This window comes from Stenotrophomonas sp. RIT-551 (assembly GCF_026241915.1).
In the GTDB taxonomy this organism is placed as follows: domain Bacteria; phylum Pseudomonadota; class Gammaproteobacteria; order Xanthomonadales; family Xanthomonadaceae; genus Stenotrophomonas; species Stenotrophomonas bentonitica_A.
The window spans coordinates 1-55,287 of sequence record NZ_JAPJIU010000012.1 but is presented as its reverse complement, the minus strand read 5'-3'; the positions used below and the strand labels follow the sequence as shown (position 1 = coordinate 55,287).

At 67.7% G+C, this 55,287-nt stretch carries 54 protein-coding genes and 2 tRNA genes; 28 read left to right on the top strand and 28 right to left on the bottom strand.

Features of this window, described 5'->3' with window-relative positions; genetic code table 11:
• Window positions 1-13: 13 nt before the first annotated feature.
• From ORK51_RS14105 to ORK51_RS14095, 3 genes are read right to left on the bottom strand one after another with little or no spacing between them, the layout of a single operon-like run.
• The gene (locus ORK51_RS14105; protein WP_266085282.1) at window positions 14-430 is read right to left on the bottom strand and encodes a hypothetical protein; all 417 of its coding nucleotides are present in this window, start codon (window positions 428-430) and stop codon (window positions 14-16) included.
• A 38-nt stretch (window positions 431-468) separates the two neighbouring features.
• A complete protein-coding gene (locus ORK51_RS14100; protein WP_046273230.1) occupies window positions 469-681 on the bottom strand; it encodes a hypothetical protein in 213 nt (70 codons plus the stop codon).
• A gap of 2 nt (window positions 682-683) precedes the next feature.
• Entirely contained in the window at window positions 684-1,472 is a 789-nt protein-coding gene (locus ORK51_RS14095; protein ID WP_070470889.1) for a MipA/OmpV family protein, read from the bottom strand.
• 115 nt (window positions 1,473-1,587) lie between these two features.
• Between ORK51_RS14095 and ORK51_RS14090 the strand changes: the two genes are divergently transcribed.
• The 3 genes from ORK51_RS14090 (at window position 1,588) to ORK51_RS14080 (ending at window position 3,941) form a co-directional block, all read left to right on the top strand.
• On the top strand, window positions 1,588-2,262 hold the full coding sequence (locus tag ORK51_RS14090) for a response regulator transcription factor (RefSeq protein ID WP_019182779.1): 675 nt from the start codon (window positions 1,588-1,590) through the stop codon (window positions 2,260-2,262).
• Window positions 2,259-3,623 (top strand): sensor histidine kinase, encoded by a 1,365-nt coding sequence (locus ORK51_RS14085; RefSeq protein WP_052727520.1) that lies wholly within the window; start codon window positions 2,259-2,261, stop codon window positions 3,621-3,623. The genes ORK51_RS14090 and ORK51_RS14085 overlap by 4 nt, the downstream gene beginning before the upstream one ends.
• Window positions 3,624-3,692: 69 nt before the next feature.
• Complete coding sequence (locus tag ORK51_RS14080) at window positions 3,693-3,941, top strand: hypothetical protein (protein ID WP_070425569.1); 249 nt, start codon at window positions 3,693-3,695, stop codon at window positions 3,939-3,941.
• Window positions 3,942-3,953: 12 nt separating this feature from the next.
• On the opposite strand, the gene ORK51_RS14075 is transcribed toward ORK51_RS14080, so the two are convergent.
• Entirely contained in the window at window positions 3,954-4,220 is a 267-nt protein-coding gene (locus ORK51_RS14075) for a peptidase (protein ID WP_174704337.1), read from the bottom strand.
• Between the two features lie 282 nt (window positions 4,221-4,502).
• Between ORK51_RS14075 and ORK51_RS14070 the strand changes: the two genes are divergently transcribed.
• The 3 genes from ORK51_RS14070 (at window position 4,503) to ORK51_RS14060 (ending at window position 6,590) form a co-directional block, all read left to right on the top strand.
• Window positions 4,503-5,543, top strand: a complete 1,041-nt coding sequence (locus tag ORK51_RS14070) for a linear amide C-N hydrolase (protein ID WP_323054097.1) — start codon at window positions 4,503-4,505, stop codon at window positions 5,541-5,543.
• Window positions 5,544-5,661: 118 nt separating this feature from the next.
• A complete protein-coding gene (locus tag ORK51_RS14065; protein WP_019182784.1) occupies window positions 5,662-5,865 on the top strand; it encodes a hypothetical protein in 204 nt (67 codons plus the stop codon).
• A gap of 167 nt (window positions 5,866-6,032) precedes the next feature.
• Window positions 6,033-6,590, top strand: a complete 558-nt coding sequence (locus ORK51_RS14060; RefSeq protein WP_046273229.1) for a DUF3011 domain-containing protein — start codon at window positions 6,033-6,035, stop codon at window positions 6,588-6,590.
• A gap of 116 nt (window positions 6,591-6,706) precedes the next feature.
• Here ORK51_RS14060 and dxs read toward each other — a convergent pair whose 3' ends face one another.
• From dxs to ORK51_RS14020, 8 genes are all read right to left on the bottom strand, one after another.
• Window positions 6,707-8,617 carry a 1-deoxy-D-xylulose-5-phosphate synthase gene (gene dxs, locus ORK51_RS14055; protein WP_070470885.1) on the bottom strand — a complete coding sequence of 637 codons (1,911 nt, stop codon included), beginning with the start codon at window positions 8,615-8,617 and terminating at the stop codon, window positions 6,707-6,709.
• A 116-nt stretch (window positions 8,618-8,733) separates the two neighbouring features.
• Complete coding sequence (locus ORK51_RS14050) at window positions 8,734-9,393, bottom strand: HNH endonuclease (protein ID WP_019182787.1); 660 nt, start codon at window positions 9,391-9,393, stop codon at window positions 8,734-8,736.
• 260 nt (window positions 9,394-9,653) lie between these two features.
• On the bottom strand, window positions 9,654-11,447 hold the full coding sequence (locus ORK51_RS14045; RefSeq protein ID WP_266085271.1) for an acyl-CoA dehydrogenase C-terminal domain-containing protein: 1,794 nt from the start codon (window positions 11,445-11,447) through the stop codon (window positions 9,654-9,656).
• A 47-nt stretch (window positions 11,448-11,494) separates the two neighbouring features.
• Window positions 11,495-11,980: an LEA/WHy family protein gene (locus tag ORK51_RS14040; RefSeq protein WP_266085269.1), complete on the bottom strand. Its 486-nt coding sequence runs from the start codon at window positions 11,978-11,980 to the stop codon at window positions 11,495-11,497.
• A 174-nt stretch (window positions 11,981-12,154) separates the two neighbouring features.
• The gene (locus tag ORK51_RS14035; RefSeq protein WP_266085267.1) at window positions 12,155-12,694 is read right to left on the bottom strand and encodes a lipocalin family protein; all 540 of its coding nucleotides are present in this window, start codon (window positions 12,692-12,694) and stop codon (window positions 12,155-12,157) included.
• A 123-nt stretch (window positions 12,695-12,817) separates the two neighbouring features.
• A complete protein-coding gene (locus tag ORK51_RS14030; RefSeq protein WP_266085265.1) occupies window positions 12,818-13,534 on the bottom strand; it encodes a hypothetical protein in 717 nt (238 codons plus the stop codon).
• 265 nt (window positions 13,535-13,799) lie between these two features.
• A tRNA-Phe gene (locus ORK51_RS14025) sits at window positions 13,800-13,875 on the bottom strand.
• Window positions 13,876-14,078: 203 nt separating this feature from the next.
• Complete coding sequence (locus tag ORK51_RS14020) at window positions 14,079-15,260, bottom strand: YbfB/YjiJ family MFS transporter (RefSeq protein ID WP_266085263.1); 1,182 nt, start codon at window positions 15,258-15,260, stop codon at window positions 14,079-14,081.
• A gap of 92 nt (window positions 15,261-15,352) precedes the next feature.
• Between ORK51_RS14020 and ORK51_RS14015 the strand changes: the two genes are divergently transcribed.
• Window positions 15,353-16,159: an AraC family transcriptional regulator gene (locus ORK51_RS14015; RefSeq protein WP_261997084.1), complete on the top strand. Its 807-nt coding sequence runs from the start codon at window positions 15,353-15,355 to the stop codon at window positions 16,157-16,159.
• Here the strand turns inward: ORK51_RS14015 and ORK51_RS14010 are convergent.
• The gene (locus ORK51_RS14010) at window positions 16,149-16,538 is read right to left on the bottom strand and encodes a hypothetical protein (RefSeq protein WP_266085261.1); all 390 of its coding nucleotides are present in this window, start codon (window positions 16,536-16,538) and stop codon (window positions 16,149-16,151) included. The two genes, ORK51_RS14015 and ORK51_RS14010, sit on opposite strands and share 11 nt — an antisense overlap.
• A 223-nt stretch (window positions 16,539-16,761) precedes the next feature.
• Between ORK51_RS14010 and ORK51_RS14005 the strand changes: the two genes are divergently transcribed.
• Window positions 16,762-17,784 (top strand): NADPH-dependent curcumin/dihydrocurcumin reductase, encoded by a 1,023-nt coding sequence (locus tag ORK51_RS14005; RefSeq protein WP_261997082.1) that lies wholly within the window; start codon window positions 16,762-16,764, stop codon window positions 17,782-17,784.
• Between the two features lie 124 nt (window positions 17,785-17,908).
• Window positions 17,909-18,079 (top strand): hypothetical protein, encoded by a 171-nt coding sequence (locus ORK51_RS14000; protein WP_266085258.1) that lies wholly within the window; start codon window positions 17,909-17,911, stop codon window positions 18,077-18,079.
• Window positions 18,080-18,148: 69 nt separating this feature from the next.
• Here ORK51_RS14000 and ORK51_RS13995 read toward each other — a convergent pair.
• Window positions 18,149-18,224: transfer RNA gene (locus ORK51_RS13995), tRNA-Ala, on the bottom strand.
• Window positions 18,225-18,327: 103 nt separating this feature from the next.
• Window positions 18,328-18,516 (bottom strand): hypothetical protein, encoded by a 189-nt coding sequence (locus tag ORK51_RS13990; RefSeq protein WP_070425562.1) that lies wholly within the window; start codon window positions 18,514-18,516, stop codon window positions 18,328-18,330.
• A gap of 479 nt (window positions 18,517-18,995) precedes the next feature.
• On the opposite strand from ORK51_RS13990, the gene ORK51_RS13985 reads away from it, so the two are divergent.
• Entirely contained in the window at window positions 18,996-21,227 is a 2,232-nt protein-coding gene (locus tag ORK51_RS13985) for a TonB-dependent receptor (protein WP_429000681.1), read from the top strand.
• A gap of 87 nt (window positions 21,228-21,314) precedes the next feature.
• Here the strand turns inward: ORK51_RS13985 and rnd are convergent, their stop codons facing one another.
• On the bottom strand, window positions 21,315-22,394 hold the full coding sequence (gene rnd, locus ORK51_RS13980; protein WP_070471061.1) for a ribonuclease D: 1,080 nt from the start codon (window positions 22,392-22,394) through the stop codon (window positions 21,315-21,317).
• A gap of 228 nt (window positions 22,395-22,622) precedes the next feature.
• Between rnd and ORK51_RS13975 the strand changes: the two genes are divergently transcribed.
• Together ORK51_RS13975 and ORK51_RS13970 are read left to right on the top strand one after the other, a co-directional pair.
• The gene (locus ORK51_RS13975) at window positions 22,623-24,518 is read left to right on the top strand and encodes a formylglycine-generating enzyme family protein (RefSeq protein ID WP_429000680.1); all 1,896 of its coding nucleotides are present in this window, start codon (window positions 22,623-22,625) and stop codon (window positions 24,516-24,518) included.
• A 103-nt stretch (window positions 24,519-24,621) separates the two neighbouring features.
• Window positions 24,622-25,524, top strand: coding sequence for a M48 family metallopeptidase (locus ORK51_RS13970; protein ID WP_019182802.1), 903 nt, complete (start codon window positions 24,622-24,624; stop codon window positions 25,522-25,524).
• Between the two features lie 30 nt (window positions 25,525-25,554).
• Here ORK51_RS13970 and xseA read toward each other — a convergent pair whose 3' ends face one another.
• Both xseA and queG read right to left on the bottom strand, forming a co-directional pair.
• Window positions 25,555-26,895 (bottom strand): exodeoxyribonuclease VII large subunit, encoded by a 1,341-nt coding sequence (gene xseA, locus ORK51_RS13965; protein ID WP_156785684.1) that lies wholly within the window; start codon window positions 26,893-26,895, stop codon window positions 25,555-25,557.
• Window positions 26,896-26,956: 61 nt separating this feature from the next.
• Window positions 26,957-28,045 (bottom strand): tRNA epoxyqueuosine(34) reductase QueG, encoded by a 1,089-nt coding sequence (gene queG / locus ORK51_RS13960; RefSeq protein ID WP_046273216.1) that lies wholly within the window; start codon window positions 28,043-28,045, stop codon window positions 26,957-26,959.
• 72 nt (window positions 28,046-28,117) lie between these two features.
• Here queG and ORK51_RS13955 point away from each other — a divergent pair, with 72 nt between their 5' ends.
• The 6 genes from ORK51_RS13955 to ORK51_RS13930 all read left to right on the top strand — a co-directional run bounded on the left by ORK51_RS13955 (window position 28,118) and on the right by ORK51_RS13930 (window position 35,685).
• Entirely contained in the window at window positions 28,118-29,596 is a 1,479-nt protein-coding gene (locus ORK51_RS13955; protein WP_266085250.1) for an NAD(P)H-hydrate dehydratase, read from the top strand.
• A 2-nt stretch (window positions 29,597-29,598) separates the two neighbouring features.
• The gene (gene tsaE, locus ORK51_RS13950; protein WP_019182806.1) at window positions 29,599-30,081 is read left to right on the top strand and encodes a tRNA (adenosine(37)-N6)-threonylcarbamoyltransferase complex ATPase subunit type 1 TsaE; all 483 of its coding nucleotides are present in this window, start codon (window positions 29,599-29,601) and stop codon (window positions 30,079-30,081) included.
• Window positions 30,082-30,169: 88 nt separating this feature from the next.
• On the top strand, window positions 30,170-31,780 hold the full coding sequence (locus ORK51_RS13945; RefSeq protein WP_266085328.1) for an N-acetylmuramoyl-L-alanine amidase: 1,611 nt from the start codon (window positions 30,170-30,172) through the stop codon (window positions 31,778-31,780).
• Window positions 31,781-31,884: 104 nt separating this feature from the next.
• Window positions 31,885-33,768, top strand: coding sequence for a DNA mismatch repair endonuclease MutL (gene mutL, locus ORK51_RS13940; protein ID WP_266085248.1), 1,884 nt, complete (start codon window positions 31,885-31,887; stop codon window positions 33,766-33,768).
• Between the two features lie 10 nt (window positions 33,769-33,778).
• A complete protein-coding gene (locus ORK51_RS13935) occupies window positions 33,779-34,720 on the top strand; it encodes a DUF1684 domain-containing protein (RefSeq protein ID WP_266085246.1) in 942 nt (313 codons plus the stop codon).
• A 2-nt stretch (window positions 34,721-34,722) separates the two neighbouring features.
• Window positions 34,723-35,685: a TraB/GumN family protein gene (locus ORK51_RS13930; protein ID WP_070425555.1), complete on the top strand. Its 963-nt coding sequence runs from the start codon at window positions 34,723-34,725 to the stop codon at window positions 35,683-35,685.
• 102 nt (window positions 35,686-35,787) lie between these two features.
• Here ORK51_RS13930 and phaR read toward each other — a convergent pair whose 3' ends face one another.
• From phaR to gluQRS, 3 genes are all read right to left on the bottom strand, one after another.
• On the bottom strand, window positions 35,788-36,327 hold the full coding sequence (phaR, locus tag ORK51_RS13925; RefSeq protein ID WP_019182811.1) for a polyhydroxyalkanoate synthesis repressor PhaR: 540 nt from the start codon (window positions 36,325-36,327) through the stop codon (window positions 35,788-35,790).
• 181 nt (window positions 36,328-36,508) lie between these two features.
• Window positions 36,509-37,249: an acetoacetyl-CoA reductase gene (gene phbB, locus ORK51_RS13920; RefSeq protein WP_019182812.1), complete on the bottom strand. Its 741-nt coding sequence runs from the start codon at window positions 37,247-37,249 to the stop codon at window positions 36,509-36,511.
• A gap of 53 nt (window positions 37,250-37,302) precedes the next feature.
• Window positions 37,303-38,208: a tRNA glutamyl-Q(34) synthetase GluQRS gene (gluQRS, locus tag ORK51_RS13915; RefSeq protein WP_070425554.1), complete on the bottom strand. Its 906-nt coding sequence runs from the start codon at window positions 38,206-38,208 to the stop codon at window positions 37,303-37,305.
• 93 nt (window positions 38,209-38,301) lie between these two features.
• Between gluQRS and htpX the strand changes: the two genes are divergently transcribed.
• Window positions 38,302-39,174 carry a protease HtpX gene (htpX, locus tag ORK51_RS13910; protein ID WP_019182814.1) on the top strand — a complete coding sequence of 291 codons (873 nt, stop codon included), beginning with the start codon at window positions 38,302-38,304 and terminating at the stop codon, window positions 39,172-39,174.
• A 113-nt stretch (window positions 39,175-39,287) separates the two neighbouring features.
• Here the strand turns inward: htpX and ORK51_RS13905 are convergent, their stop codons facing one another.
• Entirely contained in the window at window positions 39,288-40,115 is an 828-nt protein-coding gene (locus ORK51_RS13905; RefSeq protein WP_019182815.1) for an inositol monophosphatase family protein, read from the bottom strand.
• 119 nt (window positions 40,116-40,234) lie between these two features.
• Here ORK51_RS13905 and ORK51_RS13900 point away from each other — a divergent pair, with 119 nt between their 5' ends.
• From ORK51_RS13900 to ORK51_RS13890, 3 genes are all read left to right on the top strand, one after another.
• Window positions 40,235-41,008, top strand: a complete 774-nt coding sequence (locus ORK51_RS13900; RefSeq protein ID WP_266085240.1) for an RNA methyltransferase — start codon at window positions 40,235-40,237, stop codon at window positions 41,006-41,008.
• Between the two features lie 61 nt (window positions 41,009-41,069).
• Window positions 41,070-41,993, top strand: coding sequence for a phosphate/phosphite/phosphonate ABC transporter substrate-binding protein (locus ORK51_RS13895; protein ID WP_429000679.1), 924 nt, complete (start codon window positions 41,070-41,072; stop codon window positions 41,991-41,993).
• Window positions 41,990-44,116, top strand: a complete 2,127-nt coding sequence (locus tag ORK51_RS13890; RefSeq protein ID WP_070425552.1) for a putative bifunctional diguanylate cyclase/phosphodiesterase — start codon at window positions 41,990-41,992, stop codon at window positions 44,114-44,116. Before ORK51_RS13895 ends, ORK51_RS13890 begins: the two co-directional genes overlap by 4 nt.
• Here ORK51_RS13890 and epmB read toward each other — a convergent pair whose 3' ends face one another.
• Window positions 44,117-45,121 carry an EF-P beta-lysylation protein EpmB gene (epmB, locus tag ORK51_RS13885; RefSeq protein WP_019182819.1) on the bottom strand — a complete coding sequence of 335 codons (1,005 nt, stop codon included), beginning with the start codon at window positions 45,119-45,121 and terminating at the stop codon, window positions 44,117-44,119. It abuts the gene before it with no gap.
• A 126-nt stretch (window positions 45,122-45,247) separates the two neighbouring features.
• On the opposite strand from epmB, the gene efp reads away from it, so the two are divergent.
• From efp to ORK51_RS13860, 5 genes are all read left to right on the top strand, one after another.
• On the top strand, window positions 45,248-45,817 hold the full coding sequence (gene efp, locus ORK51_RS13880; RefSeq protein ID WP_019182820.1) for an elongation factor P: 570 nt from the start codon (window positions 45,248-45,250) through the stop codon (window positions 45,815-45,817).
• Window positions 45,818-46,043: 226 nt separating this feature from the next.
• On the top strand, window positions 46,044-47,387 hold the full coding sequence (locus tag ORK51_RS13875) for a TRZ/ATZ family hydrolase (protein WP_070425551.1): 1,344 nt from the start codon (window positions 46,044-46,046) through the stop codon (window positions 47,385-47,387).
• A gap of 16 nt (window positions 47,388-47,403) precedes the next feature.
• Window positions 47,404-48,135: a bifunctional 2-polyprenyl-6-hydroxyphenol methylase/3-demethylubiquinol 3-O-methyltransferase UbiG gene (gene ubiG, locus ORK51_RS13870; RefSeq protein WP_266085235.1), complete on the top strand. Its 732-nt coding sequence runs from the start codon at window positions 47,404-47,406 to the stop codon at window positions 48,133-48,135.
• The gene (locus tag ORK51_RS13865) at window positions 48,128-48,811 is read left to right on the top strand and encodes a phosphoglycolate phosphatase (protein WP_070425549.1); all 684 of its coding nucleotides are present in this window, start codon (window positions 48,128-48,130) and stop codon (window positions 48,809-48,811) included. The genes ubiG and ORK51_RS13865 overlap by 8 nt, the downstream gene beginning before the upstream one ends.
• Before the next feature lie 18 nt (window positions 48,812-48,829).
• Window positions 48,830-49,537 carry a squalene/phytoene synthase family protein gene (locus tag ORK51_RS13860; protein WP_070425548.1) on the top strand — a complete coding sequence of 236 codons (708 nt, stop codon included), beginning with the start codon at window positions 48,830-48,832 and terminating at the stop codon, window positions 49,535-49,537.
• 77 nt (window positions 49,538-49,614) lie between these two features.
• On the opposite strand, the gene ORK51_RS13855 is transcribed toward ORK51_RS13860, so the two are convergent.
• The 3 genes from ORK51_RS13855 to yidD are packed head-to-tail and all read right to left on the bottom strand — an operon-like array spanning window position 49,615 to window position 52,061.
• Window positions 49,615-50,457, bottom strand: coding sequence for a M23 family metallopeptidase (locus tag ORK51_RS13855; protein WP_266085231.1), 843 nt, complete (start codon window positions 50,455-50,457; stop codon window positions 49,615-49,617).
• Window positions 50,457-51,803 (bottom strand): dihydroorotase, encoded by a 1,347-nt coding sequence (locus ORK51_RS13850; protein WP_266085229.1) that lies wholly within the window; start codon window positions 51,801-51,803, stop codon window positions 50,457-50,459. The genes ORK51_RS13855 and ORK51_RS13850 overlap by 1 nt, the downstream gene beginning before the upstream one ends.
• Window positions 51,804-52,061 (bottom strand): membrane protein insertion efficiency factor YidD, encoded by a 258-nt coding sequence (yidD, locus tag ORK51_RS13845; RefSeq protein ID WP_019182827.1) that lies wholly within the window; start codon window positions 52,059-52,061, stop codon window positions 51,804-51,806.
• A 272-nt stretch (window positions 52,062-52,333) separates the two neighbouring features.
• On the opposite strand from yidD, the gene dksA reads away from it, so the two are divergent.
• The gene (gene dksA / locus ORK51_RS13840; RefSeq protein WP_261997016.1) at window positions 52,334-53,605 is read left to right on the top strand and encodes an RNA polymerase-binding protein DksA; all 1,272 of its coding nucleotides are present in this window, start codon (window positions 52,334-52,336) and stop codon (window positions 53,603-53,605) included.
• Window positions 53,606-53,671: 66 nt separating this feature from the next.
• Here dksA and ORK51_RS13835 read toward each other — a convergent pair whose 3' ends face one another.
• Both ORK51_RS13835 and ORK51_RS13830 read right to left on the bottom strand, forming a co-directional pair.
• The gene (locus ORK51_RS13835) at window positions 53,672-54,925 is read right to left on the bottom strand and encodes an MFS transporter (protein WP_046273203.1); all 1,254 of its coding nucleotides are present in this window, start codon (window positions 54,923-54,925) and stop codon (window positions 53,672-53,674) included.
• Window positions 54,922-55,287, bottom strand: a 366-nt coding sequence (locus ORK51_RS13830) for a SufE family protein (protein WP_266085226.1), incomplete at its 5' end; no start/stop codon positions are given. The genes ORK51_RS13835 and ORK51_RS13830, both read right to left, overlap by 4 nt.

Below are 55,287 nucleotides of genomic sequence, written 5' to 3'. Positions count from 1 at the left end.
TGTGCGATGTCGCTCAGCGCGCCGGCCGGGTCATGGCGATGAGGGCATCACGCACGCGCTCGGTCGCCGCGTCCGGCGTGGCGTCACAGCCGAGCACGCAGGCGCGGAGCAGGAAGCCATCGGCGGCATGCCGCGCGGCGGTCAGCTGCGCATCACCACGGTCCAGCGGATGTTCGCGCAGGACCGCATCGAGCCACGCACGCCGTGCGGTGATCCAGTCGCTGTCGACGTGGTGCGGCCGGCACTGCGCACTGATGGTGCGCCCGATATCGAACAGCTCGGCGATGTAGGCACGCGAGAACCGGCCATGGCCCTGGCTGTCACGGTCCATGCGCTGCTGGATCGCGCGGTGGAGATTGGCCACGATCGCATGCGCGGCCAGGTCGTCATTGGCTGCTCGCAGCAGCAGGGTATCGGTTGCGTTGTGCATTCGCGCCTCCAGGACACCGGTGGGGGAAAAACGTGGGTTCAGCCGCGTGGCAGCGCCGGACCGCCCTGCCGCAGCAGGGTGTCCAGCAGCGCGACGACGCGTTCGCCCTGGCCTTGGCAGGCCAGTTCGAACGTGGTCTGCCCGTCGAGCGCGGGCAGGGGGGAATGCAGAATCCATTCAAGAACGGCGGCGCGGTCCGGTTCGATCTGCAAGGCCAGATCCGCGACACGACGTACGATTCCCTGACGCATGATCAGAATCCGTAACTGAGGGAGAGGGCGGCGGTGTCCATGTGATCGCCACGGGTCATCGGGCTGTCGCGCACGGCATCGGCCAGCGACGTGCGACGGATCGATGCGGTCGCGGTCCAGCGCGGTCCCAGCGGCATCACCGCGGCGATGTCCATGTACGGCGACACGCCGCTGCCGGCCGAGTAATGCGCCAGGCCACTGCGGGCCGCTTCGCGTTGGCTCACGCCGAAGTAGTAGTCGTTGAGATCGGCGCTGGTGTAGGTCACCCCCACCGCAGGCATGAAGGTCACGCGGCCGGCGGGAACCGGGTAGGCGTATCGGGCATCGGCCGAGAAGCCGCCCCCGTGCCCGGTCACTTCGGCCTGCGCGTTGGCCTGCAGCACGCCCCAGTCGGCCTGGTGGCGCCAGGACACGCCCAGCATCCCGGACAGGCTGCGGTTGTCCAGCTGGCGCAGTTGCGGGTCATGACTGTCGCGGCGTTTGAATCGCATCACGTACGGCGAGGCGGTGAGTGCCAGTTCGGACTGCGCGGTCTGGTGGAGGCGATAGCCCACGCTGCCACCGCGGAAGAAGAACGAACGGCCTTCCCAGCTGATGATCGGGGCGGCCAGACGGTCGGTGTCATAGCCGGCGTACGGGGCCTTGAGGGCGACAACGGCGATGCCGACGCTTCCTTTCCTGCCCGCTTCGGGGGCATCGGCGGCCTGGGCGCCGGTGGCGGTCAACGCAGTGCCCAGGGCCAGGCCAAGCAGAGCGGAAGAAGGACGCGAAAAGCGGAAACGGACGTGCATGGACCTGCCGAAGGGGAACAACCGGAGCCTCATGGTGGGCGCCCTACATTGTCGGAACGTTACGTCGGCGTGCGCGGTACCATCGCCTCCTTCGTACCCCGCAGGCACCGCTCCCATGCGCCTTCTTCTCCTGGAAGATGATCCGGAAATGGCCAGCGCGATCCAGGTCAGCCTGGCGCGCCATGGCATGGTGGTCGACGTGGTCGGCTCGATGGCCCAGGCCGATGAAGCGCTCAAGGCCGGCGTACACCAGATCCTCCTGCTGGACCGCCAGCTCCCCGATGGCGATGGCGCCAGTTTCGTCCAGGTCGCCCGTGAGCGGGTGCCGAACCTGCCGGTGATCATGCTGACCGCTCGCGCTTCCGTGGCCGACCGGGTCACCGGGCTGGATGTCGGCGCCGATGATTACCTGACCAAGCCCTTCGCCGTGGAAGAACTGCTCGCACGGATCCGCGCGATCTCCCGGCGCCCCTCGCAGATCACCCTGCCGGTGTTGTCACTGGGCCGGCTGCAGTTCGATTTCGTGGCGCGCGAGGCACGCGTTTGCGATGTGCTGCTGGCATTGCCGCGGCGGCAGCTGCTGGTGCTCGAAGCGCTGGCGCTGCGCCAGGGGCGCACGGTGGGCCGCGCTTCGTTGCTGGAGGCCGTGTACGGTTTTGACGATGCCATCCAGTCCAATGCGCTGGATGCGCATGTCTCCAAGCTGCGCAAGGCGCTGCTGGAAGCCGATGCCGGCGTGGAGATCCATGTCATGCGCGGCATCGGATACCTGCTCAAGGACACGCCGTGAGACTGCTCAAACCCGATTCCCTGGCCTTCAACCTGGTCTGGAAGGTGTGCCTGATCCAGGCGGCGACCATCGCGCTGGCGTTGAGTGCGATGGTGCTGACCTACGGTGACCGTCGCTCGGCCTACATCGACTGGAAGACCAGTGACCAGATCGCATCGGCGATCTCCGTTGGCGCCCAGGGGCTGGAGGCGGATCCACCCAAGGTCGCCCTGGCCGTGCCGCGCCCGCCGGCCACGTTCTGGTTCGCCGCCGCCGACGAACGCGGCCGGCGGCTGGTGCATGGCGAGGTGCCCGTGCAGTACCGTCCGTTGGTCGCGCGGCTGGATCACATCGAGCAGACCGATATCCGCACCCGCATCAATGCCGATGCGCTTGCCGTGCGCGTGGTCGTCGTGGATCGGCCCGAAGGGCGATTGCACGTGGCGGTGGGCGGCATTCCCGAACGCAGCATCGTGCGGCAGCTGCTGTTGATCTTCCGCTATCTGGGGGGCTGGATCGCATTGCCGGTGCTGGTGATCACGCTGGTGGTGGCGCCGTGGGTGATCCACCGCGCGCTGCGCGGGGTCAACCGCGTGGCAGCGCAGGCGGCCGCGATCCAGGTCAACGAGCGTGGCAGCGGCCTGGATACGCGTGCGGTACCGCTGGAGATCTACCCGCTGGTGGATGCGTTCAACGCGGCGGTGCGCCGCATCGGTGAAAGCTACGACGCCCAGGACCGCTTCCTCGCCGGCGCTGCGCATGAGCTGCGCATGCCGATCGCGATCCTGGCCACGCGGCTGGCCGATCTGCCGCCCGGCGAGGCACGCTCGCGCCTGCAGCTGGACCTGAGCCGCCTGAGCAACATCGCCGAGCAGCTGCTGGATCTGCAGCGGCTGGACCGCCACGGCAGCCAGTCGCAGCGCATCGACCTCTCCGCACTGACCCGTGAGGTAGCCGCCGACGTGGCGCCGCTGGTCGTGGATGCCGGTTACGGATTCTCGGTGGACGCCCCCGACCAGCCGATCTGGGTCCGCGGCGATCCACATGCACTGCACCGTGTCATCGCCAGCCTCCTGCAGAACGCCATCGCCCACGGCGGTGGCCGCGGCATGATCGCGGTGGCGCTGCACGATGACGGCAGCCTGTCGGTCAGCGATGAAGGGCCTGGTGTGCCCGAGGCCGAGCGGCTGTCCGTGTTCGAGCCGTTCCATCGGTTGCGGCCCAGCGGCAGCGGCAGTGGGCTGGGCCTGCATCTCGCGCGTGAGATCGTGCTGCGGCATGCCGGCACCATCGCCGTGGACAGCGCCCCCGGTGGTGGCGCGCGGTTCCTGGTGGTGCTGCCGGTGGATCCGCGGCCGGTGCTGGCAGCGACCCCGGCATGACCAATGGCAGGTGATCGGGCAGAGGCGTCGTGGGACAACGGACAGGTCCCCCTTTCAGGTGCCGGTTCGATGCGCGTACATTCGCTGTTCGGTGTGATGGTGACGTCCGGCCTGGCCCTGTCTGGCCTGTCCGGGTGCGCCACCTATGACGATGTCGCCTCGCGCCCGCAGTGCGAGGATTCGCCGCAGGTGAAGGACCTGCCGGCGCAGGTCGCCCGCCGTGAAAGCCGCTGCAATGAGTTGAACATCCGGTTCAATGACGGAGGCGGCGGCGACAACAAGCCGCTCGATTTCGGCGGCAAGAACAAGGACGGCTGATCCCGTGTGGGATCAGCGTTTCGCCGGCCCGGCCGGCGGCTCAGCGCAGTAGGCGGTGATGACCTCGGCGGTATTCTCCAGCCCCTTGGCCTTCGCCAGCTCCCAGGGACGCTCACACTGCTGTGTGCGTTCGCACCAGCGGTAGCCTGCCGAGCCGATGCACCCGTGCGCATCGCGGTCTGCGCCCGGTACGCCCGCAGTGGGTGAGGGTGGCGGTGCAGGATGGGCGCAGGCGGTGAGGGCGGCGAGCAGGGGAAGCAGGGCGGCTCGAATGGACATGGACCCTCCATGGGCGCTTGAGGTCGCAGGCAGTCTCGCGCTGGGTCCGTCGATGCCACGTGCAGGATGCCGGGTTCACTCCTCCATCACTTGGCGTGGGCTGATATGACGAGGAACGGTTCCGCCGATGCTGCGTTGTAGTGCATGACCAGCGCCGTGGAAGCGATGATGCGTTGAAGCAGGATGCTTGCGACGAGTCTGCGTGGGTATCGCCTGTATCAGGTTCGACGCCAGCTTGTCAGCGCCACGGCCAGGAGGCACCCCATGAAACTGCTGTTTTCGATGCGTCACATTGCGCTTGCTGCGGCACTCACCTGTGTCTGCGCCCAGGCCGATGCCTGCACGCGCGTGGTGTACCTGGGCGACAACCAGGACGTGATCACCGCCCGCTCGATGGATTGGAAAAGCGATGTCGCCACCAATCTATGGGTGTTGCCCAAAGGCATCAGCCGCGATGGCCAGGCCGGGCCGCGCTCGATCCGCTGGACGTCGCGCTACGGCAGCGTCGTCGCCACCGGCTACGACATCTCCACCACCGACGGCCTCAACGAAGCGGGACTGTCAGCCAATCTGCTGTGGTTGGCCGAATCGGAGTACCCACAGCAGCGTGGCAGCAAGCCCGGGTTGGCGATTTCGTTGTGGGCGCAGTACGCGCTCGACAATTTCGCCAGCGTTGCCGAGGCCGTCGCCGCGCTGGAACGCGAGCCGTTTTCCATCGTGACCGACAAGGTGCCGGGCGAATCGCGACTGGCCACGCTGCACCTGTCCTTGTCCGACGCCAGCGGCGACAGCGCCATCGTCGAATACATCAACGGCAGGCAGGTGATCCATCACGATCGCGCTTACCAGGTGATGACCAACTCGCCCGTGTTCGACCAGCAGTTGGCGCTGAACGCGTATTGGCAGGAGATTGGTGGCACCGTGATGCTGCCCGGCACCAACCGCTCGGCCGATCGGTTCGCACGCGCGAAGTTCTACATCAACGCCATTCCGAAAAGCGAAGATCCGGTGGTGGCGCTGGCGAGCGTGTTCAGTGTGATCCGCAATGTGTCAGTGCCCTATGGAATCACCACGCCGGGGGAGCCGAACATTTCTTCCACCCGCTGGCGAACTGTCGCCGATCACAAGCGCAAGCTGTATTTCTTCGAATCGGCGATGACCCCCAATACCTTCTGGGTGGATCTCAACAAGGCCGATTTCTCGCGCGGTGCGCCGGTGCTGAAACTAGACCTGGGGCCGGACCAGCGCAATGTGTTCGCCGGCGACGCGCTGCCCCGATTCCAGCCGGCCGAACCTTTCCGGTTCCTTGGTACCGATAGTTGAGCAAAATCAGACTAATCCGATACCCGTAGGCTGCGGCCTGCTCTATCGTTCCTGCTGAGGGATGGATCCCTCCCGTCGTGAGCTTCTCGCCCAGGCATGCCGCAAAGGAACGATCCGCATGGTGATCAAACTGCAACATATCGAACGCCGCTGGCACGTCGTGCATCCGGCCAAATCCGCACCGATCGCATTCCGCAACGGTGCCACCGCCTTTGACTTCGCCGATGCCCTGGCGCGCGAGCATTTTGCCGAAACCGGCAACAGCAGCGCCGTCCGGGTGCAGGTGCTGGAAACCTACGTGGACGCCGTGCGCTACGGCTGAGCGGCCGTAAAGCAGCCACCAGAGCGGATGTGACCGGCTTCGGTCGGCCCAGTCAGCCTCGCGTCGGGTACCTAAATAGGGCATGAAATCAGCGACTTCTGGCCTATGTCGCCCGGCCGGACGATCACCGATCCTGTGCGCCTCCCCACACAGCATCGAGGTCCCCCATGTCCAACAACCGCCCTTCCCAGGCAGCCAGACGATTGCGCTGGGCCGTGGTGCCGGCCCTGATGGCGCTGGCCGGTGCCGCCCAGGCGCAGAACTACGACCGCTACTACGACGACGGTTACAGCGGCGGCCCGGTGCGTTGCGAGTCGATCAAGAACCGCACGCAGCAATGCGCTTTGCCGGGCCGTGCCCGTCTGGTGCGGCAGATCTCCGGCTCGCCCTGCGTGGAAGGGCAGACCTGGGGCCAGGCCCGCAACGGCGTATGGGTGACGCAGGGTTGCCGGGCCGAGTTCATCGCCGAAGGTGGCCGCGGCGGCCGCTGGAATGGCGGCGGTGGCTGGGGGCACAACGGCGGCGGCAACAGTGGCCGGGGCCAGATCCTGACCTGCGATTCCAATGACCATCGCCGTCAGCGCTGCGTGGCCAATGTGCGCCGCGAGGCGCGGCTGATCCGCCAGACCTCGCGCAACGCCTGCATCGAAGGCCGCACCTGGGGCTGGGACCGTACCGGGGTCTGGGTGGACGGCGGCTGCCGGGCGCAGTTCCAGATTTACTGAGGGCCGCTGCACAGCGCCAGGGTGCGTGATGCAGGCTGAAACGAACGAGGCCGCGTCGATCAGACGCGGCCTCGGTGTTTCTGCGGCGAGCCCACCCGACGGTGGCCGACAGTGCGTCAGCCCGCTGCGCTGAGCGCCTGGCCGCTGTTGACCAGCATCGGCCAGCGCTTGAGCACGGCCTGGCGGATCCCGCCGGCATCGATGCCGGCTTCGGCCAGCAGGTCTTCGCGGCTGGCATGGTGCTGGAAGCTGTCCGGCAGGCCCAGGTGCAGGAACGGCTTGAGCACGTTCTCGGCGTTGAGCAGCTCGGCCACGCCGGAGCCGGCACCGCCGGCGACCACGTTGTCTTCGATGGTGACGAAGCCTTCGTGGCGCTGCGCAAGGTCCAGCAGCAGGGCACGGTCCAGCGGTTTGATGAAGCGCATGTTGACCACGGTCAGGCCCAGCTCGCGGCCCACCTGTTCGGCGGCGGTCACGGTGCTGCCGAAGGCGAGCAGGGCGATGCGGCTGCCCGGCAGGCGCAACTCGGCCTTGCCGATTTCCAGCGTGGACAGGTCGGTGCCGGCGGCAACGCCGGTGCCGCTGCCGCGCGGGTAGCGCACCGCTGCCGGGCCGGCATGACGCAGGCCGGTGGTCAGCATCTGGCGGCACTCAGCCTCATCGGAGGGGGCCATGACCACCATGTGCGGAACGCAGCGCAGGAAGCTCAGGTCCAGGTTGCCGGCATGGGTCGCGCCATCCGGGCCGACCACACCGGCGCGGTCGATCGCGAACAGCACATCCAGCTCCTGCACGGCCACGTCGTGGACCAGCTGGTCGTAGGCGCGCTGCAGGAAGGTCGAGTAGATCGCCACCACCGGCTTGGCGCCCTGGGTGGCCATGCCCGCCGCCAGGGTCACGGCGTGCTGTTCGGCGATGGCCACATCGAAGTAGCGGTCCGGGTATTCCTTGCTGAAACGCACCAGGCCAGAGCCCTCGCGCATCGCCGGGGTGATGCCCATCAGCTTCGGTTCGGCTGCGGCGGCATCGCACAGCCAGTCGCTGAAGACGTCGGTATAGGTGGGCTTCTTGGCCCCGCCCTTGGCGACCAGGCCCTTGTCCGGATCGAACGGGCCAACCGCGTGGTAACCGATCTGGTCACCTTCGGCGCGCTCGTAACCCTTGCCCTTGGTGGTCATCACGTGCAGCAGCTTCAGGCCTTTCAGGCTCTTGAGCGTTTTCAGCGTGGCGACCAGCGCCGGCACGTCGTGGCCGTCGATCGGCCCGGTGTAATGGAAGCCCATTTCCTCGAAGAACGTGGACGGCACGAACATGCCCTTCCAGTGTTCTTCCCAGCGCTTGACGAAGCGCGCGGTCGGGTTGTGCTTCTTGTCGCCGAGGATCTTCTTGCCGCCTTCGCGCAGCGCGTTGAGCGTGCGGCTGCCGGTGGCCCGGCCGAGCATCTTGGTCAGCCCGCCGACGGCCTCGGAGATCGACATGTTGTTGTCGTTGAGGATCACCAGCAGGTTCGGTTCCTGCTCCATGCCGCCGGCGTGGTTGAGCGCCTCGTAAGCCATGCCGGCGGTCATCGCGCCATCGCCGATCACGGCCACGACCTTGCGGTCATCGCCTTCGGCCTGGCGTGCGATCGCCATGCCCAGCGCTGCGGAGATCGAGGTCGAGGAATGGCCGACGCCGAAGGTGTCGTACTCGCTTTCCTCGCGCTTGGGGAACGGCGCGACGCCGTCCTTCTGCTTGACCGTGTGGATTTCGTCGCGGCGGCCGGTCAGGATCTTGTGCGGGTAGGTCTGATGGCCCACGTCCCAGACCAGCTGATCCACGGGCGTCTGATAGAGGTAGTGCAGGGCGACGGTCAGTTCGATCACGCCCAGGCCGGCGCCGAAATGGCCGCCGCTCTTGCCTACCGACTCAATCAGGTAGGCACGCAGCTCATCCGCGATCGCGGGCAGTTCGGATTCATCGAACCTGCGCAGGTCATCCGGTGACTGGATGCGCGCAAGGCGGGGATAGCGGGCGGAGTCGATCATGTTTATCGCGCTTCTTCTGAGCGCCTATTTTCCCCCCCAAATGGGGGTGGGGCAAGCAGACCGCCTTTTCAGTGAGTAAACGGTGACGGCAGCTGCGACAGAACGTCGCAGTGCACTCAGGCGCAGAGCTTGGAGCGCTTGGGCAGCTGCGCCTTCAGGAACGCCATCTGGTCGGCCAGGATGTTGCGGTTGGAGAGGATCATGTGTTCGATCCAGCTCGGCCGGTAAGGCACGGCCAGCAGCGGCATGCCGGCCTGCTGCGGGGTCCGGTTGCTCTTGCGCGAGTTGCAGTGGAAGCACGCACTGACCACGTTCTCCCACACGTCCAGGCCGCCCTTGGAGATCGGCATGACGTGGTCGCGGGTCAGTTGCGGGCGGTTGAACTGTTGCCCGCAGTACAGGCACAGATGCGCATCGCGCGCGAACAGGGCCGGATTGGAGAGATTCGGGGTGGGGTCGATCGCACGGGAACGGGCATGCCCGCGGGCGGCGATGATCGGGTGCAGGTCCAGGCCGCTCTGCAGGCCGGTGGTGCGGCAGATGCCGCCACGGATGTGCAGGCAGGGGTCACCGAGGGTCCAGGCGACCGCACCGCGTGCGTAGAGGCAGGACGCGTCCTGCCAATTGATCCAGTCGAGCACGCGCCCGTGGGCGTCCAGGGCCAATAACCGTACCGAGCCGGGCCGATGCAGCGTAACGATCGGCGATACCTCGGCGACCGGGGCGGACGAGGCTCCGGTATCGATCAGACCCAAGCGTGTAGTGTCTGTCTCCATCGGGAAAACAGCTTATACCCGAATCGTTACCAAATGGGTATAGGCGGCAGGCGCCTACCCATTCGGTAACGATTCGGCCCCGGGCATTCCACCTTATCCCCGCGCCGTTGGCGCGCCCCCTTGAACATCAAGGGGGCTTTTCTCCAGAACGTGTATCGGGGTGCCGACCAACGGTCGGCACCTACCGACGATCAGGTATCGGTGGTCCGACTGGCGGTCGGCACCTACTGACGATCAGGCGTCGGTGGTCCGGCGACCGATCAACCTTCGCCGAAATGCGCGTCGGTCATCGCCATCAGCGGTTCGGCGCCGGCCTGGATCGCGGCGGCGTGGCTGAGCGTGCGCGGCAGCACGCGGGCGAAGTAGAAGCGGGCGGTCTCGCGCTTGGCCTGCTTGAACGCAGCGCTCTGCGCGGAGGCATCGGCGGCAGCGACGCTGCGTGCCCACCAGTAGGCCAGCACCACATAGCCCGAATAGAACAGGTAATCGAAGCTGGCCGCGCCCAGTTCGTCCGGGTTGGTGGCCGCGCGCTGCAGCGTCGCCAGGGTCAGCTTGCCCCATTCGTCCGCCTTGGCGCGCAGCGGGGTGATGAACTCGGCCAGCGCCGGGTTGCCTTCATTGGCCTTGGCGAAGGCCTCGATCTCGGCCAGCATCAGTTTCAAGCCGGCGCCCTGGCTGGAGGCGGTCTTGCGACCGATCAGGTCCAGTGCCTGGATGCCGGTGGTGCCTTCATACAGCGTGGTGATGCGGGCATCGCGTGCCAGCTGCTCCATGCCGTGCTCGCGGATGTAGCCGTGGCCACCGAAGCACTGCAGCGCGTTGTAGGTGTTCTCGATGCCCCATTCGGTCTGGCAGGCCTTGGAGATCGGGGTGAGGAAGCTCACCAGGGTGTCGGCGCGTTCGCGTTCGCCGGCATCCTGCGCATGGTGGGCGACGTCGATCAGGGTGGCCGCGTGCAGGGCCAACAGGCGGCTGCCTTCCACCAGGGATTTGATGGTCAGCAGCATGCGCCGCACATCCGGGTGGACCAGGATCGGGTCGGCCGGCTTTTCCGGATTTTTCGGGCCGCTCAGCGAACGCGACTGCAGGCGCTCGCGGGCGTACTTCAGGGCGTTCTGGTAGGCGCGTTCGGACAGGCCGATGCCCTGCAGGCCGACGCCCAGGCGTGCGGTGTTCATCATGGTGAACATCGCCTGCAGGCCCTTGTGCGGCTGGCCCACCAGATACCCTTCGGCGCCGTCGAAATTCATCACGCAGGTGACCGAACCCTTGATGCCCATCTTGTGCTCGATCGAGCCGCAGCGCAGCGCATTGCGCTCGCCCATCTTGCCCTCGCGGTCCACCTTGAACTTCGGGGTGACGAACAGCGAGATGCCCTTGGCGCCGGCTGGTGCATCCGGCAGCTTGGCCAGCACCAGGTGCACGATGTTGTCGGTCAGGTCGTGCTCGCCGGCGGTGATGAAGATCTTGGTGCCGGTGATGGCGTAGCTGCCGTCCGCGTTGGGTTCGGCCTTGGTCTTGAGCAGGCCCAGGTCGGTGCCGCAATGCGGTTCGGTCAGGCACATGGTGCCGGTCCAGCGGCCTTCGATCAGCGGCTTGAGGAAGGCCTCCTGCTGCCACGCTTCACCGTGCTGCTTGAGCGCCTCGATGGCGCCGTGGGAGAGCAGCGGGAAGTTGCCCCACGCCAGGTTGGCGGCATTGATCATTTCGTTGAGCGGCACGCCCAGCGTGTGCGGCAGACCCTGGCCACCCAGCTCCGGCGCAGCGGTCAGGCCGGTCCAGCCGCCCTCGACAAACTGCGTGTACGCCTGCTTGAAGCCAGGCGGGGTGGTGACCTCGCCGGTGCTCTGGTCCAGTGCACAGCCGATCTCATCGCCCACGCTGTTCAACGGCGCCAGCACGCTGGCACTGAAACGGCCGGCTTCTTCCAGTACGGCATCCACCACATCGGCGGTGGCATCGGCCAGGCCGAGGCGCGCGAACAGCGGCTCGACCTTGAGCACGTCATGCAGGGCGAAACGGATATCGGAAAGCGGGGCGGTGTAGCTGCTCATCGGGGACGGTCTCGATCAGTGGCGAAGGGTGGCGGACAGCCCGCCGGTCAGCGCAGGACGCCGGGCAGGCCAGGGGCCTGGTTGAGCGTGCTGCGGCTGTCAATCTCGAAGGTGCGTTGCTTCTTTTCCTGCGGGGTCGCGCTTACCGAGCCCTTCAGCGAATAGGCCAGGGTACGGTTGCCGGCCAGCGCGTCGCCCATCACCAGGCGCGCGCCCGAGCTCGGCTTGAGGTCGACGTTGACCACATCGGCCGACACGCCACCAATCGACAGCGCGGGCTGCAGCTGCAGCGCACCGGCGTCCTGATCGCTCACCTTGAGCTGCAGGGACACGTTGTCGAAGGTCATGGGCATGGAGCTGAAGTTCTGCAGGCGCAGCGCGACCGTCCAGCTGCCATCGGCACGCACCGTCAGTTCCTGCACGCTGGCGGCCGGCTCGGAGACGCGTTTGACCGTCTTGTTGCAGGCGGCAAGGGCCAGGCAGGCGACGGCGATCAGGCCGATGGGCAGGGCGGAACGGAAGCGGTGGGACATGGCGCAATCCTCGGGCGGATACTGCATGGGTATGAGCATACTACGGCGTATGGTGTCCGTGCTGCTCCGGGGCAGCAGGGGGCAAGGGTAGGGCACCGGGATGACCGGGCCACGTGCTTTTAGTCTGGGGGAGCACGGCCGGGCGGCGGCGCGGCGCGTGGCCGGCGCGCCAGGTCAGTCCAGCGGCGCCATCACCCGCAACGGGGCCAGGTCATAGCCCATCGCCTCGGCACGCGCCTTGAGCTGCTCGAACAGGGCGGTGTCCATGCTCGGCGAACGCGAGAGGATCCACAGGTATCTGCGGTCTGGCTCGCCGACCACCGCCCACTGGTAGCCCGGATCCAGGGCGATCACCCAGTAGTCGGCCCAGACCAGCGGGACCCAGGAGAGCCAGTCCGGCACGAAGCGCACCTGCAGCCTGCCAGGCTGACCCTCGACGGGCCGTGCCACGCCATCGGCGGCGACGCGATCGCCATCGGCTTGGCGGCATGCGTTGTGCACGCTGATCCGGCCATCCGCGCGCAGGCTGTAGGTGGCGGTGATGTCGCCGACGCACTTCTTCTGGAACGATACCGGCAGGTGCGCGATCTCATGCCACTGGCCGGCGTAGCGGTCCATGTCCAGCGCCTCTACCGAGGTCACCGGCGCGGCCGCCCAGGCCGACCCGGTGGCGGCGAGGGCGAGCAGGGCACTGATCAGATAGCGGCTGCGCATTGTCGACACTCCACACAAGACGCAGCGAGCTTAGGCACAGGCAGGACGGAAATTGTGAATATTCCGTCATGCAGTGGCCGCACCACGTCGCTGGCGTGCGCTTGGCAGCGTGCGGCACCCGCGCTACCGAGTGTCAGCGGAGAGTTCCCGCGTGGCGTTGCCGTTCTCGTCCAGGAAGCGCACCTTGGCGTCTCCCGCGGGCGTGACCACCAGCTCGAGCCGCGGCTTTCCTTGACCATCGCGCAGGGTCAGCATGGCATCGCGCGCATCAGATTTGCCAAGGAACACGCGCTCGGTGATCGCAGGAACGCCATTCCGATGAAGTGCTTCGTCCCGCTTGGAGAAGAACGGACGGTCCAGGCCGTCGGCAACGTCATTGAAGGTCAGCCCTGCCGAGTGTGTCCCTGCTTCGTCCACGCCCAGCAACTGCATCTGCTGGTCCTGCTGATAGCGATCAAAGGTCAGGCTCATGCCGCTGGAGGGCTTGCCGTTCTTGTCGAGCGAGCCGTTGTAGATCAGCCCGCCGTTTTCCGTGCCTTCATCGTTGAAGAACAGCATGCCTGCCATCGGGCGCGGATGCGGTTGCTCTTTGTTGTGGATGAGCACCCCGGGAAAGAGCGTGCGATTGGAGATCGCCAGTCGCAACGTCCCATCAGGTTCCTTGATGTTGATGCGCTGGGCATCGATGACGTCGAAGCTGGCGCTGCGCTGCGACGTCGCCCCCATCATCAATGCCGCCACGGCCAGGACGCCGAATCCCGCGTAGCCCAGCGTGAGTCTTCGTTGACTGCGTTTCAGCTGCGCGACCTGCGCCTGCAGCACGTCGATGCCGTTCGACATTCACTTCTCCCTGTGTGCGCGGCCATGAGGTGCGAACAAGCGTGGCCGCAGACGACCCTGTCCGCCAGGTGAGCATGCCAGCGCGTGGCGAAGAACGGCAAGGCATGCCATTGCGTCACGCAGGACATCATCCCTGGTCGCTTTGCCCGCTCTGCAATGCGCACGAACCATGTGCAGACGCGCCTTCCTTGAACGATGCGCGATGTGGCCTGAGCGAACGCCAGACAAAAAAATGACCTGCATTTCTGCAGGTCATCTGAAATTGTGGTGGCCGGGGACGGAATCGAACCGCCGACACGGGGATTTTCAATCCCCTGCTCTACCAACTGAGCTACCCGGCCACTTCATCGCTGCGTTGCCGCTGGCGAGGACGCGAATAATACGGAGGTATGAGGGGTTCGGCAAGCGTTTCGCGAAAAAAATTTCACATTTGTTTCCAAACCCTTGTCCGCCCACATCCAAGTGCTTGATCCAGCGGGCTCGAGCACATCACCGAAGCGCATGAACGCCGGTTCAGGCGGATGCGTTGCGCCGGTGCAGTTGATCAGCCCGGGGCGGATCGTGCGTTGTTGGGCATGCACCACAAGAGCACGATGCCGATCACCATCATGATCGCCGCCAGCACCAATGCGCCCTGGTAGCTGCCGCTGTCGCGCGCCAGCGTGCCGGCGATCGCGGGGGCGATGATCTGGGCGACGCCGTAACTCAGCGTCAACGTCGCCATCGCCTTGGCAGGATTGTGCGGGTAGTGGCGACCGACCACGGTCAGGGTCAGGCTGACGATGCCGGCGAAGGTCAGGCCGAACAGCACCGCGCTGGCCGCGCCGGCCCACAGCCCGCCATCCAGCAAGGGCAATACGAAGGACGTGGCCTGCAACGCATACGCGAGCATCAATGCGCGGATCAGGCCGAGCCGGTTAGACAGCCGGTCCCAGGCAAACGTCGAGGGGATGGCGGTGAGGCCGACCAGCACCCACACCCAACTGCCGCGGCCGGCGAAGGCAGGGGTCTGCACCAGGATGGCGACGATGAAGGTCGCGCTGACCACGAAGCCGACCCCCGCGCAGAAGTACGAGGCGATCAGCAGCCAGCGCCAGCGCCGCCCGGGTGGCGGGGGAGCGTTGGCACCCGTCGCGCTGGAGATCGCTGCCGGCGGCGGCATCCATGCCCAGGCCGGGATCAGGAACACCACCGCGAGGGTGCCCAGGGCGATCCACTGCCGGGAGGACGCCAGTTGATCGGCCATCGCCGCAGCCGCCAGGCCCGAGACCGCGATCCCCACCCCGAGGCCGGCGAAGTGCAGGCCGAGCTGTGGGCGGCGCTGATGGGCGAGCAGCCAGTTGAGCACCAGCCCGGAGGCGAGCAGCAGGCCGGCGGTGCTGGACAGGCCGGCCACGAAGCGCAGCACGCCCCAGATGGCCATGTCCGTGGTGGTGCCCATCAGGCCGGTGGATACCACTGCCAGGACCAGTCCGATGCGGTAGAAGCGGAATTTCAGCTGCATGTCGCCGACCCGGGCGACCAGCACGGTGCCGGCCAGGTAGCCCAGATAGTTGAACGTTGCCAGCCAGCCGCCGCCGGCGGCCGTGAGCCCGGCGTCGAGCCGCATCACCGGCAGCAGCGGGGTGTAGGCAAAGCGCGCCAGGCCAACCGTGAGTACCAGCGCGCAGATGCCGGCCGTGATGACCTGCCAGGCGTGGCGAGGAGGCGGGATCGTGAGGGACATGGGTAGGGAGGGCAGCGGGGAGGGCCCATCGTCGTGGACGGAGGTGATCGCGTCTTTCGATAGAATGACCCATCCTGTCGATGAGACGTCACATGGCCATGGCTGAACCCACTGCGGCGGGTTGGCGCGAAGTCGCGGTGCCGCCGCTGCGGCGTCTGCCCTGGCCGGTGGTGGCGCGCAGCCAGCGACTGGAGGCCGGCGAGCGCTTCCCGCCGCACGTGCACGGCTGGAACCAGCTGGTCCATGCCAGCACGGGTGTGCTGCAGGCCAGCGCCGGGCAGGCACGTCACGTGATCACCCCGCAGCAGGCGCTGTGGGTGCCGACCGGCACGCTCCATCACACGGGCGCGTTGAACACCTCGGCGTTCCGCAATCTTTACGTGGCCGATGGGCCGGAACTGGGTATGCCCACGCATTGCGCGGTACTCGATGTGTCACCGCTGCTGCGCGAACTGATCATTGAACTCGATCGCACCGTGCCCGATCACGACCGCACCTACTACGCCACGTTGTGTACCCTGATCACTGCGCAGTTGCCGCGCCAGCGGCAGCACACCCGGCACCTGCCCTGGCCGCAGGATGCGCGCCTGCAGCGCTGGTGCCAGGCGCTGTACGAGCAACCTGCCGACACCCGCAGCGTGGAGGACTGGGCGCCCTTGCTGGGTGCATCGCCGCGTACCCTGGCGCGCCACTTTGAACGCGAGACCGGCATGCGCCTGCGTGAGTGGCGGTTGCGGCTGCGCCTGCTGCGCGCCATCGAGTGGCTGGCGCAGGGGCGTTCGCCCACGGTAATCGCGCACGAGCTGGGCTATGCCTCGGCGTCGGCGTTCAACTACATGTTCCGGATCGAGATGGGCATGAGCCCGCTGCAATGGAAGCGCGCACGCCCTACGGCGTGACCGGGCAGGCCAGGCTGACCAGGCGGTCATCCTCGAAGCGTGCGCGGATCATGCCGTTGTCGGCTTTGCCTGCGGGCCAGTCCGCGTCGGCCCCTGCACCGGGCAGGGGATTGCCCAGGTGGAAGTACACGCGGCCACGGCTGTCGCCGACCTGCACCTTGTTGCATGCCACGATGGGTGAAGCCATCTCGCCGCAGTCGCCCTGCAGCAGGCACAGGCGCGTGTGGCACTTGCCTGCACCGGACGACCAGTGGCCTTGCGCGGCCAGGCAACCGGGCTCGGTCTCCAGGATTGCCCAGCATGCCAGGCCGAACACGGTGGTGGCGGACATCAACCCCGGCAGCAGGTAGCGGCGTCGGCGGGAAGCGGGAACGTTCATGACGCGATCATGCGCCCTGGCCGGCGGCGCGGGCAACGCATGCGCGGTGCAGCGTACGGATGGAATGCTGTGACGCCATCGGGATGGTCGGTCCCTGTCGCACAAGGTGATTGCACAGCCGCATCGTCCTGCACCGATGGAACGCTGTTTTACCCCCCGCCCGCACGTGCCCGGACGGCGTACTGTCGGGATTCCTTTTCCGTCTCCCCGGAGCGATCCGCTGATGAACGCACTTACCAACACCCGCATCGTGCTCGCCTCTCGCCCGAACGGTGCTCCCGTCTCATCCAACTTCCGTATCGAGCACGTGCCGGTGCCCGCGCCTGGCCCGGGCGAGGTGCTGCTGCGCAATCGCTATCTGTCGCTGGATCCCTACATGCGTGGTCGCATGGAGGAGGGGCCGTCCTACGCCGCACCGGTTGCGCTGGATGCGGTGATGGAAGGGCGCACCGTTGCTGAAGTGCTCGCCTCCAACCATCCCGGTTTCGCCATCGGCGAGCATGTGCTGGCACCGGGCAACTGGCAGACGCACGCGGTCATCCATGGCGATCAGCTCAGCCGCAAGCTCGAGGACAACGACCTGCCGATCAGCACTGCACTGGGTGTGTACGGCATGCCCGGATTCACGGCGTACGTGGGCCTGCAGGAAATCGGCAAGCCGCAGCCGGGCGAAACCCTCGTGGTGGCGGCTGCCAGTGGCCCGGTGGGCGCAACGGTGGGGCAGATCGCCAAGCTGCAGGGGGCGCGCACGGTCGGCATTGCCGGTGGCGAGCAGAAGCGCGCGTACCTGGAAACACTGGGCTTCGATGTGGCGCTGGATCACCGCGCCGACGATTTCGCCGCGCAGTTGCGCGCGGCGGTGCCCGATGGCATCGATGTCTACTTCGAAAACGTCGGCGGGCATGTGTTCGATGCGGTCGCGCCGCTGCTCAACGATTTCGCGCGCATTCCCGTGTGCGGCACCATCGCCACCTACAACGCACGCGGCGCGGTGCTGCCCGGGCCGGACCGGCTGCCGGGTTTCATGAGCCAGGTGCTGCGCCAGCGCCTGACCGTGCGCGGCTTCATCCAGTCCGACCTGCACGCCTTCCTCCCGGCGTTCCTGCGCGAGATGGGGCAGTGGTTGAAGGACGGCCGCGTGCAGTATCGCGAAGACATCGTGGAGGGCCTGGAGAACGCGCCCGAGGCATTCTTCGGGCTGCTCAAGGGGCGCAACTTCGGCAAGCTGGTGGTCAAGCTGGATTGACCGGCGTATCGCGCGTGAGCGCGACGTGTGCGAGGCCGCGCCGATCATGATTCGTGCATCACGATCGGCTGGTTAGTCTGCCCTTGAAGGCGCCGTCCCGGTGCCCGCATCAGTGAGTAGAACCATGGCAGACACCAAGCCCAGCGAAGAAGGCAAGCAGGAAGGCATCGAAGAGAGCCAGCAGGACCGCAAGCAGGACGAAACCGCCAAGCAGCGGCCGGCGCAGACCGATCAGGCGATCCACGATGCAGGCACGCGCCGGCCGGAGCGCAAGGACAATCCCGAGGGCGCGTAAGCGACCCGCGCAACCTGCAGAAACAACAACGCCCCGGAAACCTGGTTTCCGGGGCGTTGTCTTGAATAGTGGTGGAGCCAAGGAGGATCGAACTCCTGACCTCGTCGATGCGAACGACGCGCTCTCCCAGCTGAGCTATGGCCCCACGGGTGGTGCAACTGCGTGGCGTACCCGACCTCGGCCGTACCTCGCGATGGGCCTAGTCTAGCGCCGACCGGCGTTGCCTGCCAAGGGGTGCCTGGTCCGGGTCACGGGCCGGCGCCGTGTGTCCTGCCAGGTGCCCGTTCGACCTGCCGCAGCAGCGCTTTGTCCAGCTTGGCCGCCACGCCGACGCTGCGCCCGGCCAGGTTGGCCACCACGAAGCTGACCGAACTACCCAGCACCTGCGCTGTCTCGGACAGGCTCAACCGGTCGTCCTGCTCCAGCCACTGCGCCATCCCGGCGGTGGCCGCGCGCAGGGCATCCTCCAGCGAGTGGCCTGCTCATGGATGACCGGTTCAGTGTTCGCCGCCGCCAGGGCGACAAGTGCCGGGCGACATGTGACCGATGGCCCGGTAGGCGTCAAACCCGAACGCTGCCCTTCCGGCGCGCGCGTGGGCCGGGCATAATCCGCGCCAGAAAACGCGGCCGCATAGCCAGTGGACCAGGGGGGCCGGACAGCCGTCGCCCAGAACGCCCTGACACCAATCTGCAACATCCAGCCAATACCGTGCCGCATCGCTGTCTCCACAGCGGTGTCGATTTCCTATGGTGCCCGGCCATCTCGCCGGCTGCCCCGATCTGTACTACCAGAGACCTCTGCATGCCCGCTCTACGCCACGCCCCTGTGTCGACGCGTCTTCTTTCCCGTTCCCTGCCGGCCGTCCTGCTGCCGCGCCGCCACGCCCTGGCGCTGGCCTGCGCTTCGGCTGCGCTGATGCTGTCCGCTGCCGCCTCGGCGCAGGACGCGCAGTCGGCCAGCGCGACCTCGCTGGACACCATCACCGTTACCGCCGACCACCGCGAGCGCAACCTGCAGGAAGTGCCGGTCTCGGTCGGTGTGGTGCAGGGCGAGAAGATCCGCGACTACACCGCCGGCGGCGACGACACCCTGCTGGCACTGTCGGGCAAGGTGCCCAGCTTCTACGCGGAAACCACCACCGGCCGCATCTTCCCGCGCTTCTACATCCGCGGCCTGGGCAACATCGACTTCTACCTGGGTGCGTCGCAGCCGGTCTCGATCATCCAGGACGACGTGGTGCTCGAGCACGTGGTGCTGAAGTCCAACCCGGTCTATGACGTGGACCAGATCGAAGTGCTGCGCGGCCCGCAGGGCACGCTGTTCGGCCGCAACACCACCGCCGGCATCGTCAAGTTCGACACCATCAAGCCGAGCCAGGACTACAGCGGCCGCGTGCAGGCCAGCTACGGTACCTACGGCAGCGTGGCGATCGACGGCGGCTTCGGTGGCCCGATCAACGATATCGCCTCGTTCCGCGTGTCGGCGCTGTACCAGCACCGCGATGATTACGTCGACAACACCTACCGCGGCCCCAGCGCCGATGGCACGGTCTCGCCGAAGAAGAACGCCATGGGCGGCTTCGACGACCGCAACGTGCGCGCGCAGCTGCTGCTGCAGCCGAGCGAGAACTTCTCGCTGCTGGCCTCGGCCCATGCACGCGACTACGACGGCACCTCGACCCTGTTCCTGCGCAGCGCGCTGACCAAGGGCTCCAACAAGACCGACGTGCCGCGCGACCAGGTCGCCTACGACGAAGCCGACAACAACCCGCAGGCCTACAAGACCTACGGCGGCTCGGTGAAGGCCATCTACGATTTCGGCAACGTCTCGCTGACCTCGATCACCGCCTACGAAACCACCTCCGGCTACAGCCGCGGTGACACCGACGGCGGCGCAGCCGTGAACTACCCGGTCAACGGCGTGCCGAACGGTTACGGCCAGTCGATGGGCCAGATCCGCGATCTGGACCAGTGGACCCAGGAGTTCCGCCTGGCCAACGCCGACGACAACCGCCTGAAGTGGCAGGTCGGCGCGTTCTACTTCGACGGTCGCGACACCACCGATTTCTACCAGCGCGCCTGGTTCCTGCAGGGCAACGCGCGCAACCCGAACAACTGGGTGCGCCTGCGCAACGTCAACACCTCCTGGGCCGGCTTCGGCCAGGTCAGCTATGACGTGACCGACAAGTTCACCCTGACCGCCGGCCTGCGCCAGACCAAGGACGAGAAGAAGACCCGCCTGCTCAAGACCGCCGATACCGCCGCCGGTGCCGTGACCTACAAGGGCCGCACCTACGTGGAGATGTCCGACACCACGCCGAGCTGGGACCTGAGCGCGATGTATGCGTTCAACCCGCAGCTGAGCGTGTACGCGCGCGTGGCCCGCGGCTTCCGCGGCCCGACCATCCAGGGCCGTTCGGCCGTGTTCAATGCCGACTTCACCACGGCGAACTCGGAAACCATCCTGTCCTGGGAAGCGGGCATCAAGAGCAGCCTGTGGGACAACCGCCTGCGCGTGAACGCGGCTGCGTTCACCTATGTGGTCAACGACATCCAGCTCAACGGCAACGATTCGGACGGCAACGGCGTGCTGTTCAATGCCGACAAGGCCAAGGCCTACGGTCTGGAAGCGGACATGGAGCTGCGCCCGATCCCGAACCTGGCCCTGAGCGCCGGCGTCAGCCTGCTGCACAGCAAGATCCAGGACGACCGCGTGTACGCGCAGGTCTGCGCCCTGAACGGCGCCGTGGTGTGCACCGTGAATGACCCGACCATCAAGGTCGGTGCCAACACCTTCGCGCAGATCAACGGCAACCCGCTGCCGAATGCACCGAAGTACAACATCAACCTGGCCGCGCGTTACGACATGCCGGTCAATGACGCCGATGTGTTCTTCGTCTCCACCGACTGGAACAAGCAGGGTTACACCAGCTTCGTGCTGTACGACTCGGCCGAGTTCAACTCCAAGGGCAGCTTCGAAGGCGGCCTGAAGCTGGGCTACTCGGCCAACTACGGTGCCTGGGAAGTGGCGCTGTTCGCGCGCAACATCACCAATGAGAAGAACCTCAAGGGTGTGATCGAGAACTACATGGCCGCGGTCTACAACGAACCGCGCACCGTGGGTGTGTCGCTCAACATGAACTGGTAAGACCCACGCCGCCGGTGCTGCGCTGCTGCGGCACCGGTGCGTCGGATCCAAAGAGACAACGCCCCGCAGATGCGGGGCGTTGTCGTTTCAGGCAGGTGGCAGCAGGGGGGCCAGGATCGGCTCCAGCTGCGCCTGGCGCCAGCCGGCCAGCGCCGTGGGCCACTGGCGGCGTTCGATGTAGCTTTCCAGGTGCTTGCGCGAGGCCAGTACGCCGTCGGGCAGGCCGAGTTCGGCGCTGCGCGCGCTGACCGCATCCTGCAGCCGCTTGAGGGCCTGCTTGTTGGCATCGTTGGCCGGCAGCGCCAAAGGGGCTTCGGCTTCATCGGCAAGCGGGGTGATCAGCGCCTGCCAGACCTGCGCGGCGAGTTTGCGCGGGGCCTTGGGGAAGCCTTCCATCAGTTTGGACAGCGCATCCACATCGGCCGGCGGCGTGCGTGCCAGCACGGCGGCCAGTTCGTTGTCGAGCACCCAGCTGCGCGGCTTGTCGCTGGCACGGGCCTGCACGTCGCGCCAGCGCAGCAAGCGCAGCAGGCGCAGCTGTGCCGGGGTATCCATGAACTGCGCCGAGCGCATCGCCACATGCGGCCAACGCTCTTCATCGTGTTCCACACTGGCGAGCAGGCGCTCGGCATCGTCCTGCAGCCACTGGCGGCGGCCGAGTTCTTCCAGGCGTGCGTCGATGGTGTCGTGGATCTGGAACAGGTACTCCACGTCGTCGGCGGCGTACTCCAGCTGTGCCTCCGAGAGCGGGCGGCGCATCCAGTCCGAACGGGTTTCGCCCTTGGCCAAGGTGACGCCGGTGACCGCGGTGACCAGCTTCTGGTACCCCATGCCGCCGCCGATGCCGGCCAGCGCAGCGCCGATCTGGGTGTCGAAGAGCGGGCGTGGCAGCACGCCGCAGGCGACCTTGAAGGTGACCAGGTCTTCGCTGGCGCTGTGCATGATCTTGAGGATCGAGGTATCCGTCAGCCACGGGGCCAGGGCCTCGTTCATGCCGGGGATCAGCGGGTCGATGAGCAGGATTTCATCGCCGACCGCCATCTGTACCAGGGCCAGTTGCGGCCAGTAGGTGCGCTCGCGGATGAACTCCGTGTCCAGGCCGATGCGGGTGGGGCGCTGGCGGAAGCGCTCGTCCAGTTCCGCCGGGGTTTTGATCCAGTAAGCCACGTGGGATTCCATGTACTGCAAAGGGGTGCTCAGGTCGGGGAGGATAGCCTAACCCCGTGCCACGGCCGGCATGCCTGCGCAGTGCGATGAACGCCCGGGCCGCCAGCGGTCGCCGCCCGCGACGGTGGCGATTATGATGATCGCCTGTCCGCACCTGCGGCATGCCGCCTGGAACGCGACTGCACCCGGGGCACACGGCGTGTGGCAGGGCGCAGGCACTGCAAGACGATGCCATGCCCCAAGGACCCCCATTTGCGACCGTCAGGCACATTGCCGCTGCTGTTCACCGCACTGCTGGGGGTGCTGGCCGCCTGTTCGCCCGCGCCTGCGCCCGCCCCGGCAACCCCAGCGGCCACGCCCGCTGCGCCGCGGCCCACGCCCAGCGCACCGGTGGCGCAGGTCACCATCGGTGGCGAGGATGCGGCCGAGACGGTGGAGCGCTGGCAGCCACCTGCGGTCACCCTCGTCGACGGCGAAGCCGCGCAGGCACGCCGTGACGCCGCGCGCGCCTTCGAGGAAGACCGGCTGTACCGCAGCGCCGAGGATGCGATTCCGATCTGGCTGGCGCTGCTGCAGCGCGATCCCAAGGACAGGGTGGCCCAGGCCGGCCTGAAACGCGCCCGTCAGCGTCTGCTGCAGGAAGCGTCCGCCTTGTTGGACCGCCCGCTCAAGCAGCGTGAGGCGCTGGCCCAGGCCAGCGAGATGGCCCTGGTCCTGCTGACCCTGGCGCCCGACGATGCCAAGGTACGTGAGCTGCAGTCACGGGTGGAGATCGCCCAGCGCGTGGTGGCCTACAACCGCGCCGGTGAAGAGGATCTGCGTGCCGATCGCATCGGCGAAGACGGCGATGGCGCCATCCCCAATTTCCGCGAGGCGCTGGCGCTGGATGCGGACAATCCGCGTGCCCGGCAGGGGCTGGCCGCCGCAGAGAGCGCACTGATCCGGCGTGCGGAAACGGCCGCGCGGGCCGCTGACTTTGCGACCGCGGGAACGTGGCTGGCCGAAGCGGCCAAGGTGCGCGACTCTTCGATCACCATCGCCGATGCCTTCGAGCGCATCGAGAACATCCGCTCTGACACGCTGGCGCGGCTGCGCAACGAGGGCCTGCGTGATCTGGCCACGCCGCAGGGTCTCAAGCCGGCGCGGCAGAAACTGGAAGACGCCCTGCGCATCGCATTGCCCGGCGATCCGGTCGTGGGCCAGCTGCGCGAGCGCATCGAACTGGTCACCCATTACGGCAGCTTCCGGCCGCGGCAGGTGTTCAGCGATGCCCTGCGCGATGGTGGCCGCGGGCCCCAGATGATCGTGGTGCCGCACGGCGGGTTCCAGATGGGCGCCGCCGAGAACGAACTGGGCGCGACCGATGCCGAGAAACCCTCGCATTACGTGCGGTTCGAGCGCGGCTTTGCGATGTCGATCACCGAAGTGACGGTCGCCGATTTCCGCCGCTACGTGCAGGCCACCAAGGCCCGCCCACGTGCCACGCGGCGCGGGCATTCGATCGTGTACGACGAGCGCAGCGGCAACTTCGTCCGCCGCAGCGGCGTGGACTGGCAGTCCGATTACAACGGCGCCGAGGCGATCGCCAACCTGCCGGTGATGCACGTCAGCGTGCGCGATGCCGAGAATTACGCGACCTGGCTGTCCGAACAGACCGGACGCTCGTACCGGCTGCCCAGCGAGGCCGAGTTCGAATACGCGCTGCGCGCCGGCAGCAGTGGCCGCTACCCGTGGGGCGATGCGGGCACGCCGCCCGCGCGTGCCGGCAATTTCACCGGCGCCGAGGATGTCTCACCCTCCGGCCGGCACTGGTACAACGCCTTCGTCGGCTACGGCGATGGATACTGGGGCCCGGCGCCGGTGGGCAGCTTCGATCCCAACCCCTGGGGCCTGCACGACATCGCCGGCAACCTGAGCGAGTGGGTGGCCGACTGCTGGCATGCCAGTTACCGGCGGGCACCTGCCGATGGCGTGGCCTGGTTCAACCCCGGCTGCCGGCAGCGCGTGATCCGTGGCGGCAACTGGGCCAACGCACCGGCACAGACCCGCGCGGCGTGGCGGCAGTCGCAGGACTCGGACACCACCAGCGCCCGGATCGGCTTCCGCCTGGTCCGCGGCATCTGACCAGCGGCGCGCCGGGCCGGATTTTCACCCGGCCACCCACCGCGCGTTCTAGGATTGGCGCAGTGTCGGGCAGGGTGCCGCGGCCATCTCAGGAAGCAAGCGCATGCGCAACGATCCATTCGGCGGTCAGCAGCAGGGCCGCGCCCGGCGGCCGGGCCTGTTCGGCAACATCCGCTGGTGGGTACTGCTGGCCTTCGCCGGCTATGCCGCGTTCTACTGGTTCTCCAACCGTGCGGTGGATCCGTACACCGGCGAAAGCGTGTTGATCGACAGCTCGCTCGATGCGAGCCAAGAGAAGGCGCTCGGCCTGCAGGCCTACCAGGAAATCCTGGCCCAGGAGCGGCCGTTGGATCCCAATGCGCCACAGTCGCGCGAGATCCAGGCGATCGCCCAGCGCTTGATCGCCAAGGTGGACGTGGTGGAAACCGCGCTCGCCGAGGAACACGGACTGAAGCCTGCGCACTTCGCGCGTGACTTCGAATGGGAGGTCAACGTGATCCCCTCCGACCAGGCCAATGCGTTCTGCCTGCCGGGCGGAAAAATGGCGGTCTATACCGGGTTGATTCCGGTCGCGCGTACGGTGGATGCGATGGCGGTGGTGATGGGGCATGAGATCGCGCATGCCTTGCTGCGCCATGGTGCCCAGCGCATGGCCCAGCAGAAGATGACCCAGATCGGGCAGATGGCCGGCGCCGCCAGTGGCATGGACCCGCAACAGCAGCAGATGATGATGTCGGCGATGGGCTACGGCTACCTGTTGCCCTATGCGCGCAGCCATGAAACCCAGGCCGATGAAGTGGGCCTGATGCTGGCCGCCGCAGCGTGCTTCGACCCGCAGGAAGCGATTCCGCTGTGGGAGCGGATGGGGCAGGCCAGTGGCGGGCAGTCGACCTCGGAATTCGCGTCCACGCATCCCAACCCGGGCACGCGCATTCAGAACCTGCAGGCGTTGATGCCCAAGGCGATGCAATACCGGCAGAAGTTCTGCGAAAGCGCGGGGCGTTGAAGGCGAACGGCGTGGCGTGGGCGCGCTGGGTCAGCGCGCCGGTTCGTTGACCGTTACCTCGATCACGCCGTCCTGCACGCGTGCCTTGAGCGTATCGCCGGGGCGCACCTGTAGCGGCGAACGCACCAGGCTGCCATCGTCCTCGCGGGTCAGGATGGCGTAACCCCGCGCGACCGTGGCCAGCGGGCTGACCGCTTCCATCGAACGGGCGAGCGCGCGCAGGCGCAGGTTGTCGCGCTGCAGCTGGCGGCCGATTGCACTGTCCGCACGCGGCAGCAGCCGTTGCAGGCGCTCACGCAGGGCATCCAGCCGGCGCTGCGGGTGACCGCTGCGCAGTACAGCCGCGGCGTGGCGCAGATGGGCCAGGCGGCCCTGATGCTGTGTCGTCCACGCTGCGTGCAGGCGGCGCGCGACATCCTGCTGGCGGCGCTGCAACAGCTGCAGGCGTGATTGCGGGCTCTGTGCGTTGAGGCGCAGCAGGGCGCGGTCCGCGCGCTGCATCGCTTGCCCGAGGCTGTGCCGCTGCAGCTGTGCCAGGCGCGCATCCAGGCGGCGCACGCGCAGCAGCAGGTCGCGCTGGTCGGGTACCAGTAGTTCGGCCGCGACCGAGGGCGTGGGCGCACGCAGGTCGGCGGCGAAATCGGCGAGGCTGAAGTCGGTTTCGTGACCCACCGCAGAGACCACCGGTGTCTGGCTGGCGGCAATCGCGCGGGTCAGCTGCTCGTCGTTGAACGCCCACAGATCCTCCATCGAGCCGCCGCCGCGGGTCAGCAGGATCACATCGTAACGGCCGCTGGCATCGGCCGAACGCAGCAGCGAGGTCAACTGCGCGGCGGCGCTGTCGCCCTGCACGAGGCTGGGCAGCAGGTCGACCTCAAGCATCGGGAAACGCCGTTCCAGCACGCTCAGCACGTCACGCACCGCCGCGCCGGTGGGCGAGGTGATCACCGCCAGGCGGCGCACATGGGCCGGCATCGGCCGCTTGCGCTCGGGCGCGAACAGGCCCTCGGCCTCCAGCCGCGCCTTGAGCTGCTCGAAGGCGCGGCGCAGGGCGCCTTCGCCGGCTTCTTCCATGTGGTCGAGCACCATCTGGTACTCGCCGCGGGCTTCGTACAGGGTCAACCGGCCCCGCGCGAGCACGCGCATGCCTTCGCGCGGCACGAACTTCAGCCACTGGCTCTTGGGCTTGAACAACGCCGCGCGGATCTGCGAGCGCGCGTCCTTCAGCGTGAAATACATATGGCCTGAGGCCGGGCGGGTAACGCTGCCCAGTTCGGCTTCCACCCAGATCAGCGGGAACGCGCCTTCCAGCAGGTCGCGGGCCAGGATGTTGAGCTGGCTGGGCGTGAGAATCTGCGCGCTGCGGTCCATGGGGGGCATCAGGCCAAACGGTACGAACGGGGGGCCATGGTCGCACGTCGGCGGCGATGCTTCATCCCGCGGTGGCGCGGTCGGCGTGCTGCTGCAGGGCCCAGGCCACATGCTCGCGCACGATCGCCGAAGGGTGCTCGCGCCGTGCCTGCAGCGCGGCCAGGGTCTCGGCATGGGTCGGCGCATTGCCCAGCGCCACGGCGATGTTGCGCAGCCAGCGTTCATGCCCGCTGCGGCGGATCGGGCTGCCTTCGGTGCGGCGCAGGAACTCGTCTTCTTCCCAGGCGAACAGCTGGGCAAGCGAGGCGGTGTCCAGGTCATTGCGCGCGCGGAAATCCGGCTCGTCGGTGCGCTTGGCGAACTTGTTCCAGGGGCAGACCAGCTGGCAGTCGTCGCAGCCGTAGATGCGGTTGCCCATTGCGGTGCGCATCTCCTCGGGAATCGCACCGTCATGTTCGATGGTGAGATAGGAAATGCAGCGGCGTGCATCCAGGCGGTGCGGGGCGATGATCGCCTGGGTCGGGCAGACATCGATGCAGCGCGTGCAGGTGCCGCAGTGCGCGCTCGCGGGTGTATCCACCGGCAGCGGCAGGTCGATGTAGATCTCACCGATGAAGAACCACGAACCGCCCTGCTTGTCGATCAGGCAGGTGTGCTTGCCGATCCAGCCCAGCCCGGCATTGCGCGCGAGGGCGCGCTCCAGCACCGGGGCCGAATCGACGAACACGCGGTAGCCGAAGGGACCGATCTCGGCGGCGATGCTGTCGGCGAACTTCTGCAGCCGGTTGCGCATCAGCTTGTGGTAATCGCGGCCCAAGGCGTAGCGCGCTACGTAGGCGCGGTCGCCATCATGCAGGGTGTTCCAGGCTTCGGCGTCATCCTTGTGGCCGTAATCCATGCCGACCGAGATCACCCGCACCGTGCCCGGCAGCAGTTCATCCGGCCGCGCGCGCAGGGTGCCGTGCCGCGCCATCCACTCCATCGTGCCGTACAGGCCCTTGCCCAGCCAGTCGGCCAGGTGGGCTTCGTCCTCGCGCAGATCGATCCCGGACACGCCGCAGCGCTGGAAGCCATGCACGCGCGCGATCGCACGGATGCGGTCGGCGGCGCGGGCCAGGTGGACGGGGGCGGGGAGGGGGACGGCGGACATGGCCTGGGCGGAAACGGAGCCTGGGAAGGGCGCGGCAAGGCTGCGCCTGGGCGACAAGTATAGAATCCCGGCATGCCCGAGCTTGCTGAACTGTTCTATATCTCCGCCGCGCGCCGCCTGGATGCGCAGGCCAGCGCCCTGCTGGGCGATGGGGGAGCCTCGCTGATGCAACAGGCCGGCTTGGCCGCCTGGCACTGCCTGCTGGAGCGCTGGCCACAGGCGCAGCGCATCGGCGTGGTGGTGGGGGCCGGCAACAACGGCGGCGATGGCTATGTGCTGGCCGGTCTGGCCCGTGCAGCCGGCCGCCAGGTGACGGTGCTGCGGCTGGCGACCGATGCCCCGGCCACGACGTTGTCGCAGCAGGCCGAGCAGGCGTTCATCGCCGCCGGCGGTGCGGTAGCGCATTTCGATGGCGGCCTGCCGCCGGTGGACCTGCTCGTGGACGCGCTGTTCGGCATCGGCCTGAACCGCGCGCCAGCCGGTGGGGCGGCCGATCTGATCAACGCGATCACTGCCTCGGGCCTGCCGGTACTGTCGCTGGACGTGCCCAGCGGCGTGGATGCGCAGACCGGTAACGTACCGGGCGTCGCCATCCGCGCCACGGTCACGCTGCAGTTCATCGTGCGTCACCAGGGGCTGTATACCGGCGCGGCGCTGGAGCATGTCGGCGGGCGCCGGCTGGCCGCGCTGGAACTGCCCGCCGGCGCCGACCAGGGCGTGCAGCACAGCGCCGAGTGCTGGCAGCAACCACGCCTGCGCGCGCAACTGCCGGCCCGCCGCGCCAACACCCACAAGGGCGAATCCGGCCACGTGCTGTGCGTGGGCGGCAATCTCGGCAGCGGCGGCGCGGTGATGCTGGCCAGTGAATCGGCATTGCGCGCGGGCGCAGGGCTGGTGAGCGTAGCGACCCGGGCAGCGCATGTCGCACCACTGCTGGCCCGCCTGCCCGAAGCGATGGTGCATGCCGTCCAGGACGCGCAGGAGCTGCAGGCCCTGCTGCCACGCGCCGGAGTGATCGCGATCGGGCCGGGCCTGGGCCAGGACGACTGGGCCCACGAACTCTGGCGGCAGGTGCTGGCCAGCGGCAAGCCGCTGGTGATCGATGCCGATGCCCTGAACCTGTTGGCCAAGGCACCGCAGCCGCTCGGTGATGCGATCCTGACCCCGCACCCGGGCGAGGCCGCGCGCCTGCTTGGGTTGAGCACGGCGCAGGTGCAGGCGGACCGCTTCACTGCCGCCAAAGCGCTGGCCGACCGGTTCCACGCGGTGGTGGTGCTCAAGGGCGCCGGCAGCGTGGTCGCCGCGCCCGACTCGGTGCCGCGGGTGATCGCCGCCGGCAACCCCGGCATGGCCGTGGGTGGCATGGGCGACCTGCTCACCGGCATCATTGCCGCCCTGCGTGCGCAGGGCCTGGGCGCGTTCGATGCGGCCAGTACCGGCGCATTGCTGCACAGCCTGGCCGGCGATGCCGCCGCCAGTGACGGCCAGCGGGGCCTGCTTCCCACCGATCTGCTGGCGCCGCTGCGCCGGCTGGTCAATCCGGACGTTTGAACATGATCGAGTTTTTCCTCGCGCAGACCCAGGACACCGACCTGCTCGGGCAATGGCTGGCCGCGACCCGGCCGCCGCAGGCGGTGATGCAGCTGCAGGGCGACCTGGGGGCCGGCAAGTCCACCCTGGCCCGCGCCCTGCTGCGCGCGCTGGGCGTGCAGGGCGCGATCCGCAGCCCGACCTACACCCTGGTGGAACGCTACCCGCTGGCCGACGGGCACGAGGCCTGGCATCTGGACCTGTACCGGATCGGCAATGCGCAGGAGCTGGATTTCCTGGGGCTGGACGAGGGCAGCGCCTCGCTGTGGCTGGTCGAATGGCCCGAGCGCGGCGCCGGTGCGCTGCCGCCGACCGATCTGGAAGTCGCACTGGAGATCCATGGCCAGGGGCGGCGCGCCCGGCTCACGGCGACCAGTCCTGCCGGTCGCGAATGGCTCGAACGGCTCCCCCAAGGAGGCGACTTGCAGGCCCTTTCTGTCGGCTGACACTAGGAACCACCGGCAGGTTACGGATTATTAAGGGAAAAGGAGTTGCATTTCATTCAGCGCGGTGATTGAATCCAGACCCATGCCAATGGGGAAATCACTCACCGCCATCTGCACCGCCGTCGGACTCTGTCTGGCGAGCGCGCTGTCGTGGGCGGGCGAAGTCCGCCAGGTGGCCGTGGAGACCGGTGCGACCGGTACCCGTGCGGAGATTTCGCTGGCCGGCAGCGGGGGTTACAAGACCCTGTCCCTGGCCGGTCCGAACCGCCTGGTGGTCGATTTCCCGGACTCCAGCGCGATCCGCAACCTCAAACTGCCGGCGCCCAAGGGTGTGGTCACGGCGGTCCGAACCGGGCAGCCGGTGCCGGGCACGTTCCGCGTGGTGTTCGACCTGGCCGAATCGGTCGCGCCGTTCCGCCCGCAGATGATCAAGCAGGGGGATCAATCGCGGCTGGTGATCGAGTGGCCGGGCGATGCGCCGACGTCCACCCGCGTGGCCAGCGCGCCGAGCCCGACCCCGACACCTGCTGCTGCGCCGACGCCTGCGCCAGCGGCTTCCACGCCGGCCGCAGCCGCTCCGACCCCCGCGCAGGCCGCTGCCCAATCCGCACAGGCGCGTAGCGACGCCGCGCGCGCCACCGCCTTGCTGACCGCCTCGGTACGTCAGCAGGCCAGCGCCACCGTCGCCACCTCGGCACCGGCGCCGGGCCCGGCGGCGACCACCGCCACCACCGTCAACGTGGCCGCTGCCGGCACCGCCAATGCCGCCAGCAACAGCGCTTCACCGGCCGCCATCCTCGCCGGTCAGTCGACCACGGCCGTGGTCGCCAGTGCGCCGGTGCCCACCCCGGCGCCGACGCCGACCCCGGTGACGCCGCAGGAGAACCCGCGTCCGGCGATGCCCAGCGACGCCTCGCGCGTGAAGATGCGTGCCGGCATGCGCCCGCTGGTGATCGCGATCGACCCGGGCCACGGCGGCCAGGATCCCGGCGCGGTCGGCCCGACCGGCAAGCGCGAAAAAGACATCACCCTGGCAGTGGCGCGTGAACTGGCCCGCCAGGTCAACGCAACGCCCGGCCTGAAGGCTTACCTCACCCGCGACAGCGACGTGTTCATCCCGCTGCCGATGCGCGCGCAGAAGGCGCGCGCCGCCAAGGCCGACATGTTCATCTCGATCCACGCCGATGCCGCCGAGAACCGCGCGGCCACCGGTTCGTCGGTCTACGTGCTCTCGACCAAGGGCGCGTCCTCGCAGCGTGCGCGCTGGCTGGCCGACAAGGAAAACGCGGCCGATCTGGTCGGTGGCGTGCGCCTGCAGCAGACCGAAGGCACCCTGGCCAACGTGCTGCTGGATCTGGCCCAGAGCGGTTACATGAAGGCCTCCGAAGACGCTGCCGGGCATGTGCTGGGCGGCCTGAAGCGGATCGGCAAGAACCACAAGCCCAACATCGAACGGGCGAACTTCGCAGTGCTGCGCACCTCGGACATGCCGGCGATGCTGGTCGAAACCGCGTTCATCTCCAACCCGGATGAAGAGCGCCGCCTGATCGATCCGGCCTACCAGCGCCAGATCGCCGGGGCCGTGCTTGATGGCGTGCATACCTTCTTCAGCCGCCAGCCGCCGCCGGGCACCCTGTACGCTGCGCGCGCCCAGGCCGAGATCGACGCCGCCGGTACCGTGGCGGGCGGCAGCAAGTAAGCCCGCCAGCCACCGCCCGGCGCACGCTATCATCACGGGATGACGTCTGTTTCCCGAATCCCCCTCGCCGCTGCGCCCCTCACCTCCGTCAGCCGGAGGTGCGCATGAGCATCCGCCAGCTTCCCGAGATCCTGATCAACCAGATCGCCGCTGGCGAAGTGGTCGAGCGGCCCGCGTCCGTGGTCAAGGAACTGGTCGAGAACGCGCTGGACGCCGGCGCCACGCGGGTTGATATCGACCTGGAAGAGGGCGGCGTGCGGCTGATCCGCATCCGCGATGACGGCGGTGGCATTGCGCCGGAAGAGCTGCCGCTGGCGGTGTCGCGCCATGCGACCAGCAAGATCGCCAGCCTGGATGATCTGGAGTCGGTGGCCACGCTCGGCTTCCGCGGCGAAGCGTTGCCGTCGATCGCCTCGGTCAGCCGCTTCACCCTGAGCTCGCGCCGTGCCATCGACGAGCACGGCTCGGCGTTGCAGATCGAAGGCGGCCGGCTTGGCGAGGTGACCCCGCGCGCGCATGCGCCGGGCACCACCGTGGAAGTGCGCGAGCTGTTCTACAACGTGCCGGCCCGCCGCAAGTTCCTGCGCGCCGAGCGCACCGAGCTGGGCCATATCGAAGAGTGGCTGCGCTCGCTCGCGCTGGCGCGGCCGGATGTCGAGCTGCGCGTGTCGCACAACGGCAAACCTTCGCGCCGCTACAAGCCCGGCGATCTGTACTCGGACGCGCGCCTGGGCGAGACGCTGGGCGAAGACTTCGCCAACCAGGCGCTGCGCGTGGACCACAGCGGTGCCGGCCTGCGCCTGCACGGCTGGATCGCGCAGCCCCATTACTCGCGGGCCAGCACCGATCAGCAGTACCTGTACGTCAACGGCCGCTCGGTGCGTGACCGCAGCGTCGCCCACGCGGTGAAGATGGCCTACGGCGACGTGCTGTTCCATGGTCGCCAGCCGGCGTATGTGCTGTTCCTGGAGCTCGACCCGACCCGTGTCGACGTCAACGTGCACCCGGCCAAGCATGAAGTGCGCTTCCGCGATTCGCGCCTGATCCACGATTTTGTGTACCGCACGCTCAAGGAAGCGCTGGCGGAAACGCGCGCCGGCATGACCGCCGCCGGCACGCAGGTGCACGCCACGGAGAGTGCCGCGACCGCAGCGCCGGCCTACGGTCTGCCGTCATCAGGCAGTGGTGGCTATGCACTCGCCGGCAGTGCGGCCGGTGGTGGCGGTGGGGGTGGCATGGGCGGCGACTGGCGCCCGCAGCAATCGCCACTGGGCCTGCGCGTGGCCGATGCCCCTTCCGCCTATGCGGCGCTGTATGGCGCGCCCGGTGGCAACGCCGCCGGCGGCAGCCTGGCGCCGATGCCAACCGAAAGTGGTTTGCCGGTCACGGCGGCCGACAGTGGCGTACCCCCGCTGGGCTATGCGATCGCGCAGCTGCATGGCATCTACATTCTCGCCGAGAACGCCGAAGGCCTGATCGTGGTGGACATGCATGCCGCGCATGAACGCATCGGCTACGAGCGCCTGAAAACCGCACACGACGGCATGGGCCTGCATGCGCAGCCGCTGTTGGTGCCGATCACTCTGGCGGTCGGCGAGCGCGACGCCGATACCGCCGAACGCGAAGCGGAGACCTTGACCTCGCTGGGCTTTGAAATCACCCGCGCCGGCCCCGGCTCGCTGCACGTGCGCAGCATTCCCGCCCTGCTGGCCAATGCCGAGCCGGAGGCGCTGCTGCGCGATGTGCTGACCGACCTGCGCGAGCATGGCCAGAGCCGTCGCATCGCCAGCGCCCGCGACGAACTGCTGTCGACCATGGCCTGCCATGGCGCGGTGCGCGCGAACCGGCGCCTGACCGTGCCGGAAATGAACGGCCTGCTGCGCGACATGGAAATCACCGAACGCTCGGGTCAGTGCAATCACGGCCGGCCGACCTGGGCCCGTTTTTCGCTGGCGGAAATCGACCGCTGGTTCCTGCGCGGACGTTGAGAGGACGGTCATGAACAAGCACTGGGGAGTGTGGGCGGCCGTAGTGCTGCTGGCAGTGAGCGTGGCGGGGTGTGGCGAGAAAGCGGTGGATGCCCCTGCGAAGGTGGCGATCGATCCGGCCTTCGAGGCCGAACAGCAGCAGTGGCGCCAACAGCGCTACGAGGAACTGCATGCCGCCGACGGCTGGACCAGCCTGGTCGGCCTGCATTGGCTGCAATACAAAGCGCATTACATCGGTCGCGGCCCGGGCAGCGGCATCCGCCTGGCGGTCGGCCCGGACAAGCTGGGCATGGTCGCGCGCGAGGGTGACGCCGTCTGGTTCACGCCCGAGCGTGGGGTGGCGATGCAGGTGGATGGCAAGCCGGTCACTGGCCGCATCCGCTTCTTCAGCGATCGCGATCCGACCCCGACCGTCATCGCCTTCGATGACGGCAAGGGCCGGCTCAGCCTGATCCATCGCGGCGAGCGGTTCGCGCTGCGGGTCAAGCACGCCGACGCGCCTTCGCGGACGAACTTCACCGGCTTGACGTACTGGCCGGGCGGCGCGTCGTGGCGCGTCACGGCGCGCTTCGTGCCGCACCCGGCCGGCCAGACGCTGCCGATCGTGGACATCACCGGCCTGACCACGACCATGCCCAATGCGGGCGCCGTGGAGTTCGAGCGCGACGGCCGCACCTGGCGGCTGGAAGCCATCGGCGAGCCGGGTCGCGCGCTGTTCGTGATCTTTGGTGACCGTACCAGTGGTCACGGCAGTTATCCGGCCGGCCGTTATCTGGATCTGCCTGCGCCGGATGACCAGGGCCGCGTGGTGATCGATTTCAACCAGGCCTACAACCCGCCGTGCGCGTTCACGGCCTTTGCCACCTGTCCGCTGACGCCCCCTGAAAACCGCCTGGACCTGCGCGTGGACGCCGGTGAGCAGGCGTACCACGCCCCCGAAGGAGAGGCTTGAACATGTCGATGTTGTCGCGTCTGTTGTCCCCGTTGCTGATTGCTGCGGGCCTGTTGGCCGGCACGGTCAGCGCCGACGCGCGCCCGGTCGCGCCGCGTGCACCCGCAACCGCCAAGGCCAGCCCGCCGGTTCCACTGCTGTGGAAGGTCACCGGTCCGGGCGACAGCCGCGTGTACCTGCTGGGTTCGTTCCATCTGCTGCAGCCCACGGACTACCCGCTGTCGGCGGATGTCGACCAGGCCTTCGCCGCCTCGCAGCGGGTGGTGTTCGAACTCTCGCCGCAGGACATGGAGTCGCCCGAACTGGCGCAGAAGATGGTGCAGGCGGCGATGCGCACCGATGGCTCGGAACTCAAACGCGACCTCGATGCGGCCACCTGGACCCGGCTGCAGGCCTATGCGCAGGAAAACAAGCTGCCGCTGGCCCAGTTGCAGGGCATGAAACCGTGGTTCGTCGGCCTGACCATCACCCTGAGCCAGTTCACCAAGATGGGCCTGGACCCGGCGCTGGGGCTGGACCGGCATTTCATGACACGGGCCGCCAGCGCGGGCAAGGCGACTGCCGGGCTGGAGGATATCGACACGCAGATCGCGGTGCTGTCGGGCATGTCGGCCAAGGAACAGCAGCAGATGGTGGCCGAAGCCCTGGAGCAGGCCGGCAAGGGCGATGAAATGGGGCGCAAGCTGCACGATGCCTGGCGCCGCGGCGACGACAAGCTGCTGTGGACCTCGATGGCCACCGAGATGCGCGGCCAGTACCCGCAGCTGTACAAGCGCATCAACACCGACCGCAATGATGCCTGGGTGCCGAAGCTGCAGCAGCACCTGCAGGCCGGGCAGGGGGGCACGCTGGTGGTGGTCGGCACGCTGCATCTGCTGGGCAGCGATGGGGTCGTGGAGAAGCTGCGCGCCAAGGGCTACAAGGTCGAGCGCGTCTGCACCGGTTGCGCCAAGCCCAAGCGCTGAGGGCATCGGGCACAGGGGCGTCGACAGTGACGCCTGGCCCCGGAACGAGAAAAGGCGCGGCCCGGAGGCTGCGCCTTTTTCTTTTCTGCAGCGGAACCGGTCTCAGCGGCGGGTCTTGCCTGCGCCGGGCGCCGGGGTTTCCGGCTTCTTGCCGGTTCCCGTGCCGGTACCGGTACCGGTTCCGGTGCCGCCCGGGCGGCCGCCGAAGCCGGTGCCCATGTTGCGCTGGAAGTCCTGCCACATCTCCATGTTGCGCTCGGTCAGCTGGTTCATCATCGCCCACGGGGTCTGGCCCAGCAGATTGCCCATCTGCTGGCGGAACTGCTGCTGCTGGTCCAGGAAGACCTGCATGCTGCGCTCCAGGTAATTGCCCATGAAGCCCTGCAGCGAATCGCCATAGAAGCGGATCAGCTGGCTGAGCAGCTGGGTGGACAGCATCGGTTCGCCGTCCTGTTCCTGGTCGGCGATGATCTGCAGCAGCACCGAGCGGGTCAGGTCATCACCGCTCTTGGCATCGCGCACCTCGAAGTCCTCACCATCCAGGATCAGCTGGCGCACATCCTCTATGGTGATGTAGCTGGAGATTTCCGTGTCGTAGAGCCGGCGGTTCGGATACTTCTTGATAATGCGGGTCGCAGCCATGAAGCAGTCACTCATCACAGTAGGCGCGCAGCATGGCGCAGTGCAGCAGCCTATGCAACCGCCATAAGTAGCAAGGGCCCGCATTTATGTTGCGCAGCATAGGGTGCAGCAATTTGGCCCTTCGCCCGCCGTTGGCCCGCACATCCCGCCCGGTCCGCGCGCCCTCGGTGCATCGCCGCCCTTACCACCCCATGTGGTGGCCACCGTTGATGTCCAGGTTGGAGCCGGTGATCCAGGAGGCCTCCTCGTTGACCAGGAACGCCACCGCGTAAGCGATTTCCTCCGGCTTGCCGAGGCGGCCGGTGGGAATGTCGGCGATGATCTTGGCGCGCACTTCGTCCGGCACGGCCATCACCATGTCCGTTGCCACGTAGCCCGGAGAGATGGTGTTCACGGTGATCCCGAAACCCGCGTTCTCACGGGCCAGGGAAATGGTGAAACCGTGCATGCCGGCCTTGGCCGCCGCGTAGTTGGCCTGGCCGTACTGGCCCTTCAGGCCGTTGATCGAGCTGATCTGGATGACCCGGCCCCAGCCGCGGCGGCGCATCCCCTCGATCACCGGGCGGGTGACGTTGAACACCGAGTTGAGGTTGGTGTTGATGACGTCGTGCCACTGGTCCGCACGCATGCGATGGAACGTGGTGTCGCGGGTGATGCCGGCGTTGTTGATCAGGATCTCGACCGGGCCCAGCGCCGCTTCGACGGCCTGCACCATGCTTTCGGCCGTGTCCGGCTCGGATACATCGCCCGGAAAGATCGCCACATCGCAGCCGCGGGCCAGCATCTTCTCGCGCCAGGCCTTGGCCTTGGCTTCGTCACGGTAGTTGGTGGCGACCCGATGGCCCTGGTCGGCCAGGCGTTGGCAGATGGCAGTGCCGATACCGCCGGTACCACCGGTGACCAGTGCGACGCGAGATGTCATGAGCAGCTACTCCGAAAGGCAGGGCCAACAAGGGGGAACAGGATTCTGCAACATCAGCGAGCAAAAGGGGCAGCCCCGTCAGCCGCTTGCCGCATGGGGATGTCGCCCGGTGGCAATCGCACCGGATCGAAGCAGGCCGCCGCCTGGTGCAGCCAACTGGAAACGTCCTCGACACCCGCGCCGATCGCCGGGTCCTGGCCGAGCTGCGCCCAGGCCCGGCGCAGGGCCGGCAGCGGGTCGGCAGGGTCGATCGGCAGAGCGGCCTCGGACTTGGAGAGCTTGCGGCCATCGGGACCCAGCAGCAGCGGCAGGTGCAGGTAGCGCGGGGTCGGCAAGCCCAGCGCCTGCTGCAACAGGATCTGGCGTGGGGTGGAATCGAGCAGGTCCGCTCCCCGGACCACGTCGGTCACGTGCTGCGCGCCATCGTCGACCACCACCGCCAGCTGATACGCCCAGTAACCGTCGGCCCGGCGCAGCACGAAGTCGCCGACCTCGGCGTGCACGTCCTGCACGATCCGGCCCTGCAGGCCGTCCTCGAACCCCACCACGCTGCCGGGCGGTACCCGCAGCCTCACCGCCGGCTGCGCGCGCGCGGCGCGGGCCACGCAGTGGTGATGGATGCCGCCCTGCGCGGCCAGCTCGCTGCGGCTGCAATGGCAGGCGAACGCCTTGCCCTCGCGCAGCAGCCGGTCCAGCGCCGCCCGGTACAGCGCGCCGCGCTGGCTCTGGTGGACGATCGGCCCGTCACTGCACAGCCCGAAGGCGGCCAGCACGGCCAGTTGGCCGTTCACTGCACCGGGCACCGTTCGAGGAGGATCGACATCCTCCACCCGCACCAGCCAGCGGCCGCCGGCATGGCGCGCGAGCAGCCAGCTGCCCAGCGCCGCCAGCAACGAGCCGGGGTGCAGCGGGCCGGTGGGCGAGGGCGCGAAGCGCCCGCAATAGGAGGAATCGGACATGGACTATGAATCGTCGGTCAGTTTGCGACTTGAATTCAAGCTGAAGTCCCCGCAGATTTGCAGTCATCAACCTCCAACGAGCGTCCTTTTCCCATGTTCAGTCGCATTGCTCTCTTCCTTCTGACCAACTTTGCGGTGCTGATCCTGGCCGGCATCGTGATGTCGGTGGCGGGCGTCAATCCCAACCAGATGAGCGGCCTGCTGATCTTTGCAGCGATCTTCGGCTTCGGTGGCTCGTTCATTTCCCTGCTGCTCTCCAAGTTCATGGCCAAGCGCTCCACCGGCGCGGTGGTGATCACCGAGCCGCGCAACCAGACCGAACGCTGGCTGCTGGCCACGGTCGAGCGCCAGGCCCGTGAAGCCGGCATCGGCATGCCCGAAGTGGCCGTTTACGACGGTCCGGAGATCAACGCCTTCGCCACCGGCGCCAACCGCAACAAGGCGCTGGTCGCGGTTTCCACCGGCCTGCTGCACAACATGAGCGAAGACGAAGCCGAAGCCGTGCTCGGCCATGAAATCGCCCACGTCGCCAACGGCGACATGGTCACCATGGCCTTGCTGCAGGGCGTGCTCAATACCTTCGTGATCGTCCTGGCCCGCATCGTCGGTGGCTTCATCGACAGCGCCCTGTCCGGCAACCGCGAAGGCGGCGGCCGCGGCTTCGCCTACTACATCATCGTGTTCGTCCTGGAAATGGTGTTCGGCCTGTTCGCCACCATGATCTCCATGTGGTTCTCCCGTCACCGCGAGTTCCGCGCCGACGCCGGTGGCGCGCACCTGGCCGGCCGCCAGAAGATGATCGCCGCCCTGGAGCGCCTCAAGGTCAACCACGGCCAGAGCACCCTGCCGACCCAGATCGCCGCCTTCGGCATCGCTGGCGGCGCCGCCAGGAAGCTGTTCATGAGCCACCCCCCGCTGGACGAGCGCATCGCCGCCCTGCGCGCTGCCAACAACACCGTGGTGTGATCCGCACCGCGATGCGCTGACCAGAACGCCCGGCTTTCGCCGGGCGTTTTTGTTCCCACACACAACAACGGCGCCCGAAGGCGCCGTCGTCATGCAGACCAGAACCAGCCCGATCAGAACTTCGCGTCGAACTCCGCCGCGTAGCCCGTATTGACCAGCACCTTCTGCAGCGCATCGCTGATCTTCACATTGCCGGCAACGATCTGCTGGGTTTCCGGACCACGGCTGTCCATGCGGGCCGGCGTGGCGCCCTTGAAGTCGCATACGCGGCCACCGGCTTCGCGGACCAGCAGCACACCGGCGGCGATATCCCAGGCCTTCACGCCGGCCTCGAAATACGCATCGGCACGGCCACAGGCGACATAGGCCAGATCCAGCGCCGCCGAACCGGTGCGGCGCACATCTTCTGCCTGCACCAGCAGCGCATCGACGGCCTTCAGCTGTGCACTCGTGCGCTGGCGCTCACGCGGCGCAAAACCGGTATGGATCATCGCGCCGCCCAGATCCTTGCGTTCGGCAATACGGATACGGCGGTCATTGAACACCGCGCCGGCACCCCGGCTGGCGGTGAACAGCTCATTGCGGAGGGGATCGAAGATCACCGCGTCGATCGGCTCACCGTTCTCGACCAGGGCGATGGAGACGCAGTAATGCGGGAAGCCGCGCAGGTAGTTGCTGGTGCCGTCCAGCGGATCGATGACCCACATGTAACGGTTGACCGACTGCACGCCACCTTCCTCACCCATGATCCCGTACTCGGGATAGGCGCGCTTGAGTTCCTTGACGATGACCTTTTCCGCATCTGCATCGACTTCACTGGCATAGTCCATGCGGCCCTTCTGCACGACGTTCAACGCCTCGAGCTTGTTGATGTTGCGCAACAGGACGTTGCCGGCGAGGCGGGCGGCCTTGACCATGACGGTGACGGCGGGTTTCTGCATGGCGAAAAGCTCCCGTAAAGGCAGAGTAGGGGTTTGGCGGGGGAAAAGAGCGGTCCCGGCGCAGAGGCCGGCCGCACAGTTTACCATTTGTCGCTGTCCTGCTCGCATTTGGCCCGTTCATGTCCGTAGAAACCGCTCCCGCCCGCATCCGCTTCGTCCTGGTCGGCACCCAGCACCCCGGAAACATGGGGGCGGCCGCACGGGCCATGAAAACCATGGGGCTGGGCCGCCTGGTCCTGGTCGCGCCCGAGAAACCGCTGGATGAGGAGGCCTTCCGCCGCTCGGCCGGGGCCGAGGATGTCCTGGGCGATGCCCCGGTGGTGGCGACCCTGGCCGAGGCCGTGGCCGACTGCCGCTTCGTGCTGGGCTGTACCGCCCGCTCGCGCCGGGTCCAGCTGGAAGAACTGCTGCCGGCCGTGGCCGCCCAGCGCGTGCTGGCCAAGGCAGCCGAACCGGCCGAAGTGGCCTTCGTGTTCGGCCGCGAGCGCACCGGCCTGACCAACGAAGAGTTGCAGCTGTGCCATGCCGCCGTCCATATCCCGTCCAACCCTGAGTTCAGCTCCTTGAACCTGGCGGCCGCCGTCCAGGTCCTGGCCTACGAAGTGCGCATGGCGATCCTGGGCGCAGCCGATGCGCCGGTCGCCACGCCGGCCGAGCCCGGCTTCGGCGAAGCCCCGGCCAGCCATGCGCAGGTCGAAGGCCTGTTCGGCCAGCTTGGCGACACCCTGGATGAGATCGACTTCCACAAGGGCCGTGCGCCTGAATCGGCGATGCGCAAGCTGCGCCGCCTGTTCCTGCGCACCGAGCTGAGTGAACAGGAAGTGCGCCTGCTGCGCGGCATCCTGTCCGACGCACAGCGCATGGCGCGATTGGCGACCAACAAGCCTCTGTAAGCTGACGCAGTTCTCATTTTTTCGGGTAGTCTGTCTCGATTCCTTGGGGGGAGTGATGGGCTTGTCGGGACTGCGAAGGCTGCTGCAGAGCGTGCTGCTGTGTCTGGCCATCGCCGCGATGACCGGTCCGGCGTTTGCCGGACCCGCCCATGTCCTGGTGCTGGGACGGATCAGCGACGACCCCAGGTCACACTATGCGCAGCTGCAGCCCCTGCTTGATTACGTGATTCCGCGCCTGCACGACGTCGGCATCACCGAAGGCCGGATCCTGATGGCGCGCGATACCCAGCAGATGGGCAGCTACCTGCGCCGCGGCCGCGTGGACTGGGTGACCGAGACCTCCGGCACCGCCGTCGCATTGGGGCTGCGCAGCGGTGCCAGGCCCTTGCTGCTGACCGAACGCAGCGGCGTGCGCGAGTACCGCACCGTGTTCTTCGTGCGCCGCGACAGCCCCATCCAGACGCTGGAAGCACTACGCGGGCACACCCTGGCCCTGCAGAACACGGCCTCCACCAGCGCCTATCTGGTGCCGGTGATGACCCTGTTGCAGCACGGCGAGACACCGGAGATTCTCTCCTCGCTGGGCGATGTCGCCGCCCCGGACACCGTCGGTTACGTCTTCGCACGGTCGGAAGCGAACATCGCCACCTTCGTGCACAAGGGCCTGGTGGATGCCGGTGCGGTGAGCAGCGTGGACTGGTCTGATGGCAAGCGCATTCCGGCCAACTTCCTGCGTGATTTCCGGGTCATCCATCGCACCGAACCGTATCCGCGTGCGGTGGAGATGGTGCGCGAAGGGCTGGATCCGAAGGTGCGCGACCGGCTGCAGCAGGTGCTGCTGGATGCCGCATCCGATCCCCAGGCGCAGCCGGCATTGAAGACATTTTTTGGTACTTCCGGGTTCCACCGGGTGGATGCGCAGATGCAGCACCGGCTGGATGAATTGAAACAAGGCTTGACGCGCGTGCGGATGGAAGTGGAATGAGTCGCTTGGGTTCGGGAATGCAGGCCCGCTTCGTGCTGGCGATGGGCGGCGCGATGCTGGTCGTGGTGGCGATCGTGGCCGTGGTGCTGGGGCGCCAGGCGACGATGCAGGACGAGGTGCAGCATCTCAGCGGCACGGTCATCCATGACCTGTTCGACCGCAGTGTGCGCAGCCGTGGTGAAGCACTGGCCCGCGAGTTGTCCGATGCGCTGGCCAACCCGCTGTACTACAACGACCTGGAGCAGGTCGGGGCGCTGGTGCGCAACACCTCCCGGCAGCAGGTGGTGCGCTATGTGCTGGTGTTCGACGAGAACGGCCGGCTGATCCACGATGGCACGGTGGACGTGCTGGAGTTCGGCCAGCCGATGACCGACCCGCTCGCCGCCGGTGCCGCCGGCGCGCGCGAGCTGGTGGTCCAGCAGTCGCCCAAGGTGCTCGACAACGCGATGCCGATCATGATCGGCAACCAGCGGATCGGCGGAGTGCGCGTGGGCATGGCGCTGGACGATGTGCAGGCCATGGAGCAGCAGGCCAACCAGACCCTGGGCGACCGCCTGCAGCAGGTCGGCAAGCGACACCTGGGCTGGCTGCTGCTGATGCTCGGGCTGCTGGTCGGGATTGGTGCGGTGGTGATCATCTACGTGCAGCGCACCCTGGTGACGCCGATCCGCTGGCTGGCCGGGGCGGCGCGCCAGATCGAGGCCGGTGACTACACCCTGCAGATGCCGGAGATCCGGCGCCAGGATGAAGTCGGTGAGCTGATGCGTGCATTCGGTCGGATGAGCCAGGCGATCGCCCGGCACGACCGCGAAGTGCGGCACATGGCCTATACCGATGCCCTGACCGGGCTGACCAACCGGCTGGCATTCCGCGAGGCGCTGGACCACCGGCTGATGGCCGCGCGGGCCTCCGGCCACCGGCTGGGCCTGCTGTTCGCGGACATGGACGACTTCAAGCGCGTCAACGACACGCTCGGCCACGAGGCCGGCGACGAGGCGCTGCTGCAGTTCGCCCAGCGCATCAGCGCGGCGGTGGCCCAGGCCGGTGGGGACGAGGCGCTGTTGGCGCGCTTTGGCGGCGATGAATTCGTGATCCTGATCGGCGAGGGCGATGTCGCCGCCGGCGCCCGCGAACTGGCCGAGATCCTGGTGCGCGAACTGGGCAAGCCGCTGGTGGTGCAGGGCCGGGAGCTGTTCCTGGGCTCCTCGATCGGCGTGACCCTGTTCCCCGATGACGCTGCCGACGCCACCACGCTGCTCAAGAACGGCGACATCGCGATGTACCAGGCCAAGATGGCCGGCAAGAACTGCTACCGCTACTACAGCCGGGCAATGGACCATGCGGTCGAGCGCCGCGTGCACATGGAGCAGGAGCTGCGCGGTGCCTGGGAGCGGGGCGAGCTGCGGCTGGCCTACCAGCCGATCTTCCGCACCCGCGACCGCCGCATGGTCGGCGTGGAAGTGCTGCTGCGCTGGCAGCACCCGACCCTGGGCACGATCCCGCCGTCGGTCTTCATCGAAGTGGCCGAGCAGAGCGGGCTGATCGAAGTGATCGGCCCCAAGGTGCTGCGCGCGGCCTGCACCGAGGCGGTGCAGTGGCCGGTCGGGGGCGATGGGGAAGGGCTGTTCGTTTCGGTCAACGTCTCCCCGCGGCAGTTGCGCGGCGGCGAACTGCCCACGCTGGTCGCCGACTGCCTGCGCGACACCGGCCTGCCGGCCTCGCGGCTGCACCTGGAGCTGACCGAAACGGCGGTGATCGGCGATGAAATGCTGGCCGCCGCCCTGCTGGACAAGCTGCACCGGACCGGTGTGAAGGTGTGGCTGGACGATTTCGGGACCGGTTTCTCCGGCCTGAGCCATCTGCGCCAGGTGCCGGTGGACGGGGTCAAGATCGACAAGAGTTTCGTGGCCGACATGCAGCGCGATGCGGACGACCTGGCCCTGACCACAGCCATCATCGCCATGGCCCATGCCCTGGGGATCACCGTGGTGGCCGAGGGCATCGAGCAGGAAGTGCAGTTCGACCTGCTGGCCCAGCGCGGCTGCGACCTGGCCCAGGGTTACTGGCTCAGCCATCCGGTCAGCGCGACCGATGTGGTGCAGCTGCTCGAATCGGGCAGTTGATCAGACCGGGCGCTTGCTGCTGTCGCCGGAGATCTCGCGGACCAGCTTGGGCACCAGGTAGCCGGACAGGCGCGCGGTGAGCTGCGCATGCAGGTCCTTGGCGGTGTCGTCGGCCACTTCGAAATGGGCCACGCCCTCGACCCGGTCCACCTGGTACAGGTAATAGGGCAACACGCCGGCGGCGAAGCTGCGCTCGCTCAGTGCCTGCAGCGCCTGGATCGAATCGTTCACCCCGCGCAACAGCACCGCCTGGTTGAGCAGGGTGGCACCGGCCGCGCGCAGGCGCGCCATCGCGGCATCCACCGACGCATCGAACTCGTTGGCATGGTTGGCATGGATCACGAACGCCACCGGCCACGGCAGCGACGCGATCCACTGCACCAGTTCGTCATCCACGCGTTCGGGCAGGACCACCGGCAGGCGGCTGTGGATGCGCAGCCGGCGCAGGTGCGGAATCTGCTTCAGCGCCGCGGTCAGCTCGACCAGCTTGTGCGTGGCCAGCGACAGCGGATCGCCTCCGGACAGGATGACCTCATCGATGTCCGGGTCCTGGGCGATCGCGTCCACCGCATCGCGCCAGCCCTCGCGGGCGGCGTTCTCGGTGCCGTAGTCGAAATGGCGGCGGAAGCAGTAGCGGCAGTTGATCGCGCAGCTGCCGGTGGTGACCAGCAGGGCACGGCCGCGGTACTTCTGGATGACCCCGGTGGCCTTCTTGGCCGCACCGTCGCCGACCGCATCCAGGCTGAAGCCGGGCACGACCTTCAGCTCGTCGGTGATCGGCAGAACCTGGCGCAGCAGGGGGTCATGGCGGTCGCCGTGGCGCATCCGGGCCGCGAAGCCCTGCGGTACGCGCACCGCGAACTGGCCGGCCGCCTCATCCGAGACCCCCAGCGCCACCGGATCCAGCCCCAGCTGCCGCAGCAGCTCGCGCGGGTCGCGGATCGCCTCGCGCCACCGTTGCTGCCAGCGGACGGGGGCGGCCAGGGGCGTGGCGGAAAGCTGCATGGAATGGGGGCCTGCGGTTATCATGTGGGTCAGAAATATCGAGTCACCCCACCGGTGTCGGTGGGATTTCCCATTCTATCCGGCTCGCCGCGCCTGCGCGGCGTTTGCCCATTCAGGAGTTTCAGCATGGCCACTGTTGGCATGAACGACGTCAAGAACGGGATGAAGATCCTGGTCAACAATGAACCAGCGGTCATCACCGAGACCGAATACGTCAAGCCGGGCAAGGGCCAGGCCTTCACCCGCATGAAGTACCGCTTCATCAAGTCCGGCCGCGTGGTCGAAATGACCATGAAGGCGACCGATGACGTGGAGAAGGCCGACGTCGTGGATACCAACATGGACTTCATGTACAGCGACGGCGAGTTCTGGCACTTCATGGACCCGGAATCCTTCGAGCAGGTCCAGGCCACCAAGGCCGGCATGGGCGGCGCGGAGAAGTGGCTGAAGGGCGAAGAGTCCTGCATCGTCACCCTGTGGAACGGCGAGCCGATCTTCGTCCAGCCGCCGAACTTCGTCGAGCTGAAGATCACCGAGACCGATCCGGGCGTCCGTGGCGACACCTCGGGCGGCGGCGGCAAGCCGGCCACCCTGGAAACCGGCGCGGTGGTCCGCGTGCCGCTGTTCGTCAACCAGGATGAAATCATCAAGGTCGACACCCGTTCGGGCGAATACTCCGCACGCGCAGGCAAGTAATCCGGGTACGCGGCAGCGCATTCGCGCTGGCGCTCCCACGATCCGCGCTGCGGATCGTGGGCCCCGACTCACCAGCACCCATACCCCGCCGCTTCGCGGCCGCCCCTGACTCAGGGGCCAGTCCTCCAGAAGCATCGCGGTAGCCGTCCAGTAGGGGCCGGTCTTCTGAAGGTTCGAGGTAGGCCCTGCCGCAGGCTGACCTGTTTCTCCAGCAAAGTGAGTCCGCATGACCGACACCGCCCGCATTCCCGAAACCTGTGACCTGCTGATCGAAGCCGGTTACGTGGTCCCGATCGAACCGCATGCGGTGGTGCTGGAAGACCATGCCGTGGCCGTGCGTGGCAGCGAGATCATCGCGATCCTGCCGCGTGCCGAAGCACGCGAGCGCTTTGCGCCGAAGCAGACCGTCTCGCGCCCGGAGGCGGCGCTGATGCCGGGTCTGGTCAACGCACACACCCACAATCCCATGACCCTGCTGCGGGGCGTTGCCGACGACCTGCCGCTGATGGTCTGGCTGCAGCAGCACATCTGGCCGGTCGAAGCGGCGGTGATCGGGCCGGAGTTCGTGGCCGACGGCACTACCCTGGCGATCGCCGAGATGCTGCGCGGCGGTACCACCTGCGCCAACGAAAACTACTTCTTCTCCGACGTCCAGGCCGCCGTCTACAAGCAGCACGGGTTCCGTGCGCTGGTCGGTGCGGTGATCATCGATTTCCCGACCGCCTGGGCCAAGACCGACGACGAGTACTTCGCCAAGGCCGGCGAGCTGCACGACCAGTGGCGCAACGATCCGCTGATCGGCACCTCGTTCGCGCCGCACGCGCCGTATACCGTCAACGACGCCAATTTCGAACGCGTGCGCATGCTGTCCGACCAACTGGACATGCAGGTGCACCTGCACACGCATGAAACCGCGCAGGAAATCAGCGACTCGCTCAAGCTGCACGGCCAGCGCCCGCTGGCGCGCCTGGACCGGCTGGGCCTGGTCAACGACCGCCTGATCGCCGTGCACATGACCCAGCTGACCGAGGCCGAAATCCACCTGTGCGCCGAGCGCGGCGTGAGCGTGGTGCACTGCCCGGAATCCAATCTCAAGCTGGCCTCCGGCTTCTGCCCGGCCTGCGCGCTGCAGCGTGCTGGCGTGAACCTGGCGATCGGCACCGACGGCTGCGCCAGCAACAACGACCTGGACATGTTCAGCGAGAACCGCACTGCGGCGATCCTGGCCAAGGCCGTCGCCAATGACGCGACCGCGCTGGACGCGGCCACCACGCTGCGTGCGGCCACGCTTGGCGGCGCCCGCGCGCTGGGCTTCGGTGACCGCATCGGCTCGATCGAAGTCGGCAAGCAGGCCGATCTGGTCTGCGTGGACCTGTCCGCACTGGAAACCCAACCGCTGCACCATGTGCTCTCGCAGCTTGTGTATGCCGCCGGCCGCCATCAGGTCAGCGATGTCTGGATCGCCGGCCAGCCCAAGCTGGTCCAGCGCGAACTGGTCGGCATGGACACCGCGGCGATCGTCGCCAACGCGCGCCAGTGGCGCGAGCGTATCCGACACATCCGTGCTTGATGCACCAAGGATCCCCATGAACACCCCCCATGCGTCCACCAATTTCGATCAGGCCGAACTGGACAAGTTCGCCGCCCTCGCCAACCGCTGGTGGGACGTCGACGGCCCGCAGAAGCCGCTGCATGCCCTGAACCCGGTGCGCCTGCAGTACGTCGCCCGGCGCGTGACCCTGCGCGGCGCCCGCGTGCTCGATATCGGCTGCGGCGGCGGCCTGCTCAGCGAAGCGCTGGCCAAGGAAGGCGCGGACGTGACCGCGATCGACCTGGCCCCGGAGCTGGTCAAGGTCGCACGCCTGCACGGGTTGGAGACCGGCGTTACCGTCGACTACCGCGTGCAGGCCGCTGAAGACCTGGCCGCCGAACAGCCGGGCAGCTTCGACGTGGTCACCTGTATGGAAATGCTCGAGCACGTGCCGGACCCGGGCGCGATCATCGCCGCCTGCCACCGCCTGCTCAAGCCCGGCGGCCAGCTAATCCTCTCCACCGTCAACCGCACCCCGGCCGCGTTCGCCGTGGCGATTGTCGGCGCCGAGTACGTGGCGCGGTTGCTGCCCAAGGGCACCCACCACTACCAGGATTTCATCAAGCCGGCCGAGCTGGGCAAGTGGCTGCGCGAGGCCGATTTCAACCTGCGCGATGTCAGCGGCATGGCCTATGAGCCGTGGCGCAACCGTGCCCGCCTGAGCACGCGCACCGACATCAATTACCTGGCCCACGCGGTCAAGCCGGACGACGTCGCACGTGTCTGAGGCCGGTTTCCCGCCGGCGGTGCTGTTCGATCTGGATGGCACCCTGCTGGACAGCGCGCCGGACATGCTGGCCACCGCCAATGCGATGCTGGCCGCCCGCGGGCGCGCGCCGATCACCCTGGACGCGCTGCGCCCGGTGGTCTCCAAAGGCTCGCGTGCGATGGTCTCGGTGGCGTTCCCCGCGCTGGGGCAGGTCGAGCGCGATGCGCTGGTGCCGGAGTTCCTGGAGCGCTACGAAGGCCTGATCGGCCAGCACGCCGTGTTGTTCGACGGCATCGCCGGCATGCTCGAGGCGCTTGATGCGGCCGGCTGTGCCTGGGGCATCGTCACCAACAAGCCCGAATACCTGGCCCGGCTGATCGTGCCGCAGCTGGGCTGGGAACAGCGCTGCAAGGTGCTGATCGGCGGCGATACCCTGGCCCAGCGCAAGCCGCATCCGCTGCCGCTGCTGGTCGCCGCCGAACGCATGGGCATCGCCCCGGGCACCTGTGTCTATGTGGGCGATGACGAGCGCGACATCGTCGCCGCCAACGCCGCCGGCATGGCCTCGGTCGCCGCGTTGTGGGGCTACCGGCTGGACGCCGACGATCCGCTGGCGTGGGGTGCCGACACCCTCGTCGCACTGCCCGAACACCTGCAACATGCCAAGGCGTGGCCGCTTCCGCGCACGCTCTAGCCTTTCAAGGAATACATCGTGAGTACTTCCAGCGCCCTGGACAGTTTCCTGGACAAGTGGCGGACCCGCTGGCCCGAGTGGCAGGTGGCCGAACGCTTCGTTCCCGAGCGCCAGCGCACCCTGGTGGTGGCGTGGTTCTCGCTGCTGCAGGAGTTCGACGACATCCTCAATACCGCCGGCGACCCGATGCCCTCCGACGCCAAGCTGGCGTGGTGGGGCGAGGAACTGCGCAGCTGGTCCGTGCAGCGCTCGCGCCATCCGCTGGGCCGGGTGCTCGAGCCGGTCCGCGCGCCGTGGGCGCAGCTGGCAGATACCCTGCCGGACCTGATCGAAGCGCGCGCGGTACCGGTTGATCCGGCCCAGGCGCTGCGGTCGTTGCAGGCCTATGCGGCCGCAGTGGCCGCGGTGGAAGCGGTGATGTTCCAGACGCCGGCGCGTGGCGATGTCGCCACGCCGGTGCTGGTGCAGACCCTGGCCCAGCGCCTGCACGAGAGTGGCGTCGCTGCCATTCCGCGTTCGCTGCTGGCCGAGGACGACAGCGCCGCGCCACGCCGGTGGGCGCAGCAGCTGCTGGCGAAGTGGCCAGCCCGGGTCGCAGGCCCGCGCCCGCGCCGTCTGTACGCCGCCCTGGCGCGCGCCCGGCAGAAGACCTGGGCGCAGGACCGCCAGTACCAGGCCACGCCGATGCGTACGCTGTGGCTGGCCTGGTGGGGGGCGCGCGGCTGACTGTTTCTGTTGGGTGCGGACCTTGGTCCGCACGCTCTGTGCGACCGTGCCGACCAGGATCGGCACCTACCACAGCGTTACTTCCGTTCCAGCACCAGCAGCGGATCGATGCGGGTATCGAACCAGTTCATGCCCCAATGCAGGTGCGGCCCGGTCGCGCGGCCGGTCGCGCCCACGGCGGCAATCACCTGACCCTGTTCAACGCGGTCGCCGACCTTCACGTCGATACGCGACAGGTGCAGGAAGTTCGAGCTGATCCCGAAGCCGTGATCGAGCAGCAGCGTGCCACCGGTCAGATACAGGTCGGGGCCGGCGAAGGTGACCACGCCCGCCGCCGGTGCCTTCACCGGGGTGCCGGTCGGCACCGCGATGTCCATGCCCGAATGGCCTGAGCCGGGTTGCCCGTTGTAGACGCGCGCATTGCCGAAGCGGCCGCTGATCCGGCCCTGGACCGGCCAGATGAAGGCCTGTGCGAAGTCGGCGCGGTTGTCATCGCGGGCACGCGCGGCGGTGACCTGGGCCTGCTCACGCTTGATCCGCTCGGCGATCGCCGGGGGCGGATTGACCGTTTTCGGCGGCACGCCGTTGACGCGCTCGGTCGGCCAGTCGCGCGGGGTGACCGCAATGCTGACCGTCTCGCTGCCGCCGTCCGGGCGCGTCACCTGCACCTGCAGCGGGCCCTTCTCATCGCGGCCGATGCCGAACACCACGCTGCCGTACCCGCTCACGCGCAGGGTGCGGCCGCCGTACTGCACGACGCTGCCGGCCGGCACCTTGCCGATCACCATCGCGCCCTGCGAGGCGCTGGCCGGGAACACCACGCGCGCCTCGGCCTGGGCCATGACGGGCGAGGGCAGCAGACTGCCCATCGCCGCGACGCCGGCGGCCGCCAGGGCCGCACTCAACACCCGTGCCCGCATCAGCGGTCGAAGCTCATGCGCTGGCCATTCGGCGAGCCCACCAGCTTCTCGCCATCCCATGCCAACTGCCCGTTGACCCAGGTCGAGGCGATGCGCGAGCGGAAGGTGGTGCCCTCGAAGGGCGACCAGCCGCACTTGGAGAGCACGTCTTCACGCTTGACGGTGAAGGGCACGTCCTCGACCAGCACCAGATCGGCGAAGTAGCCCTCGCGCAGGTAACCGCGCTGGCTGACGTCGAACAGCTGCGCCGGGGCATGCGCGAACTTCTGCACGACCTGGGTGATCTCCAGCTTGCCTTCGTGCACCAGCTCCAGCGCGGCCACGAGCGCGTACTGCACCAGCGGCAGGCCGGACGGCGCCTGTGCATAGGGCTTCTGCTTCTCTTCCCAGGTGTGCGGCGCATGATCGGTGGCGAGCACGTCGATCACGTCATCGGCCACGGCGCGGGTCAGCGCCTCGCGGTCGCTGGCTTCCTTGATCGCCGGGTTGCACTTGATCAGGTTGCCCAGCCGCGCGTAATCGCTGCGGTCAAAGCGCAGGAAATGGATGCAGGTTTCGGCGGTGATCTGCTTGCGGCTGCCATCGGCGCGGATCAGCGGGCCACGTTCGAACAGGGCCAGCTCATCGGCGGTGGAGATGTGCAGCACGTGCAGGCGGGTGCCGTGCTTCTTCGCCAGCGACACGGCCAGCTCGGAGGACTTCAGGCAGGCCTCGCGCGAGCGGATGTCCGGGTGCTGCTCGGCACTGAGGGCATCACCGTACTTCTCGGCGTACTCCTTGGCCTTGGCGTCGATCATAGGCGTGTCTTCGCAGTGCGTGATGATCGGCGTGGGCGCATCGCGGAAGATCGCATCGAGCGTTTCCGGGTTGTCGACCAGCATGTTGCCGGTGGAGGCACCCATGAAGACCTTGATGCCCGGCGCCGTCTTGGGGTCCAGCGACTGGATGTGGGCCAGGTTGTCGTTGCTGGCGCCCATGTAGAAGCCGTAGTTGGCGCGCGCACGGCCGGCGGCGGCATCGTACTTGGCCTGCAGGATCTCGGCATTGAGCGTGGGCGGGCTGGTGTTGGGCATGTCCATGAAGCTGGTCAGGCCCCCGGCGACGGCCGCGGCCGATTCGGTCGCGATGTCGCCCTTGTGGGTCAGGCCGGGCTCACGGAAATGGACCTGGTCGTCGATCATGCCGGGCAGCAGCCAGCGGCCGGCGGCATCGACCACGGTTTCGCCCGGACGGGCGTCCAGGCCGGGGCCGATCTGCGCGATGCGGCCATCTTGGATGCGCAGGTCGCCCTGGGTGATGGTGCCTTCGTTGACCAGGCGGGCGTTGACGATGAGCGTGGAGGACATTCAGTGTTTTCCTGTGCAGCGGCAGGCGGCGTCGTGCGCGGCGCGCGGCGGCACCTCGTCGATACCGCCGGGGTGGAAGGGATGGCAGCGGCCCAGCCGGCGCGCGGCCAGCCAGCTGCCGCGCGCGGGGCCATGGGTGGCGATGGCTTGCATGGCGTATTCAGAACAGCTGGGCATGAAGCGGCAACGCGGCCCCAGCAGCGGGCTGATGAAGCGCTTGTAGAAGCGCAGCAGGGCGATGAGCAGGCGTGAGATCACCCCCCAATCTTATTCCAGTTGGCATGAAGGCCGCATTTGTCGCAGGATGGGGCGTTGGACCCGTCCGCACCCACGCGCGCGACGGGCCGCCCCGGCGGTGTCGCCGGGTCAGGTACCGAACTGCGCACGTCGGCCCGCCAGCCAGGTGGACCGGTCGCACGCCTTGCGACTCCGGGGCTGAACGGAGTAGGCGGTGTGGTTGCTGCTGCTGGTCGGGTAGGCTATAAAGGCCCGCTTTCCCGGGCCCCGGGGAATCCAAGGAAGAGCGTTTCGTGGCTGCTAAAAAAACTGCAAAGAAGGCCGTCAAGGCCGCCAAGAAAACCGCCAAGCCTGTTGTAAAGAAGTTGGCGGCCAAGTCCGTTGCCAAGAAGCCGGCCGCCAAGCCGGCGGGCAAGCCTGCATCCAAACAACCGGCTGCCAGGACGGCACCCGTCAAGAAGGCGGCCAGCAAGTCGCCCGCCAAAGCCGTCAAGAAGGCGGTCGCCAAGAAGCCTGCTGCCAAGACGGTGGTGGCCAGGAAGACCGTCGCCAAGAAGGTCGTTGCCAAGAAGTCGACGGTCGCCAAGCCGGTTGCCACGCCCGCCAAGCGCGCGGCGGGCAAGCCGGTAAGCAAGGCGCCCATCAAGAAAACCGCTGCCAGCAAGACGGCGGCCAAGAAGACCGTGACGCCTGCTGCCGCCAAACCGGCATCCAAGCCGGCACCGGCGAAGAAGACCGCGGTCAAGCAGGCACCGGCCACGCCGGTGAAGGCCAGCAAGACCGCCAGCAAGCCCGTGGCATCCAAGCCGGCCGCCAAGCCGGTTGCAGCACCCGTAGTGAAGTCCGCACCGAAGCCGGCATCGCCGGCCCCGGCCAAGTCTGTCCCGGCCAAGAGCGCGGCCAAACCTGTCACCCCTCCGGCCTCCGCGCCGGCGCCGGTCGCAGCCACCCCCGCCTCCAAGGCCCCGCAAAACAAGAATCCCGTGCCCGTTTCGAAATCGCCTGCAAAAACCCCCGCCAAGTCCGAGTCCGCCCCCAAGCCCGTGTCCCGCCCGGTCGGCAAGGTCGCCGTTGCCGTGGCAGCGCGTTCGGCCGCCCCGGCCCCGCGCACCAAGGTGAAGGTGGTGGAATACAAGACTGACGAAGCCACCGGTCGTCCGATCCTGCCCGACGGTTACAAGCCGAGCGCGGAAGAGGAATACATGAGCCCGCTGCAGCTGGAGTACTTCCGCCAGCGCCTGCAGCACTGGCGCAATGATCTGGTCGAGGAATCCAAGCAGACCATCGCGAATCTGCAGGAAGAAGTGCGTGATATCGGCGATGAGGCCGAGCGCGCCACCCGCGAGACCGAGAACTCGCTGGAACTGCGTACCCGTGATCGTTACCGCAAGCTGATCGGCAAGATCAACAGCACGCTGAAGCGTCTGGAAGACGGTGACTACGGTTTCTGCGTGGATACCGGCGAAGAGATCGGTCTGGATCGTCTGGAAGCCCGTTTGACCGCTGAGCGCACGATCGATGCGCAGGAGCGTTGGGAGCACCTGCAGAAGCAGCAGGGCGACTGATCGCGCTGTTGGTTGTGCTGTTCTACGAAAAACCCGGCTTCGGCCGGGTTTTTTTTGGCCAAATCCTCAATGCAGATCGCGCAGATTCAACCGACGCAGCGTCGGATTCTTCCACGCCGTGATGCCGGCCACGCTCAACACCGCAAAGCCCCCCAGCACCACCGCCGGGACCAGCCCCAGCAGCTTCGCCATCGTGCCCGCATAGAACGCGCCCAGCTCATTGGACGAACTGATGAAAATGCCATTGATCGACGACACCCGCCCGCGCATCTCCTCCGGCGTCGCCAACTGCAGAATCGTCGAACGCACGACCACCGAGACACCATCGAAGGCACCGTAGAACAGCAGGATCGCCGCCGACAACCAGAAATTCGACGACAACCCGAACCCGATCACGCACAGCCCGAAACCGGCCACCGCGAACAACAGCACGCGCCCTGCATTGCGCTGCAACGGGCGACGCGCCAGCCACAGGCCCACGCACACCGAGCCCAGCGCCGGCGCCGCGCGCAGCACGCCCAGGCCTTCCGGGCCGTGGTGGAGAATCTCGTGCAGGAACGCCGGCAGCATCGCCACCACCCCGCCGAGCAGCACCGAGAACATGTCCAGCGCCATCGCCCCGACCATGATCCGGTTGCCCAGCACGAAGCGGCCGCCCTCGGCGATGCTCTTGAAGATCGGCGCCGCCGGGCCCGTATGCACCGGCTCGGAGACACGCAGCGCCGCCAGGCAGCCCAGCGCGATCAGCGACACGCCGACCGCCACGCCGTAGGCCACCCCCTTGCCGCCCCAGGCCACCAGCACGCCGCCCAGCGCGGGGCCGGCCACCATGCCCGCCTGGAACACCACCGCGCCCAGGCCCGCGCCGCGCGCGTACTGGGTGCGCTCCAGCACACGGGCGAACAGCGCGTTGTAGATCGGCGAGAGGAACGCGCGGACCATGCCGGTCAGTGCGATCGCCGCGTAGATCGGCCACACCCCGTGGAACGGCAGCCAACCCTGGGCCACCGCGGTGAGCACCAGCGCGGTCATCACCAGCCCGCTGCAGGCGACCATGCCCAGCCGGCGGCGGGGCAGGTGGTCGACCAGGTAGCCGGCAAATGGCGCCACGCAGAAGAATGGCAGTACCTCGGCCAGGCCGATCAGGCCCAGCGAGAACGGATTGCGGGTGACTTCGTAGATATGCCACCCGACCGTCACCGCGACGATCTGGTAGGAGAGCATCGCGAAGATGCGATACGCCAGCACCAGCGAAAAGCCCGGGCGGGCCAGCAGTTGCAGGGCGCTGTCGGGCTCCTGCGGATCGGCGGAGAGCGTCACGACTGCGCTTGCGCGGTGTCGCGGATGAAGGCCAGCATCGCCGCCACGCCGTTGCTGCGGGTCGGCGAGAGGTGACGCGACAGCCCGATGTCCTGGATGTAGCTTGGCTCGGTGGCCAGGATCTCGGCAGCGGAACGGCCCGAATACACGCGCAGGGCCAGGTAGATCAGCCCGGAGACGATCGCCGAATCACTGATCGCGTGGAAGCGCAGGGCCTCGGCGTTGCCCTCCGGCACGATCCAGACCATGGACTGGCAACCGAGCAGGCGGTGCGCTTCGGTTTTCCATTCTTCCGGGAAGGCGGGCAGCTTGCGGCCCAGGTCGATCAGGTACTGGTAGCGCTCGGACCAGTCACCGAAGAA

Excerpts from the sequence above, each read along its gene's own strand:
- ORK51_RS14105 (WP_266085282.1), bottom strand. The coding sequence starts at position 430 with ATGCACAACGCAACCGATACCCTGCTGCTGCGAGCAGCCAATGACGAC.
- ORK51_RS14100 (WP_046273230.1), bottom strand. The coding sequence starts at position 681 with ATGCGTCAGGGAATCGTACGTCGTGTCGCGGATCTGGCCTTGCAGATC.
- ORK51_RS14095 (WP_070470889.1), bottom strand. The coding sequence starts at position 1,472 with ATGCACGTCCGTTTCCGCTTTTCGCGTCCTTCTTCCGCTCTGCTTGGC.
- ORK51_RS14090 (WP_019182779.1), top strand. The coding sequence starts at position 1,588 with ATGCGCCTTCTTCTCCTGGAAGATGATCCGGAAATGGCCAGCGCGATC.
- ORK51_RS14080 (WP_070425569.1), top strand. The coding sequence starts at position 3,693 with ATGCGCGTACATTCGCTGTTCGGTGTGATGGTGACGTCCGGCCTGGCC.
- ORK51_RS14075 (WP_174704337.1), bottom strand. The coding sequence starts at position 4,220 with ATGTCCATTCGAGCCGCCCTGCTTCCCCTGCTCGCCGCCCTCACCGCC.
- ORK51_RS14070 (WP_323054097.1), top strand. The coding sequence starts at position 4,503 with ATGCGTCACATTGCGCTTGCTGCGGCACTCACCTGTGTCTGCGCCCAG.
- ORK51_RS14065 (WP_019182784.1), top strand. The coding sequence starts at position 5,662 with ATGGTGATCAAACTGCAACATATCGAACGCCGCTGGCACGTCGTGCAT.
- ORK51_RS14060 (WP_046273229.1), top strand. The coding sequence starts at position 6,033 with ATGTCCAACAACCGCCCTTCCCAGGCAGCCAGACGATTGCGCTGGGCC.
- dxs (WP_070470885.1), bottom strand. The coding sequence starts at position 8,617 with ATGATCGACTCCGCCCGCTATCCCCGCCTTGCGCGCATCCAGTCACCG.
- ORK51_RS14050 (WP_019182787.1), bottom strand. The coding sequence starts at position 9,393 with ATGGAGACAGACACTACACGCTTGGGTCTGATCGATACCGGAGCCTCG.
- ORK51_RS14045 (WP_266085271.1), bottom strand. The coding sequence starts at position 11,447 with ATGAGCAGCTACACCGCCCCGCTTTCCGATATCCGTTTCGCCCTGCAT.
- ORK51_RS14040 (WP_266085269.1), bottom strand. The coding sequence starts at position 11,980 with ATGTCCCACCGCTTCCGTTCCGCCCTGCCCATCGGCCTGATCGCCGTC.
- ORK51_RS14035 (WP_266085267.1), bottom strand. The coding sequence starts at position 12,694 with ATGCGCAGCCGCTATCTGATCAGTGCCCTGCTCGCCCTCGCCGCCACC.
- ORK51_RS14030 (WP_266085265.1), bottom strand. The coding sequence starts at position 13,534 with ATGTCGAACGGCATCGACGTGCTGCAGGCGCAGGTCGCGCAGCTGAAA.
- ORK51_RS14020 (WP_266085263.1), bottom strand. The coding sequence starts at position 15,260 with ATGTCCCTCACGATCCCGCCTCCTCGCCACGCCTGGCAGGTCATCACG.
- ORK51_RS14015 (WP_261997084.1), top strand. The coding sequence starts at position 15,353 with ATGGCCATGGCTGAACCCACTGCGGCGGGTTGGCGCGAAGTCGCGGTG.
- ORK51_RS14010 (WP_266085261.1), bottom strand. The coding sequence starts at position 16,538 with ATGAACGTTCCCGCTTCCCGCCGACGCCGCTACCTGCTGCCGGGGTTG.
- ORK51_RS14005 (WP_261997082.1), top strand. The coding sequence starts at position 16,762 with ATGAACGCACTTACCAACACCCGCATCGTGCTCGCCTCTCGCCCGAAC.
- ORK51_RS14000 (WP_266085258.1), top strand. The coding sequence starts at position 17,909 with ATGGCAGACACCAAGCCCAGCGAAGAAGGCAAGCAGGAAGGCATCGAA.
- ORK51_RS13990 (WP_070425562.1), bottom strand. The coding sequence starts at position 18,516 with ATGGCGCAGTGGCTGGAGCAGGACGACCGGTTGAGCCTGTCCGAGACA.
- ORK51_RS13985 (WP_429000681.1), top strand. The coding sequence starts at position 18,996 with ATGCTGTCCGCTGCCGCCTCGGCGCAGGACGCGCAGTCGGCCAGCGCG.
- ORK51_RS13975 (WP_429000680.1), top strand. The coding sequence starts at position 22,623 with ATGCCATGCCCCAAGGACCCCCATTTGCGACCGTCAGGCACATTGCCG.
- ORK51_RS13970 (WP_019182802.1), top strand. The coding sequence starts at position 24,622 with ATGCGCAACGATCCATTCGGCGGTCAGCAGCAGGGCCGCGCCCGGCGG.
- xseA (WP_156785684.1), bottom strand. The coding sequence starts at position 26,895 with ATGGACCGCAGCGCGCAGATTCTCACGCCCAGCCAGCTCAACATCCTG.
- queG (WP_046273216.1), bottom strand. The coding sequence starts at position 28,045 with ATGTCCGCCGTCCCCCTCCCCGCCCCCGTCCACCTGGCCCGCGCCGCC.
- ORK51_RS13955 (WP_266085250.1), top strand. The coding sequence starts at position 28,118 with ATGCCCGAGCTTGCTGAACTGTTCTATATCTCCGCCGCGCGCCGCCTG.
- tsaE (WP_019182806.1), top strand. The coding sequence starts at position 29,599 with ATGATCGAGTTTTTCCTCGCGCAGACCCAGGACACCGACCTGCTCGGG.
- ORK51_RS13945 (WP_266085328.1), top strand. The coding sequence starts at position 30,170 with ATGGGGAAATCACTCACCGCCATCTGCACCGCCGTCGGACTCTGTCTG.
- mutL (WP_266085248.1), top strand. The coding sequence starts at position 31,885 with ATGAGCATCCGCCAGCTTCCCGAGATCCTGATCAACCAGATCGCCGCT.
- ORK51_RS13935 (WP_266085246.1), top strand. The coding sequence starts at position 33,779 with ATGAACAAGCACTGGGGAGTGTGGGCGGCCGTAGTGCTGCTGGCAGTG.
- ORK51_RS13930 (WP_070425555.1), top strand. The coding sequence starts at position 34,723 with ATGTCGATGTTGTCGCGTCTGTTGTCCCCGTTGCTGATTGCTGCGGGC.
- phaR (WP_019182811.1), bottom strand. The coding sequence starts at position 36,327 with ATGGCTGCGACCCGCATTATCAAGAAGTATCCGAACCGCCGGCTCTAC.
- phbB (WP_019182812.1), bottom strand. The coding sequence starts at position 37,249 with ATGACATCTCGCGTCGCACTGGTCACCGGTGGTACCGGCGGTATCGGC.
- gluQRS (WP_070425554.1), bottom strand. The coding sequence starts at position 38,208 with ATGTCCGATTCCTCCTATTGCGGGCGCTTCGCGCCCTCGCCCACCGGC.
- htpX (WP_019182814.1), top strand. The coding sequence starts at position 38,302 with ATGTTCAGTCGCATTGCTCTCTTCCTTCTGACCAACTTTGCGGTGCTG.
- ORK51_RS13905 (WP_019182815.1), bottom strand. The coding sequence starts at position 40,115 with ATGCAGAAACCCGCCGTCACCGTCATGGTCAAGGCCGCCCGCCTCGCC.
- ORK51_RS13900 (WP_266085240.1), top strand. The coding sequence starts at position 40,235 with ATGTCCGTAGAAACCGCTCCCGCCCGCATCCGCTTCGTCCTGGTCGGC.
- ORK51_RS13890 (WP_070425552.1), top strand. The coding sequence starts at position 41,990 with ATGAGTCGCTTGGGTTCGGGAATGCAGGCCCGCTTCGTGCTGGCGATG.
- epmB (WP_019182819.1), bottom strand. The coding sequence starts at position 45,121 with ATGCAGCTTTCCGCCACGCCCCTGGCCGCCCCCGTCCGCTGGCAGCAA.
- efp (WP_019182820.1), top strand. The coding sequence starts at position 45,248 with ATGGCCACTGTTGGCATGAACGACGTCAAGAACGGGATGAAGATCCTG.
- ORK51_RS13875 (WP_070425551.1), top strand. The coding sequence starts at position 46,044 with ATGACCGACACCGCCCGCATTCCCGAAACCTGTGACCTGCTGATCGAA.
- ubiG (WP_266085235.1), top strand. The coding sequence starts at position 47,404 with ATGAACACCCCCCATGCGTCCACCAATTTCGATCAGGCCGAACTGGAC.
- ORK51_RS13855 (WP_266085231.1), bottom strand. The coding sequence starts at position 50,457 with ATGCGGGCACGGGTGTTGAGTGCGGCCCTGGCGGCCGCCGGCGTCGCG.
- ORK51_RS13850 (WP_266085229.1), bottom strand. The coding sequence starts at position 51,803 with ATGTCCTCCACGCTCATCGTCAACGCCCGCCTGGTCAACGAAGGCACC.